Below are 57,017 nucleotides of genomic sequence, written 5' to 3'. Positions count from 1 at the left end.
GCCGTATCAAGTGCCAGGACCAACTGGCCAGCCTCGGCTTTTTCCGCCTCGGCATAGGCTTCGACCGTCAACCCGGAGGCCAGGGCCCGCGCCTGGGTTTCCAGGCTGTTGAGATGCTCCCGGGCGGCCCTGCAGACCGCTTCCTGTCGCTGGCTCTCGATGTGTTCCCAGGTGTTCAGTCCATAAATCGCGGCCCCGACCACCAGGATGGTTGCAAAGGTGCCCATCAGTTTGCCTTTCACATTTTGCGCCCTCAAATGGCAAAGGAGGGGTGTTGAGCAAACGATTTCCGATTCCATCCCCTAAAGGAAAAGCGTAGCAGACGTGATCGGGCCGAATGTGCGCCGAGCACTTCCCGGGGACTTGGCTGAACACTAAGCATCTGTTTTAAAAAACAAATTGTTTTATTGGGGCTTCCCATACGAGGCAAAAGTTGGTAAATTGCCGCCCACACTTGCACAGGCCCTCAGGGAGCCTGTCACGCAAGCAGGCAACAGCGCTTGTTGCCACTCAAGAAAGCGAGTGCCTGGCACTCATCGCAACAGATACAGGGGCGTCGCCAAGCGGTAAGGCAGCAGGTTTTGATCCTGCCATGCGTTGGTTCGAATCCAGCCGCCCCTGCCATTTTTTCTTCCTGCTCAATCAGAAAACACTCGACCGACGGTTGTTATTCGCCGATTCGCCGGTTTTTTGCGTTTTTTATTCCTGTCCCGGATGCTCCCTTGCGAACCAGCGTGCAGCCAATGCGCGAGGCGCTCCATCATGATGTCCGGTGCGGGCTGTTCGGGGTAGAGTGCAGATCCTGGCCTGAATTTCAGGCATGCCACGTTCAGGGTCATACCGCCATGCACCAGATCGGACTCATTGTTTATCCCGGTTTTCAGGTTCTGGGGCTGGCCATGTGTGCCGCCTTCGAATTGGCCAACAGTGCTGGTGACGAGCCGTTTTACCGAATTACCTTGTTGTCCGAGCCGGGTGGCCTGGTGCAAACGTCTGCCGGTTTTGCCGTGCAGACCGAAGCGTTCGACCAGCGCGGCTTCGATACGCTGCTGGTCCTGGGCGACAACCTGATCCGCCCGACCACTGCGGGCATGCTGGCGTTTTTGCGCCGCGCCAGTCACGGCACCCGACGCCTGGGCTCGATTTGCACAGGGGCGAATGCCTTGGCGGAGGCGGGTTTGCTTGATGGTCGGCGGGCAACCACCCACTGGGCGCATGTGCCGGCCTTTCGCAAGGCGTACCCGAACGTGAAGGTCGAGCAAGACCGGATCTTCGTCAATGATGGTCATCTGTGGACGGCAGCGGGCATGAGCGCGTGCGTGGACCTGGCGTTGGCGTTGGTGGAGCAGGACCTGGGCGCCGACCTTGCACGCAAGGTGGCGCGGCAGTTGGTGGTGTACCACCGGCGTTCCGGCGGCCAGTCGCAGTTTTCAGTGATGCTGGAACTGGCCCCCAAGACCGATCGGATTCAGGCCGCGCTGAACTACGCCAGGCAGAATCTCAAGTCCGCGCTGTCGGTCGAGGAGCTGGCCAGCGCGGCCAATCTCAGCCCCCGGCAATTCAGCCGGGTGTTTCATGCCGAAACCGGCCAGTCTCCGGCCAAGGCCATCGAAAGCCTGCGGGTCGAGTCGGCCCGGTTGATGATGGAAACCGGACGGCACTCCATCGATGTGGTGGCAACGGACACCGGTTTTGGTGATCGGGAGCGGATGCGCCGCGCTTTTATTCGTGCCTTCGGGCAGCCGCCGCAAGTGATTAAGCGGGCCAGTCGGGTTGATTTGTTGATGTCCTGAAAAGTGGTGTATACGACATTCAAGCCTTAATATGATGTTTGTAATATTGATCTCGTTGAAACTTTTCCCTCAGTGAGATCACCGCCATGACCTTCGTCAAAGCCGCCGCCGTACAAATCAGTCCCGTTCTTTACAGCCGTGAAGGCACGGTCGACAAAGTGGTGCAGAAGATTCTCGAACTCGGCGAACAGGGCGTGCAATTTGCCGTGTTCCCGGAAACCGTCGTGCCGTACTACCCGTACTTTTCCTTCGTGCAGTCGCCGTTCGAAATGGCCGCCGAACACCTCAAGCTGCTGGACCAGGCTGTCACCGTGCCTTCGCCCGCCACCGATGCCATCGGCGCTGCGGCCAGGCAAGTCGGCATGGTCGTGTCCATCGGCGTCAACGAGCGTGATGGCGGCACGCTATACAACACGCAGTTGCTGTTCGATGCCGACGGCTCGCTGATCCAGCGTCGCCGCAAGATCTCCCCGACCTACCATGAACGCATGATCTGGGGCATGGGCGACGGTTCCGGCCTGCGGGCCGTCGACAGCGCGGCAGGGCGAATCGGGCAACTGGCCTGCTGGGAGCATTTCAACCCGCTGGCCCGTTATGCCTTGATGGCCGATGGCGAGCAGATCCATGCGGCGATGTACCCGGGGTCGTTTGCAGGTCCGTTGTTCGCCTCGCAAATGGAAGTCAGCATTCGCCAGCATGCCCTGGAGGCCGCGTGTTTCGTGGTCAACTCCACGGCGTGGCTGTACCCCGAGCAACAGGCGCAGATCATGGCGGATACCGGCTGCACCATCGGCCCGATCTCCGGCGGCTGCTTTACCGCGATCATCAGCCCGGATGGCACGGTGCTGGGTTCGTTGCAGGAAGGTGAGGGCGAGGTGATCGCCGACCTCGACATGAGCCTGATCGACAAGCGCAAACGCATGATGGATTCCCGCGGCCACTACAGTCGCCCGGAACTGCTGAGCCTGCTGATTGACCGTACACCGCACGCCCATGTGCATGAACGCAGTGCGAATCCGCAGCTGGTCGAGCAGACCGGGATGGAAGAAGTGATTGGGTAGGTTGTTCAGGCAATTGCTGGGAACACCGATGCCTGTAGGAGCTGCCGCAGGCTGCGATCTTTTGATCTTGATCTTCAGCAATCTCCAGATCGCAAAAGAAAGATCAAAAGATCGCAGCCTGCGGCAGCTCCTACAGATATTTCGTGATCTGTGTGTCCCGGTGAAGTCCCCTTTTTTCAGCGACGCCAGAAGTAACGCGCCAGCAGTGCGTCGAGGCTGAGCTTGCCGGCACCGGACAGCAACAGCGGAGTGAGGGTCACAAGGTAGATCAAGGGCAGCTTGAAGTTACCGTATCCCTTGTTGCTGATGGCGTAACCTTGGGCAAGTTCACTCAGGGTGTGCCAGTCGGCAGGCCAATGCACGGCGGCGGTGGCGACGAGGGTCACCACCATCAGGCTCAACGCCGAGAAGCGTGTGCCAAGGCCCACCAGCAAAGTCATGGCGAAGATCAGTTCGGCCCACATCGACAGTTCCCAGTTCAGCGTCGCTGGAAGGTGGTCGAACGGAAACGGGAAGCGCTCCTGGATATCGGCGAACCAGTTCTGGCCGTTGAATTTTTCCAGGCCCGACTCGAAGAATTCCCAGGCAAGGAACACTCGCAGCGCCAGGGGCGCAACCCAGTCGCCGGCACGGTCGAGGTTCAGGTTCAGGCCTTTGACGGCCGAGGAAATGGAGGTGTTCATGGACGATGATCTCCTTCTGGTCGGGGAGGCGGGGCAAGGGCATGCCCCGTGAGTTGAGCGCTTTGATCAGCCAGGCCAATCGACCGGCGTATTTCATCAACGGGGTGTATCTGCGGTGTGTCGTTGTGGCGGGGTTTTGCGTGCGGGGTGTGTCCGGGGCGGGGCTGTATACATTGAGATACGTAACCATGAGATTTTTCATCCAGTGCACAACCAGTGTGGGAGCGGGCTTGCTCGCGAAAGCGGTGTGTCAGCCAGACTGATGTTGCCTGACACACCGCTTTCGCGAGCAAGCCCGCTCCCACAGGGGATCACCGGTGCGAAGCGTGACGCTCCGGGGAAATTGCTATACATTTTCCGGCCGCCCACTGCATGGTGAAACCGCTTCATGTCTCTCGCGCTCGAACGTCTAGTCGCTGGTACGCCCATCCCTTTCGCCGGTAATCGTGTCACCGTCGTCAGCCCCGAACTGGCGCAACGCTTCCAGCCCGGTGATCACCTGCTGGTGGAGCAGGTCAGTGGCGAGTTGTTGTTGATCCCGGTGGCGGACCAGCAAGCGGCCAACGTCGCGATCGAGCGCGCCCAGGCGGCGTTTACCGCGCTGTCGGCGGTGTCCGATCAAGCGATCAGCGCCTTCTTCGATCTGTTTGCCCAACGCCTGGAAACCCCGCAATGCTGGTCCTTGATCGAGGCCGCCAACCTGGCCGACATCGAGCGGGCCAAGGCGCGCGGTCGCTCGACCACCCGGTTGCTGGCCGATGAGCGCATGCGTCGCGACATGATCGCCGGCCTGCGCGCGTGGCGTGATGCGGCGGCCAGTCGGGGCAAGGTGATCAGCTGCGTCGAGCACGATGGCTGGAAAGTCGAGCAAGTGGTCTCGCCGTTGGGTATTGTCGCGTTCGTCTTCGAAGGCCGGCCGAATGTGTTTGCCGATGCGGCCGGTGTGTTGCGCACCGGCAACACCGCCGTGCTGCGCATCGGCAGTGATGCGTTGGGCACGGCCCAGGCAATCGTTACCCATGCACTGAACCCTGCACTGAGCGACGCCGGCTTGCCGGCCGGTGCGGTGTCGCTGGTGGAAAGCGTCAACCACGCCGCCGGTTGGGCGATGTTCGCTGACCGCCGCTTGTCACTGGCGGTGGCCCGCGGTTCGGGTCGCGCCGTCAGCCAGTTGGGCAGTATCGCGCAGCAGGCCGGCACGGCGGTCAGCCTGCACGGTACCGGTGGCGCCTGGCTGGTCGCCAACGCCGATGCCGACGCCCAGCGTTTTGCCGCCGTGGTGCGCAACTCCCTGGACCGCAAAGTCTGCAACACCCTGAACGTCTGCCTGATTCACCGCGACCGCGCCGCTGAACTGGTGCCGCTGTTTCTCGACGCACTCAAGCAGGCCGGCACTGCGCGGGGGCAGGGCTGCAAGCTGCACATCGTCGAAGGCAGCGAGTCGCACCTGGCGCAAGACTGGCTGAGCGCAACGGTCGAGGTGTACCGCGCCGAAGGCTATCAGACCGAAGCCCAGGCCGAGCCGTTGCCGGAAGATCAATTGGGTCGCGAATGGGAGTGGGAAGAAACCCCGGAAGTCAGCCTGAAAATCGTCGACGACCTGGACAGTGCCATTGCCTTGTTCAATCGCTACAGCCCGCAGTTCACCGTGTCCTTGATCAGTGAAAGTGCCGATACCCAGGAGCGTTTCTACAACGCGGTCAACGCGCCTTTTGTCGGCAATGGCATCACCCGTTGGGTCGACGGCCAGTACGCGTTGAACAAGCCGGAACTGGGCCTTTCGAACTGGGAGAGCGGGCGCCTGTTTGCGCGCAGTGCGATTCTCTCGGGTGACGGCGTGTTCACCATCCGTAGCCGCATGACCCAGACCGATCTGGGCGTCAAACGCTGAGACGGGGGAAACAGTGACCGCTGCAAGGGCGGTCACTTTTTTGAAATATCGGCAGTGCGGCGTCGGTGGCGTTTGTGGATCTGGTGTTGGGGGCGAATGTTTCTTAAGCACCACATACCCTGTGGGAGCGGGCTTGCTCGCGAATGCGGTGTATCAGTTGACATAGTGTTATCTGACACACCGCCTTCGCGAGCAAGCCCGCTCCCACAGTTGATCTTCGTTCAGGCATAAAAAAGCCTGCTCCTTATTGGGAGCAGGCCCTGTTTTTCAATAAGTCAGTGACGACTCATTCAATTAGTAGAACCGGTCAATTACCCGAACTTCGTTCTGATTCTGCATCGAGGCCCAGGCCTGTTTCAGGGTTTGCAGAACATTACCGATGAAGTCCTTGTCGGCCGCGGCCTTCTTGCCGACATAGCCCTGGCCGCGACGGTACATCTTCAGTCGGGCAAGCAGGTTCTGGTTGTTCTGGTCGAACTCTGCTTCATGAGCGTGCGGCGACAGGGGGTCGATATGAACCTGGCCACACTTGCTGATCCAGAGAATATGGCTGTCATGGCTGTCTTTCTTTGCAGCGAACATACGAGCCAGTTCATCGATAGTTGGTTGATTGTTCAGATTCATCATAAAGCCCCTTGACCAATTGGTGATCTTTCAAAGTTGATTCGCTAATACAGGTAGCCCATCGGTTAGTTGATCCCTGGCACCGAAACCAGGACGTCAGCGTTCGACCGCCTTATCGGGCGGGGTCCTGCGTCTGTTGCATGTAGTCGTGTTGAATAACTGCTACGCAATAGCGTCACAACGAAGAGAAGCGGCGAAAACCGTAAGGCCACTGCCGACATTTTCAGGGTCGGCCACAAGCATCATGAGGATTGCTCGCCAAGACTTCTCGCCCTTGTACTGGACGTTCAGGCCAGGTCAGCTTCTTCAATCTGCCTTGTGGGCAGCGTGTATCCGGGAAAAACAGCTCGGCGGTCAGACGAGCTTGCTCAAACGTGTTGCCTGTACTCCCGATCGGGGAGACGTCTGCATCATGCAAGGGCAAAACGGAGGCGTCAACGGTTTTGTAGTGATTATTTTCAGTCACTACATATTGTCGGACAAAGCTGTTCGGAATTAGCGGTGGGAGGCGAGGGTGTGTCGGTCAGGACGACAAAGGCGGACACTCAAAGCGGTAAAATGTGCAGGGATGACCGTCTACCTGCTGCTGATGCAAGGTGAGCCCGCCAACGCCGAGCCCCGGCATCACGGTGGCCCAGAACAGGCGTGCCGGCTGATTCGCCTCGAGATGGAAAATCTGCCATTGACCGGGGAATTGACTCAAGAGGGTGGAAACGACAAATCGCGCGACACCCCGGCCACGAAAGCGTCGACTGACAAACAGATAGCCGATGTTGTAGTCGGCACCGGCGAGATGAGTCCGGTTATCCACGGTCACGAAGCCGGCCAGTTCCCCGTCGACCTTGATCAGGAAAGGTCGGGTGGCCGGGTGTCGCCAGTACTCCGGCATGGGCAGGATGTTGAAGAATCCGGATTCACCCAGCTTTAGCGGCAACCATTCGCTGAAGTCGTAGGTGTAGAACTGCATCAGGTTTTCGATGGTTTCCAGTTCGTCGCGTTGGGCGGCGTGCAGTGCTATCGAAGTCATTTGAAGTGGCTCCTGGCAGGCCAAGGGACACGGATCATTATGGCTGGCGACTAACAATCCGTGGCGAGGGAGCAAGGTTTACGTTTTGCCTGCCGGCTTTGCCCTGCGCCTGGTGCCGCTCGCTGGTTTGCGCGGGGCGCTCTTGCGTTTTTTCTTCCAGGGGGCTGCGGCGGATCCGGTAGGCGGTGGACCGCTGATGGTCAGGCTCAGTCCGGCGCAACGGCTTACCTGCTTGCTCATCCACGCCGCCTGTTTGGTGACGAACTCTTCAAGGCTCATTTCACCGCTTTGCACCATGTCCAGGGCCTGTTCCCAGATCGCCGTGGTGCCCGGGTCGGCAATGGCCCGCGGCACGGCGTCGATCAGGCTGAACGCGGCCGGCGTGGCGGCCAGGGCCTTGCCGTTCTTGACCAGATAGCCACGGTCGAGCAGGCCCTGGATGATCGACGCACGGGTCGCTTCGGTGCCGATGCCGGTGGTGTCCTTGAGCTTTTGCTTGAGCAGCGGGTCTTCCACCAGTTTGGCGACGTTCTTCATGGCCTTGATCAGATCGCCTTCGGTGAACGGCTTTGGCGGTTGCGTCCAGAGGTCCTTGAGTTGCACGCCGGCCACTGCGCAATCGATGCCTTCGGCCAGGTTGGGCAGTGTCTGTGGCGCTGGAGCTTCGCGTCCCTTGGTCGCAGCCAGTGCCTCGGGCAGGGCGCGTTTCCAGCCCGGCTCGATGATCTGCTTGCCGACAGCGCGCAAGGCAAATCCTGCGCAATCGAAGTCGGCCTGGGTGCGGTCGTATTCGTGATTGGGCAGGAACTGCGCCAGATACCGCGCGCGGATCAGTGTGTAGACCGCGCGCTGCTTGCCCGCCAGCTTGTCGAGGTTCTTCGCCGCCGCGGTGGGGATGATGCCGTGGTGAGCGCTGACCTTGGCGTCGTTCCAGGCCCGTGAGCGCCGTTGCGGATCAAGGTGATCGTGCAAGGCGTTCAACGCCGGGTCAGCCTGGCGCAGCGCCGCCAGAATGGCCGGTGCCTCGCTGTGCTGGCTGAGGGGCAAGTAGCCGCAATCGCTGCGCGGATAGGTGATGACCTTGTAGGTTTCGTACAGCGCCTGGGCGATGTCGAGGGTTTCCTGGGCGCCGAGGCCGAGTTTCTTTGAGCAGACCTCCTGCAGGGTGCCCAGGTCGAACGGCAGCGGGGCCACTTCGCGCATCCGTTCGGTGCGCAACTTGATCACCCGTGCACTGGCCGCGCCGCGCATGGCGTCTGCTGCTTGTTGGGCCAGCGCCTGATTCAGGCAGCGGTCCTGATCGTCGCAAACCTCGGATGCCGCTCGCCATTGCGCCGTGAACGGGGTGCGGTTGTGCAGCAGTTGCACATCGATGGCCCAATAGGGGACGGGCACAAAGTCGGCGATGCTGCGATCGCGATCCACCACCAGGCGCAAGGTCGGCGTTTGCACCCGGCCCACCGGCAGCACGCCTTGATAGCCGGACTGTCGCCCGAGCAAGGTGAACAGCCGGCTCATGTTCATGCCGATCAGCCAGTCGGCCCGGGAACGCCCCAGGGCCGAGTGATAGAGGCTGAACGTTTCGTTGCCCGGTTTCAGTGCCGCGAGGGCCTTGCGGATGGACGCATCATCCAGGGCCGACAACCAGAGGCGGCGGATCGGACCGCGATAGCGGCAATGCTCCACCAGTTCCCGGGCGATCATCTCGCCCTCACGGTCGGCGTCCGTGGCAATGATCAGTTCGGATGCTTCACCGAGCAGGCGCTTGACTGCCCTGTACTGGCTGGCGGTGCGCGGCTTGACGGTCATTTTCCACTTTTCGGGAATGATCGGCAGGTCGGCCAGCACCCAGCGCTTGTAGCGCGCGTCGTAGGCATCCGGCGGCGCGGTTTCCAGCAGGTGGCCGATGCACCAGGTCACCGTGACGTCCGTTCCCAGCCAACAGCCATCACCCCGGCGCAGGGCGCCGAGGACCGCCGCAATGTCTTTGGCCTGGGAAGGTTTTTCACAGAGGTACAGCCGCATAACCACCATCGTCGATCTATGTGTCAGGGGTGCACAGAATGGCGCTTGATGGACGATGGAGCAATCTTTATCTGTATGGATGTACAGCCTGGTGTGTCGCTCCCGTTCGGCTGTGAAGCCGCCGGGAGGGGGAAACTTGGGTTATACCTGATAAATCGTGGTTTCAGGTTTGGGGCTGCTGCGCAGCCCATCGCGGGCAAGCCACGCTCCCACATCATCGATTTGCAGGTCCATCACCGTCATGAGGAACGTATTCCATGAAAAGCTCCGGTCCTAGTCCTGTCATCACCATCGCCGAGCAGCCTGGCTGTCTGCTGGTGAGGTTTCACGGTATTCAAGTAGCCGCCTCGGCGCGGGCCCTGGTGTTGCTGGAGGCCAACTACCCACCGGTGTACTACGTGCCGCGGGAGGATATCGACGAGAAATATTTCGCCCGCACCGACCACACCAGCTATTGCCCGTACAAGGGCGATGCGAGTTATTTCAGTCTGCAGGTGCCGGGGCATGAGAGTGCCAATGCGGTGTGGAGTTATGAGAACCCCAAGATTTCGGTGCAGCAGATACGCGAATACGTGGCGTTCTACCCGGATCAGGTGAAGTTCGAGTTGCTTGACGCCGAGGTCTGATCGGGGTTGATCGCCGCGACGAGGGAGCCAGCTCCCTCGTCGGCAGGCATAACCTCAGTTCTTGTCGAGATCCACGTTACGCGTCTCACGCAGGCAAATCATCCCCACCACCAGGCTCACCCCGGTGATCACCACCGGATACCACAGCCCGTAGAAGATGTCCCCGGTATACACCACCAGCGCGAACGACACCGTTGGCAGGAAGCCGCCGAACCAGCCGTTGCCGATGTGGTAGGGCAGGGACATCGAGGTGTAGCGGATGCGGGTCGGGAACAGTTCGACCATCAACGCCGCCAACGGGCCGTAGCACATGGCCGAGATGATGATCAGCGCAACAATCAGCGCCACGATCATCGGTTTGTTGATCTGCTGCATGTCCGCCTGTTGCGGGTAACCGGCGAGAGTCACGGCACCGCGCAAGGCGGCTTCGTCGAATCCATCGATCTTCACGTCACCGACGCTTACCTGCACGTCACTGCCGGCCGGTGCGATAGCACTCTGGTACGGCAGGCCCTGCTTGACCAGGAAGGTCTTGACCTTGTCGCAGGGGCTGTCGAATTTCGCCTTGCCCACCGGGTCGAACTGGAAGGTGCAGGTGACCGGGTCGGCCATCACGGTGATCGGTGCCTGGCGGCTGGCCTGGTCGATGGCCGGGTTGGCGTAGTGGGCCAGGGTCTTGAAGATCGGGAAGTACAGCGCGGTGGCCAGCAGCAGGCCGATCATCAGCACCGGCTTGCGCCCGACCTTGTCCGACAGCCAGCCAAAGAAAATGAAGAAAGGTGCGCCAATGGTCACGCTGACAATCAGCAAGCCGTTGGCCACCGCCGGGTCCATTTTCAGGAACTGGGTGAGGAAGAACAGCACATAGAATTGCGCGGCGTAGAAGGTCACCGCTTGCCCGGCATTGATGCTGAACAGCGCGATCAGCACCACCTTGAGGTTTTCCCATTTGCCGAAGGAGTCGCGAATCGGCTGTTTGCACAGCTTGCCTTCCTCTTTCATTTTCACGAAGGCCGGCGACTCGTGCAGGCTCAGGCGAATCCAGGTCGAGATGCCCAGCAGCACGATGGAAAACAGGAACGGAATGCGCCAGCCCCAGACTTCGAACTGGTCACCGGTGAAGTAGCGGCAGCCCAGCACCACCAGCAGCGAGAGCAGCAGGCCCAGGGTCGCGGTGGATTGAATCCAGCTGGTGTGGAAGCCGCGTTTGCCCATGGGCGCGTGCTCGGCGACATAGGTCGCGGCGCCACCGTATTCACCGCCCAGGGCCAGGCCCTGGAGCATGCGCAGCACCACCAGGATGATCGGCGCGGCGATGCCGATGCTGGCGTAGGTCGGCAGCAGCCCGACACAGAACGTCGCCAGGCCCATGAGGACGATGGTGGCGAGGAAGGTGTACTTGCGCCCGATCATGTCCCCCAACCGACCGAACACCAGCGCGCCGAACGGCCGGACGATGAAGCCGGCGGCGAAGGCCATCAGCGCAAAGATGAACGCGGTGGTGTCGTTGACCCCGGCGAAAAACTGTTTGCTGATGACTGCCGCAAGGGCGCCATAGAGGAAGAAGTCGTACCACTCGAAGACGGTCCCGAGGGACGAGGCGAAGATGACTTTCTGGGTTTCCTGGCTGGTGCCCGCGCTGCGCACGGCTTCCAGGGTTTGAACATTTTCTGACATACCGGTATCCCTCACAGTGATTGTTTTTGTTGTTCCACTGGTGTTGCGTGTTCCATTTCAGGGGTAATGCTCAGTGTCCGTGATCTAATGCGGTCCTTGTGGGAGCGGGCTTGGTGTATATGTCTGGATTTAGAATCATCTGCGCAGCCTTCTCGGCAATCATCAGCGTCGGCGAGCAGGTGTTGCCCGAGGTGATGCGCGGCATGATCGAGGCATCGGCGATGCGCAGGCCGGGGATGCCATGGACCTTGAGTTGCGCATCGACCACGGCCTCGGCGTCATTGCCCATGCGGCAGGTGCCCACGGGGTGGAAGATCGTGGTGCCGATGCGCGCGGCGGCTTCGTGCAGTTGTTCCTCGCTTTGCAGGCTGGCACCGGGCAGGTATTCCACCGGATTGAAGGCGCGCAGGGCCGGCGCGGCGACGATGCGCCGGGTCAGGCGAATGGCGTCGGCGGCGACCCGCAGGTCTTCCGGGTGGCTCAGATAATTGGGCTGGATCAGTGGGGCTTGTTGCGGATCGGCCGAGCGGATATCGACCCGGCCACGGCTTTGCGGGCGTAGATCGCAGACCGATGCGGTGAACGCCGGGAACCCATGCAACGGTTCGCCAAAGCGCTCCAGCGACAGCGGCTGCACGTGGTATTCGAGGTTGGCTGAAGTCTGTTCCGGCCCCGAGCGGGCAAAGGCGCCCAACTGGCTCGGCGCCATGGACAGCGGGCCGCTGCGGTCATACAGGTAGCGCAGGCCCATGCCCAGCTTGCCCCACAGGCTGCCGGCAATCTGGTTCAGGGTGCGGGCATTTTCCAGCTTGTAGATCAGCCGCAGTTGCAGGTGATCCTGCAGATTGCCGCCGACACCGGGCAGTTCATGGGCGACGCCAATGCCCAGCCGTTCCAGCAGTGGACGCGGGCCGATGCCGGAGCGTTGCAGGATGCCTGGCGAACCAACCGAGCCGGCACAGAGGACGATCTCCTTGCGCGCCTTGAAGGTCTTCACCTCGCCCTGCCAGCGGGCGCTGACTGCAGAGGCGCGGCCATTGTCCAGCCGCACGCGGTCGACTTCGACACCGGTCAGCACAGTGAGATTGGAGCGTTGGCGAATCGGTTTGAGAAACGCCTTGGCCGCGTTCCAGCGGATGCCGGCCTTCTGATTGACCTGGAAATAGCCACAACCTTCGTTGTCGCCCTGGTTGAAGTCATCGATGCTGGCGATGCCGCTTTGTTCGGCGGCACTGCGGAAGGCGTCGAGAATCGGCCACGACAGGCGCTGGCGTTCGACTCGCCATTCACCCGTGTCGCCGTGAAATTCGACGGCGCCGGCGAAGTGGTTTTCACTCTGCTTGAACAGCGGCAACACGTCTTGCCAGCTCCAGCCGGGGTTGCCGTCGGCGGCCCAGCGGTCGTAGTCACCGGCCTGGCCGCGCATGTAGATCATGCCGTTGATGGATGAGCAGCCGCCCAGTACCTTGCCGCGCGGATAGCTCAGGGCGCGACCTTGCAGGCCCGGTTGCGCTTCGGTCTTGAAGCACCAGTCGGTGCGCGGGTTGCCGATGCAGTACAGGTAACCCACGGGGATGTGAATCCACGCATAGTTGTCGCGGCCGCCGGCTTCGAGCAACAACACGCGATGTTGAGGGTTGGCCGACAGTCGATTGGCCAGCAGACACCCGGCCGGCCCGGCCCCGACCACGATGTAATCGTATTCATCAAGGGAAGCCTGCATCCCTGACCTCGTTTTGTTGTTCTTGTTGTCTGTCATCCTAGTTGTTAGCTTTCGTCAAAAGAATGTTAGTTTTTGCGCAGCCGCTGTGCGTTTTTAAACAGCATCCCGAACGGCAACGAACAAGGACGCTTCATGTTCGACTGGAATGACCTGCGGTTTTTTCTCGAATTGCAGCGCAGCGGGCGTTTGCTCACGGCTGCCCGGCGCTTGAACACCACCCATGCCACCGTGGCGCGGCACATCGAGGCCATCGAAAAGAGCCTGGGTACGGCATTGTTCGTCCAGCATGCCCAGGGTTATGAGATGACCCCGGCGGCCGAGGCGTTGCTTAAACACGCCGAGGCGATGGAGAACGTGGCGCTGCTGGCCCAGGAGGAAATCACCCAATCCACCGCGCCGCTGGGCAAGATCCGCGTCGGGGTGACCGAAGGCCTGGGCATCATGTTCCTCGCCAGTCGCATGAACGGCTTGTTCGAACGCTATCCGGGGCTGGAAGTGGAGCTGGTGGCGGTGCCGCGGTTTGTCAGCATCCTCAACCGCGAGGCGGAGATCAGCATCCACCTCGAACGCCCGGCCGCCGACATGCTGGTCACCCGCAAACTCACTGACTATCGCCTGGCGTTGTATGCCAGCCAGGAGTACCTCGATCGTTCGCCGCCGTTGCGCAGTCGCGAGGACCTGGGGCGTCATGCGTGGATCGGCTACGTCGACGACTTGCTGTTCAGCCAGGAACTTATGTTCCTCAACAGCTTCTGCCGCAACCCGCAGGTGGTGTTTCACAGCACCAGCGTGATCGCCCAGCAGCAGGCTGCGCGCTCGGGCCTGGGGATTGCGGTGTTACCGTGCTACATGGCCAGTGCCGACCCGGGGCTGGTGCCGCTGTTGCCGGATGAAAGCATCCAGCGCAGCTACTGGATCAGCACTCGTCGGGAGTTGCACAAGTCGGTGCGGTTGCGGGTGTTGTGGGATTATGTGGTGGAGTTGTGTGAGCGGGAGCAGGGGTTGTTGTTAGGTGGTGCCTGAACTGACGCCTTCGCGAGCAGGCTCGCTCCCACACTGGTTTAGTGTCGTTCGCAAAATTTGTGGCAACACTGCCCACTGTGGGAGCGAGCCTGCTCGCGAAGGTGGCACATCCAATATCCATCTTGGGGTTTAAACAACAATCTCGAACGCCGTACTGGCCAACCGCTCACCGTTGACCATGACATGCACCGCATGGTGCCCCGCATAATGCCGGCGGGTGGTGAGTTCCTTGATGTGTTGCCCACGGCTGACGGCTTCGCTGGCGTTGCCGGGCAGTGTCAGCACCTTGAGCTTGAAGACCTTCGCCGAGGTGCTGCCGTTGGCCTTGACGTAATCGATGGCGTAGTCGATCACCAGGCGCTGGCTGCTTTCAACGGTGGATCTGATGGCAAACGACAGGGTGATCTTTTCTCCCAGGCCAATCACCGGCGGTTCGACTTTCACATCGACGATCTCGACTTCAGGCTTGCCGCCCGCGCCGATGATCGCCAGTGCCCGCTGGTTGCCCTGTTTGATCAGGCTGCGCAGGGCGTGCCTGGCGATCCATGCCGTGTGCCGGTTGTCCAGCGACCAGCCTTCGATCAGGTCCAGCACCCAGTCGGGGTGGTCCTTGGTGATGTCGTTGAGGTGGTTGGCCACGGACTTGCGCACGTACAGGCTGGTGTCGGCCTTGAGGTTGTCGAGGATCTTCGCGGCGAGTGTCGGGTCGGCCTGGACGGGTTCCAGGCGGAATGACCAGGGCAGGCGTGGCCGGCAGCCTTCACTGGCCAGGCGTCGTACGTGCTCGTTGTCATCCAGTGACCAGTCGTGCATCAGCTTGAGCGAACCCTCGAGGTCGCTGCGCAGAAAGTGGCGGATCGCGAATTCCGAAGAGCCGAAAGCGGTGAAGTACTTCAGCGCGTCCATCGACTGCTCGAACGCATGGGCGCCGTAGCGGGCGACGTAGTGCGGCAGGCACATGCTGACGAAACCGCTGTTCAGGCGCGGGGCGAGGGCGCGCAGCACCTGCAGCGATGCTTCATAGTCAAGCGGCAGTACTGCGTGCAGGCATTCGCTGACCCGGGCCATGCGCTGCATGACGCTGAGGTCTGCCAGGCCGGATTGGGCCAGCTTGAGGAATTTCTCGCCGTCAAAATCGGGGTACACCGCCGTCATCTCTGTGGCGATGTGCTTGAGGCGCTCGGCGTTGAAGATTTCCTTGAGGGCGGGGGAGGCTTGGTCAGTCATGGGGGGTCCTTTGAAATTGTGGTTATTCCGTCACACCGCGTTATCGTTCTTCGCGAGCAAGCCCGCTCCCACAAGGGGACTCTGCCAGGCTCAATATTTGTGAGCACCTCAGATCCAGTGTGGGAGCGGGCTTGCTCGCGAAGAGGCCATTCCCGTCACCTCATTTCTTACCCGCCTGCTCCTGCAGTTGATCCGACTCGAACAACCTGGCCAGTTCCGCCCGCGCTTCCTGCGCCGTCTGCAGCACTTTCACCGCGTCGTCATACACCGCGTGCTGGGCTTCCAGCACCTCTTCGTCGTGCTGCTTGAAACGCTTGATCCGCGCATCGGCCTGGGCCTGGGTCAATCCCAAGCCGATCAGGGTCTGCCGGCTCATTTCCAGGCTCGAGAAAAAGGTCTCGCGCACAGCGTGAGCATCGACGTCCATCAGCCGGTGCACATGCTGACGGTTACGGGCGCGGGCGATGATTTTCATATGCGGATAGAGCTTGCGCACCAGCTCGGCGGTCTTGATGTTGGTGTCCGGGTCGTCTGTTGCGATCACAAAAAACTCGGCTTCGCCGACCTTGGCCGCGCTGAGGATTTCCGGGCGCATCGGGTCGCCGTAGAACACCGGCACGCCACCGAAGCTGCGGGACAGTTCGATGGTTTCCACCGAGGTGTCCAGGGCCACGAACTTGATGTTCTGCGCGCGCAGAATCCGCGCAACGATCTGGCCCATGCGGCCCATCCCGGCGATCACCACCCGCGGCGCGTCGGTGTCGATTTCACGGAACTTGTCCGGTACCTGCACCGGTTGCACTTTCGGGCTGACCAGGCGTGCGCAAATCAGCAGCAATAGCGGCGTCACGGCCATGGACAGGGTGATGGTCAACACCAACAAGTCATACAGCCCGGCGGCGAACAGCCCATGGTCGCGACCGATCTTGAACACCACAAAGGCAAATTCACCACCGGCCGCCAACACGATACCCAGGCGGATGGCACTGACGTTCTTCAAACCTCCGGCCAGGCGACCGACAATAAACAGCAGCGGCAGTTTGATCGCGATCAGCAGCAGGGTCAGGCCCAGCACCGCGACGGGCGTGCTCAGCAACAGGCTCAGGTTCGCGCCCATGCCGACGCTGATGAAAAACAGCCCCAGCAGCAGGCCCTTGAACGGTTCGATCTGGGCTTCCAGTTCATGGCGGTACTCGGAGTCCGCCAGCAGCAGGCCGGCGAGGAATGCGCCGAGGGCCATGGAAATACCGACCAGCTCCATCAACCAGGCAGTGCCGATCACCACCAGCAGCGCAGTGGCGGTGGAAACCTCCGGCAACGCGGTCTTGGCCACCACGCGGAACACCGGTCGCAGCAGGTAACGCCCGCCGATCACCACCACGGCGATGCTGGCCAGCACTTGCAGGCCGTGGTTCAGGTTTTCGCTGGCGCTGGTGCTGTGATCGCCACCGGCCAGCAACGGCACCATGGCAATCAAGGGGATTGCGGCGATGTCCTGAAACAACAGGATTGCGAACGCCAATCGCCCGTGGGGGCTGGTCAGCTCCTTGCGTTCAGCCAGGCTTTGCAGGCCGAACGCCGTGGACGACAGCGCCAGGCCCAGGCCGAGGACGATCGCGGTGTTCAACGGCTGGCCAAACAACCACAAAGCCACCACGCCAATCAGCGTGCCGGTCAGCAGCACTTGCGCCAGACCCACGCCGAACACTGATTTGCGCATCACCCACAAGCGTCGCGGCGACAGCTCCAGGCCGATGATGAACAGCAGCAACACCACGCCCAGTTCGGAAATGTTCGCGACGCTTTGCGGGTTGTCGATCAACCCCAGCACCGACGGGCCGATGATCACCCCGGCGAACAGATAGCCCAGGACCGCCCCCAGTTGCAGGCGCTTGGCTAACGGAACGATGAGCACGGCCGCCATCAGGAACACGACAGCGGCTTGTAGCAGGTTGCCTTCATGGGGCATGGGCGAAACTCCAGGACTCGGGGCAGCGGGGGGCGTCAAGGATAAAGGTTGGGTTCTGTGAAGATCCACTGCGGGAGTGGTCTGTCATGGAGATTGATGGCGAATCTTGCCGGCCTCGCAGGAGATGGGGGGTAGATCGGGTTCTCGATAAATCCGGAAAGAATCGGCGAATGACCTGTGCTGGCGTTTCGGGACAAGGGCAGACTGCGGCAATACGCCCGGCGTGTTGCCGCAGTCCTCAGTCGCCAGTGGACAGCCCATGCTTGTGTGCGTAGGCGTACAGATCTACGCGGTTCGTCAGGCCCAGCTTGCTGTAGATCGATGTCAAATGGTTGCGCAGCGTGTGCTCGCTGATGTGCAGTTTCTCGGCCACCAACTTGCCAGGCGCTGAGGGGTCGCGGGCCAGCGATGCAATGGTTTGCTGCTCGCGGCGCGTCAGCTTGGCGATTTTTTGTTGCTCCGGGTCTATATCGCGCTCGGCTTTCTTGCGCGCCAGTTCAAGAAAAATACGGCTGGTGGCATTGCGGTCAATCCAGAGTTCGCCGTCATGCACTTTTTCTATGGCTTTGAGCAATGTTGATGCGGAGGCCGACTCCCGCTTATCCACCACGCCTCGTGCGCCCGCCAGCACAGCACGGTCATGCAGCGCCACATCGCTCGACCCTGTCACGACCAGAATCCTGGCTTTGGTCTGGCTGTGCAAGTCGGCCAGCGACTCGATAGAGTCCTCGCTGTCCAGGTCCAGCACCACCACATCCGGCGCGTACTGGTGCGGCGAAAGCAGGTATTGCGCCACCGACGACACCGAACCCGCCAGCGCCAACCTTGGTCGAGCGCTTTCCACCAGACGCTCAAGGCCCCAGGCCACGAGCGGTAGAGCGACTAACAGAACTTGAATTGGCATGCGTGTCGCTGCCCCTTTAGGCGGGTTGTGTTAGCTGATCATGATAGCAATCGTTGCAGTCCTTAGTGTTTTCAATAGCGCTGCAGTCCCCCCCTCCCATGACATTTGTCCCGTAAAACACTGTTTTGATGGGTGATTGACTCCCAGAAAAAAAGGGATAGCGCGCTCATGTAATAAACAGCGGTGGTTTTTAGACTGCCGACATGAAAGACACACACCGCATTGAGCCCCGTGAACAAGTCACCCTGTCGCTGCAACTGATCGGCGGGGGCAACGGTGTCACCCGTGACATCAGCGCCTCCGGTTTGTATTTCGAAACCGATAGCGAGCAGCAGGTGGGTAGCTTGATTGACTTCGAGATCGAGCTCGACGCTCCCGGCGGCCCCATGAAGTTCAAGGCGCGAGGACAAATCGTGCGCATTGAGCCGCTGGGCGGCAGGGCCGGGGTGGGCGTGAAGCTACTGGCCAGCCGGCTGGTACCGGTGGAGTGAAGTGTTTGTGGGTTGAGCGAGGATCGGCTTGCGGCTGTTGGCGGCCCACAGCGGTTTTTTGCTCTGAGTGACATTCTTGGGAGAAAGACATGGCTAGCACCACCACTACCAGCGGCGGAACCGTTACCTCGTTTTCCAACACGCCACAGGCGAAGGATGACGTCTTTACCACCACTGAAAATCTGCTGGGGGTCGTGTATTGGGACGTCATGTCCAATGACCTCGGCGGTAACGCGAAGACGCTCTGGTCACTCGACAACGCGGACAGTCTTTCTACTGCCACCAAGGCTTATGCTCCGGCCGACCTCCTGACCCAGGATACGTCGAGGGCTGAGGCGACGAGTTCTGACACCAGTGTGAATGGTGCAAAGATCTGGATCACCCCGGACGGTAAGGTCGGCTACGACGCCGCTACTTTCACCACTGCTTTCAAGGCACAACTCCAGGCGCTTGCTGTCGGCGAGGTCCTGACGGACAGCTTTACCTATGCGATGCGCCTGGGCAACGGCACGCTCAGTTGGGCCACCGCGACAGTGCAGTTCTCGGGCGTGAATGATGGTGTGACGATCAGCCTCGGCGCGCAGGCCGGCTCGGTGACCGAAGACGCCGACACCACTGCGAGCGCGACCGACTCGCTGACGGCCAGCGGCACGATTGTCTTTAACGACGTCGACCTGAGTGACACGCACACGGCGACGTTCGCACCGGCGGCGGGCAACGCTACTGATCTTGGTACGTTCGTGCTCTCGCCGGTAAGCGAAGCCGCGAACGCGGCCAATGGTTCGGTGCAATGGACGTACAACCTGAGCAATGGGGCGGCGCAGTACCTGGCCCAGGGACAGACAGTTACCGAAACCTACCTGGTCACCATCAGCGATGGTCATGGTTCGACGGTAACGCAGAATGTGACTATCACCATCACCGGCACCAACGACGGGCCAACGGTTACGGCGGCAGAAATCGAAAGCGGTGCGGTGACCGAAGACGGCACCACGGTGACCAGCGGCAGCTTTGCCTTCGGCGACGTGGATCTGGCCGATGACGCCCATGTGGCCACCGTGAGCGCGCCGGCCGGAGCGCTGGGTACGCTGGTGGCCACCGTGAGCGACGAGAGCACGGGCGACGCGGTGGGCAGCGTGGGCTGGACCTATACGCTGAACAACAGCGCGGCGCAGTACCTGGCCGAGGGCCAGACCAAGACTGAAGTGTTCACGGTGACCCTGACCGACGACTTCGGGGCGACGGTGACCAAGGCTGTGACCATCACCCTGACCGGCACCAATGACGCGCCAACGGTGACGGCGGCAGAAATCGAAAGCGGTGCGGTGACCGAAGACGGCACCACGGTGGCCAGCGGCAGCTTTGCCTTCGGCGACGTGGATCTGGCCGATGACGCCCATGTGGCCAGCGTGAGCGCGCCGGCCGGAGCGCTGGGTACGCTGGTGGCCACCGTGAGCGACGAGAGCACGGGCGACGCGGTGGGCAGCGTGGGCTGGACCTATACGCTGAACAACAGCGCGGCGCAGTACCTGGCCGAGGGCCAGACCAAGACTGAAGTGTTCACGGTGACCCTGACCGACGACTTCGGGGCGACGGTGACCAAGGCTGTGACCATCACCCTGACCGGCACCAATGACGCGCCAACGGTGACGGCGGCAGAAATCGAAAGCGGTGCGGTGACCGAAGACGGCACCACGGTGGCCAGCGGCAGCTTTGCCTTCGGCGACGTGGACCTGGCCGACGACGCCCATGTGGCCACCGTGAGCGCGCCGGCCGGTGCGCTGGGCACGCTGGTGGCCACAGTGAGCGACGAGAGCACGGGCGACGCGGCGGGCAGCGTGGGCTGGACCTATACGCTGAACAACAGCGCGGCGCAGTACCTGGCCGAGGGCCAGACCAAGACTGAAGTGTTCACGGTGACGCTGACTGACGACTTCGGGGCGACGGTGACCAAGGCTGTGACCATCACCCTGACCGGGACCAACGACCAGCCGACGCTGACCATCGACGACACGACCGGGGCGATGAACGAAGGCAATGGCACAGCCACGCTGAGCGACAGCGGGGCGCTGAGTTTTGCCGATCTGGACAGCAACGACGTCGTGACGGTCAGCCAGACCGCCAACAACGACATCGCCTGGAGCGGCGGCACCCTCGGTGCGGCGCAAGCCGCGGCACTGGTGGCCGGCTTCTCGGTCGATCAAACCGGCTGGAACTACAGCAGCAGCGAGAACCTGGACTTCCTGAGCGTTGGTGAAACCATCAGCTTCTCCTACACCGTGGTGGCCAGCGACGACAGCGGCGCAGGCAATGCGACCTCGGCACCGCAGACGGTGACGATCACCCTGACCGGTACCAACGACGCACCAGTGCTCAGTTTCGAAACGGGAAATGATGCCGGCGCGGTGCAGGAAGACACCACGCTCAGCGTGACAGGCCAGTTCAGTTCGGCCGACATCGATCACGACGCCACCGCCACTTGGAGCATTGCGGGTACGGATATGGGCACCTACGGCTCGATTGCCGTCGATAACAGCGGCCAGTGGACCTACACCCTGGCCAATGGCACCGATGGCGTTGCCAGTGCGGTGCAGTCACTGAAGGCGGGCGAGAGTCATGATGAGGTGTTTACGGTACAGGTCAGCGATGGCCTTGGCGGCGTCGACACCCAACTGGTGAATATCACCATCACCGGCAGCAACGACGCGCCCGTGCTCAGTTTCGCGACCGGCAATGATGCCGGCGCGGTGCAGGAAGACACCAAACTCAGCGTGACTGGCCAGTTCAGTTCGGCTGACATCGATCACGACGCCACCGCCACTTGGAGCATTGCGGGTACGGATACGGGCACCTACGGCTCGATCGCCGTCGATAACAGCGGCCAGTGGACCTACACGCTGGCCAACGGCACCGATGGCGTTGCCAGTGCGGTGCAGTCACTGAAGGCGGGAGAAAGTCACAACGAAGTGTTCAGCGTGCAGGTCAGCGATGGCCTGGGTGGTGTGGACACCCAGCAGGTGACCATCACCATCACCGGCAGCAACGACGCGCCCGTGCTCAGTTTCGCGACCGGCAATGATGCCGGCGCGGTGCAGGAAGACACCAAACTCAGCGTGACTGGCCAGTTCAGTTCGGCTGACATCGATCACGACGCCACCGCCACTTGGAGCATTGCGGGTACGGATACGGGCACCTACGGCTCGATCGCCGTCGACAACAGCGGCCAGTGGACCTACACCCTGGCCAACGGCACCGATGGCGTTGCCAGTGCGGTGCAGTCACTGAAGGCGGGCGAGAGTCACAACGAAGTGTTCAGCGTGCAGGTCAGCGATGGCCTCGGCGGCGTCGACACCCAGCAGGTGACCATCACCGTCACCGGCAGCAACGACGCACCCGTGCTCAGTTTTGCAACGGGCAACGAGGTCGGCGCGGTGCAGGAAGACACCACGCTCAGCGTGACTGGCCAGTTCAGCTCGACCGACATTGATCACGATGCCACGGCCAGCTGGAGCATCAATGGCTCGCCAACCGGCACCTACGGCTCGATCGCCGTCGACAACAGCGGCCAGTGGACCTACACCCTGGCCAATGGCACCGATGGGGTGGCCAGTGCGGTGCAGTCACTGAAGGCGGGAGAAAGTCACAACGAAGTGTTCAGCGTGCAGGTCAGCGATGGCCTCGGCGGCGTCGACACCCAACTGGTGACCGTTACCATCACCGGCAGCAACGACGCGCCGGTGCTCAGCTTCGCGACGGGCAACGAGGTCGGCGCGGTGCAGGAAGACACCACGGTCAGCGTGACTGGCCAGTTCAGCTCGACCGACATCGATCACGATGCCACGGCGACCTGGAGCATCAATGGCTCGCCAACCGGCACCTACGGCTCGATCGCCGTGGACAACAGCGGCCAGTGGACCTACACGCTGGCCAACGGCATCGATGGTGTCGCCAGTGCGGTGCAGTCGCTGAAGGCGGGCGAGACCCAAGATGAGGTGTTTACGGTGCAGGTCAGCGATGGCCTCGGCGGCGTCGACACCCAACTGGTGACTATCACCGTCACCGGCAGCAACGACGCTGCCGTGCTGTCCTCGGCCAGCGTTACGCTGAGCGAAACCAATGCTCCGCTGACCACCGGCGGCAGCCTGACCATTAGCGATATCGACAGCCCGGAAAGCTTCCAGGCGCAGTCCAACACCGCCGGCAGCTACGGCCAGTTTTCCATCGGCACCGGCGGTGCCTGGACCTACGTCGCCAGCTCCGCCCACAACGAGTTCGCCGCCGGTACCACCTACACCGACACCTTCGCGGTGAGCAGTGCCGACGGCACTCTCACTTCGGTCACCGTGCATATCCTCGGCACCAACGATGCCGCCGTGCTGTCCGCCGACATCGCCAACCTCACCGAGACCAATGCCGCCGTCGACATTTCCACCACCGGCACCCTGACCATCAGCGACGTCGACAGCGCCGCAACCTTCGTCGCCCAAACCAACACCGCCGGCAGCTACGGCCAGTTCTCCATCGGCACCGGCGGTGCCTGGACCTACGTCGCCAACTCCGCCCACAACGAATTCGCCGCCGGTACCACCTACACCGACACCTTCGCGGTGAGCAGTGCCGATGGCACCCTCACTTCGGTCACCGTGCATATCCTCGGCACCAACGATGCCGCCGTGCTGTCCGCCGACATCGTCAACCTCACCGAGACTAATGCCGCCGTCGACATTTCCACCGCCGGCACCCTGACCATCAGCGACGTCGACAGCGCCACAACCTTCGTCGCCCAAACCAACACCGCCGGCAGCTACGGCCAGTTCTCCATCGGCACCGGCGGTGCCTGGACCTACGTCGCCAACTCCGCCCACAACGAGTTCGCCGCCGGCACCACCTACACCGACACCTTCGCGGTGAGCAGTGCCGATGGCACCCTCACTTCGGTCACCGTGCATATCGCCGGCAGCAACGACTCACCGACGATCACTTCCAACGGTGGCGGAGCGACGGCTTCGATCAACGTGGCGGAGAACACCGCGGCGGTTACGACGGTGGTGGCGACCGATGCCGATCTGCCGGCGCAGACGCTGAGCTACTCGCTCCTGAATACGGCCGGGACGGACTTCAGCAAGTTCTCGATCAGTTCGAGCGGGGTGCTGACGTTCAACTCGGCGCCCGATTACGAGAATGCCCAGGATGTCGGTGGTACTGACGGCGACAACGCCTACGTTGTGGATGTTCAGGTGTCCGACGGCAATGGCGGAGTCGACACGCAGACGATTACGGTGAACGTGCAGAACGTCGTTGAGACGCCAATTGATACCGTGGCGCCAACGGTGATAGTGACAGGGACTGCCTTAGGGAGTTCGATGGGTTCAACGTCGACGGTCACATTCCAGTTCAGTGAGACGGTGAGCGGTTTCAACCTGTCTGATGTAGCAGTGTCGACCACGAGCGGAACGCCACGCGGAACCTTCAGTAACTTTACCCAGGTTGACGGCGATACCTACACGGCAACGCTGACCAGAACGCTGGGCGGTAGCATAAAAGTCGACGTTGCCGCGAACAGCTACACCGACCTGGCGGGTAATCCTGGTGCGGCCGGGAGCAGTGCAAACCTTCCGGCAGGCGTTGCCGGCGAACCCGTCAATCTGACCCTCAACGTTCCACTGGCCGATATCAGCGGCCCCGTGACGGTGACCATCGGCGGTGTTCCTTCGGGGTGGGTGTTCAATGCAGGAACCGATAATGGCGATGGCACCTGGACCGTGCAGACCAGCGATCCCGGCGCATTGACCGTGACAACTCCAAGGGAATTCGCCGGTGCGTTGGTGCTCGATGTCAACCTGTACTGGAGCAACAGCGACGGCAGCACCGCAAGCGCCTACGTGTTCAACAACGTCGAAATCTATGCCCCGGACGCACCGATCTTCGCCTTGTCCACCGACGACAACCTGACCGGCTCGTCCGGTGCCGACACTTTCGTATTCGCCCGGCCGATCGGCAACAACGTCATTTACAGCTTCGATGCGGCGGCGGACAAGATCGACTTGATCGGCTTCACCGGCATCAACGATTTTGCGGATGTGAGTATCGTCAACGACGCGAGCGGCAATGCCGTGCTCAGTATCAGCGCCGACCAGACGATCACCATCAACGGTGTGGATGCGGCGGCGTTGAGCGGGGCCAACCTGCTGTTCGATGTGGACCCGGTCACGACCAATACGGGCACCCTCACCATTGCCGACGGCGCGATCATGCCGTTCGGTGGCAGCATCGACAACAGCGGCATCATAGCGCTCGGCTCCACCGGCAGCGAGGCCGAACTCGAGATCCTGTTCCGTGGCGCGACGTTGACCGGTGGCGGGCAAGTGGTTCTGTCCGACAGCGCGCACAACGTGATCTTTGGTGGCAGCGCGGACACGGTGCTCACCAATGCCGACAACACGATCTCAGGTGCCGGCCAGTTGGGCGCGGGGCAGATGATGCTGGTCAACTCGGGCCTGATCCTTGCCAGCGGCGTCAATGCGCTGGTGATCGATACCGGCAGTAGCGCCGTCACCAACACAGGGGTGCTGCAAGCCAGCGGTAGCGGCGGATTGCTGATTGAAAGTGCGCTCGTCAACAGCGGTAGCCTGTGGGCGAACGATGGCAACATCACCATCAACGGAGATGCCGCAGGCGCGGGAAGCGCGACTATCAGCGGTTCGGCGATGCTGGAATTCGCTGCGGCCTCCGATCAGCATGTGACGTTTGACAGCGGCGCGGCTGGCACGCTCAAGCTTGATGTGGCGACGGCGTTCAGTGGCAGCGTCAGCGGTTTTGCCGCAGGTGACAAGCTGGACTTTGGCGATGTGGCGTTCGGCGCCGATACGCAGATCACCTATGCCGCGAATGACACAGGCACCGGCGGCCTGCTGATGGTGAGCGACGGCGCACACGCGGCGCAGATCGCGCTGAATGGCCAATACGCGGCGGCGGGTTTGCAGGCGAACGCCGAGGGCAGCGGCAGCGAACTGGCCTACGATGCAGCGGCGGCAAACCACAGGATGCTGGGCGGTCTGGCCAACGACACACTGGTCGGCGGTGCGGGTGACGATCTGTTCCTCGGCGGGCAGGGCAATGACACCTTCTACGGCGGCCTCGGCAACGATACCTTCATGTTTGCTGCCGCAGGCTTCGGCAACGACTCGATCCAGGACTTCGACATCAATCCGAGCGGAGGGCAGGACTTGCTCAATATTGCGGGGACGGGGATCAACAGCGAGACGTTCGCTGCCAACGTGAGCATTGCCGCTGACGGGGCGGACACGGTGATCGGGATCGGCGTGGACTCTATTCGCCTTGTCGGTGTCAGCAGTGCAGGTATCGATCAGGCGGACTTTATCCTGGCGGTATGATGCTTTTGCTGCCGGCCGTTCGTTGCTAAGCGGTTACAGGCCCCATCGCGGATAAATCCACGAAGGGGTCTGTGGGAGGTGTTTTCAAGAACCTCGAGCACTGGATTTTCTTCGGCTACGTAATCGTCCAGGTACTTAGGCAGCAACGTGACTTGCGTCCGAGCCTCACCTTCAATGAATCGCTTCATGATCGCCCCCAATACGATCTAGACGATCAAAAGGTTAGACAAACACTGGCGTTTTCACACAGCCTGGACCCAAAGCGGACATGCTCTGCTCGTTTTAATCTTTAGTGCCTGCGGATATTTTCTGAGTAAAAAGGGCCTTCTATGGGCGTCAATATTGCACGCCCCCCGCGTACCTTGGCTTTTAACCCAGCTTCACCCCTCTCGACACCTGGTGCGATTCAGCGCCCATGGGAGCGTGGTCACTTCGCGAGCTTGCCAGTGACCATGTTCTGCGGCCGCCCGCCATCACCATGGGGCTTGATTCGCATAGCGAGGATGTGATGACGCGCAGCCCTGCGGGCCGAATCATCGAGTGTGGGCCGAAAAAGTTGTACGCTTTGTGTACTGATAGTGTAAAAACTATACAATTAGCTAATCTTGTATAGAATTTCTAAAAAGGTCGAGACGTTGATGAACGTGGCTGATTCCAGACGCTTTCTCGAACATCGTCTGTCGATATGCTGGCTGTTCGCGATGTTGCTCGCCGTGCCTGCCTGGGCGGATTGGCATCCCGCGCTGCCCGATAGGCGTCTGGTGGGCAGCGGCGACTTTACCTGGTTCGGCGTGAGTCTATACACCGCGCGGTTGTGGAGCTCTGGTTTGTCGCTGACCTGGGATCAGCCCTTTGCACTCGAACTGACTTATCACCGTGCCTTTTCCCGGGACACGCTGGTGGAGGTCAGCCTCAATGAAATGGAGCGCATGGCAGAGGCTCGTCCAGAGGAGTCCACCCTCCAACGCTGGTCCAGTGAAATGCGTGAAGCCTTCGTCGATGTTCGGCCCGGAATGCGCATCACCGGGGTCTACCATCCCGGCAAAGGCTGCACTTTCTTCGTCGATGGCCAGCTGCGCCGGCGGGTCGACGACCCTGCATTCGCCCGCGCCTTCTTCGACATCTGGCTTGATCCGCGCACTCGGGACAAGCAACTGCGTCAACGACTGCTGGGAATGGCCGGGCCGGCGGAGTGAGGAGGTTTTGATGCGTCAAATACTGGTACTGCTCGCTGGTCTGTTGCTGGTCAGCTGTAACAACGTTGGCGTGGAGCACTACGCAAAGGAGCAACCGACGCTGGATCTCGTGGCGTTCTTCTCTCGGCCGGTACAGGCTTGGGGTCTGTTCCAGAATCGCTCGGGCGAGGTGGTCAAGCGCTTCCATGTCCAGATCGAAAGCCGCGTCGAGGGCCGGCAGTTGATCCTCGACGAGCGATTTCTCTACAGCGATGGCACTCGTCAGCGGCGCGTCTGGACGCTGGAACCGGCCGGCGCCGGGCGTTGGCGTGGTCGAGCAGACGACGTAGTTGGAGAGGCCAGCGGAGAGATCGCTGGCAACGCGCTGCGCTGGCGCTATCGCCTTGACCTGCCGGTTGACGGCAGGCATTGGGAAGTTGATCTGGACGACTGGATGTACCTGATGGACGAAGACACGATGATCAATCGCTCGAGTATGAGCAAGCTTGGCGTCGAGTTGGGACAAGTGATCCTGTTCTTCCGCCGTCAGCCGCAGTCGCTTCCGTAAACCCTCAATAACCGGCAAAGCAGGTGATATTCACGCATTCAAAAAGCTGTTGTTTATCAGCGGGACGCAGCCAGTCGCAGGATGATTGGCATCCATACAGCCCACAGTGGCGCAAGCAGCAGGGCCGTGCCAAGGGTGCCCCAAGGCAGGCCTACACCGGCCAGCGTTGCACCGGCGATGTAAGCCAGGGGGCCACCGCATAGGCCCAGTAGCGCCCCGTACCAGATGGGACGTCGAGCCCAGGCCAGGCTGTGGCGAAGCCCACTGGCCAGTACCAGCCACAGCATCGCAAGCCACAGGGGAAGGGGTTGCCGGGCAAAGTCGAAGACTCCGAGCGCACCCAGGCTGGCATCCAGTAAACAGCCTGCCATCCCCACACAGGCCAGAGTGGTTGCTTCGTCGCCCGGTCGTGGGCAAGCAGCCACATGCACCAACAGGCCTGCCACCACGGGGATTAGCAGCCAAGGATGCTGCTCGCTCAGTACGCAAGCCCACCAGGCGGCCTGCATCCATAGCGCGTTGCCGATCAACCAGGCCCGGCTCAAATCAGGCGCCCGGCAGCGCTGCGCGGCGTGCGGCCGGAGCTGCCCAGAGCAGTTGCGCGACGCCGATAGTACGCTCCTCGAAACCACCCTGGCAGTAACACAGGTAGAACTCCCAGAGGCGCTGAAAGGTGTCGTCATAGCCCAGCTCGGTCAAGGCGGTGCGCGACTGACGCAAGTTGTCGCGCCAGTGCTGCAGTGTCCGCGCATAGTCCAGGCCGAAGTCCTCCATGTGCACCAGGTTCAACGTGGTATGGCAACTGGCGGTCTGCAGCATGACGCTCAGGGAGGGCAGGGCACCACCGGGAAAGATATAGCGCTGAATGAAATCTACCGACCGCCTAGCCTGTTCATAACGCTGGTCACGGATGGTGATGGCCTGCAGCAGCATCAAGCCGTCATCCTTGAGTAGCGACGCGCAGCGCTGAAAGTAAACAGGCAGATAGCGGTGCCCGACCGCCTCAATCATCTCGATAGAGACCAGCTTGTCGAAGCGTCCGCCCAGGTCGCGGTAGTCTTCGCGCAGGACGGTAATGCGGTCTTGCAGACCAAGATCCTGGACGCGCTGCAGGGTATGGGCGTACTGCGCGTCGGACAACGTGGTGGTGGTCACCCGGCATCTGTAGCGGGTGGCGGCATGGATCGCCAGGCTACCCCAACCGGTACCGATCTCGAGCAGATGATCGTCAGGACGCAGCGCGAGTTTGACGCAGATACGCTCCAGCTTGTTCAGTTGGCCCTGCTCCAGGCTCTGTTCCGGGCTATCGAACATGGCTGCCGAGTACATCATGGTCGGGTCCAGCAGTCGCTCGAACAAGGCATTGCCCAGATCGTAATGGGCGAGAATGTTGCGTCGCGAGCCACGCCGGCTGTTACGGTTCAGCCAATGCAGCAGGCGCAGGATCGGACGGCCCAGGCGCGCCAACCCGCCTTCAAGGGCGTCGAGCACCTCAATGTTGGCGACAAAAAGGCGAGTGACCGCGGCCAGGTCCGGACTGCGCCAGTAGCCATGGATGTAAGCTTCGCCGGCACCGATCGAGCCGTTGGCAGCCACCATGCCCCAGGCTGCCTCGTCGAAGATCTCGACCTCGGCATGCAGCGCGCTGCCGACGTCGCCGAACAGCCACTGCCTGCCTTGGCAGATCAGACGCAGACGGCCTTGGCGCAGGTTGCGAAGCTGAGTGAGCACGGCGCTCCTGGCCAGGCCGCCGAATAACGGCGCCAGGCCCAAGGATTTGCTAACGCTCAGAGTTGGATCGGACATGCTCGGGCTCCTCGTTGACGTGATGGCCAGGGTTTTGGCTGCTCTGACGGGTTGTGTGGGCATAGAGCGGGGTGCGCTTGAGCAACAGGCGCATGGCTTGCCAATAAATGGCGCCGAGGGTGCGCAGGCTCATCCACGGGAAGGCCAGTACGTGGCGTCGTAGTGCTGAGGCATCCAGCGGCTGGCGCTTCAGGGCCAGGTCGGCCTCGAAGACTTTTTGCCCTTCGCGGCGGTTTTCCATGTGGATGCGCATGTGCGCGTCATCGATGTAAAAGCGCATGTGGTACTGCATATCCATTGGCAGAAATGGCGAGACATGGAATGCCTTCTCGACCGAGAACTGCCGGGGCTGACCGGGCGGCACAGACAACACGTAGTGAAAGCGCTCACGCCAAGGGGTGTTACGTACCTCCAGCACAATCGCCGCCAGGAGACCGTCACTGTCGTGGCAAAAGTAGAAACTGACCGGATTGAAGGAAATGCCCCAACTGCGCGGCTGGGTCAGCAAATGAATGCTGCCGCAGGGCGCCTGGCCCAAGGACTTGGCCACTACTTCGCGCACCGCTTCCTTCAAGGAGATACCGCGACGAGTCCAGGCTGGCAGGTAATCGGTTTCTCGCCAGCACAACGGTGCCAGGCGAGAAGCACCGAGTAACGGGGACAGGCCCGGCAACAGATCCTGTTCATCCAGATCCAGATAAAGCATGCCGATGCGATAACGGAATCCATGGAACCGCGGCAGCAGGCGCCGATGGCTGACCCAACCGTTGCAAAGGCTGCTGTTCACAGGCGCTCCCCGAACCGTTGGGCGACGTCCAGCGCGCTGACCACGCCATCCTCATGGAAGCCGTTTGCCCAATAAGCGCCGCAGAAGTAGCTGTGCCGGGTTCCCTGTAGCTCACCCTGGCGTGCCTGGGCTGCCATGGCGGCAAGGCTGTATTGGGGATGTGCATAATTGAATCGTGCCAGCACCTGCGACGGGTCCACGCAATCGCCCTGATTGAGGCTTATGCAGAAGGTCACCGGGGCGTCGAGGCCTTGCAGAATGTTCATGTTATAGGTCACGGCCGCCGGGGCGTGCGCGGGTCCACCGAGGCGATAGTTCCAACTGGCCCAGGCCTTGCGCCGGCTGGGCAGCAGGCGGGTGTCGGTGTGAAGCAATACTTCGTTGGCGGCGTAGCCGAGGGCACCTAGCACCTCGTGCTCGGTGGTCGTAGGTTTCTCCAGCAGCGCCAAAGCCTGGTCGCTATGGCAGGCGAACACGACCTTGTCGAAACGCTCATGGCCTGCCGCACTAGAGATCATCACGCCGTTTTCGTCCCGGCGGACGCTCATCACCGGGCAGTTGAGCCGAATGCGCTCGCTGAAGGTCTTGCACAACGGTGCCACATAGCTGCGCGAGCCACCCTCGATCACTCGCCATTGTGGCCGCTGGCTGATCGAGAGCAGGCCATGGTTACGAAAAAAACGGACGAAGAAGTGCAACGGGAAGCGCAGCATATCGGCCCGTGATACCGACCAGATGGCCGAGCCCATGGGTACGATGTAGTGATGGATGAAGCGCTGCCCGTAGCCTCGCGTGTACAGGTAATCGCCAAGATTCATGCCCGGCTCGATGCGGTGGCTGTCAAGGTCGGCCACCGCCTGGCGGTTGAAGCGCACGATATCGCGCAACATGCCCCAGAAGCCTGGCGACAGCAGATTGCCGCGCTGGGCGAAGAGGGTGTCCAGGTTATTGCCGTTGTATTCCAGGCCGCTCTGCGGATCGTTCACGGAAAAGCTCATCTCGGTGGGGCGTGAGACGACTCCGAGGCGATCCATCAAGCGGATGAAGTTGGGATAGGTCCAGTCGTTGAAGACGATGAAACCGGTGTCTACCGCATAACGCCGGCCCTGCCATTCGATGTCGACCGTATGGGTATGACCGCCGATCCAGTCAGCCGCTTCGAACACGGTTACCTCATTGCGACGTGACAACAGATAGGCACAGGTCAGGCCAGAGATCCCGCTGCCGATAATGGCGATACGCATATGACGCTATTCCTGTTCGGTTCGCGCCAATCGACGACCCAGGGCCAGGCGCCAACGCGCAGGCAGGGCGCCAAGCAAGCGCAGGACGAGAATGAAGAGGCGTGGAAAGTTGATCTCCAGCGGTCGTCGCGTCAGACGCGCGACGACATGCCGCGCGGCGCGGTCGGCCGTCCAGAGTTGTGGCATGGCAAAGGTATTGCGCCGGGTCAGGGGGGTGTCGATGAACCCTGGGCTGACCAAGGTTACATCAATGCCTTCGGCGCATAGATCCAGGCGCAGGGATTCGACCAGATAACGCAGGGCCGCCTTGGAAGCGCCATAGGCTCCAGCCCGCGGCAGCGCCAGCCAGGTCACCGAACTGCCGATCACTACCAGGTGTGGTCTCTGACCGCGGCGCAGCAGTGGAAGGGCCGCCTGCAGGCAGTAACTGACTGCCAGCAGATTGGTACGCATCACGCGCTCGACGGTCTCGGCCTCGAACCTGCCCGGTACAAGATATTCGCAGGTGCCGGCGTTCAGGATCACCAGGTCCAGCGCGCCCCATGCCTGCTCGATGTTCTCGCAGATGGCCGAAACCTGTCGTGGGTCCGTCACATCGCCGGTAGCGAGCAGGGCCTCAGGGTAGCGCAGCACCAGCGGCATCAGGGCTTCCGTCCGCCGGCCACCCAAGGCAACCGCATGGCCTTGCTCCAGCAGTCGCTCAGCCAGGGCGGCGCCGAGACCGCTGCTGGCTCCTGTCAGCCAGCAGCGGCTCATGCGAGCCTCCCCTTGATCCAGCCGATCACCCCGCCAACTACCGGGATGTGCTCGTAGAGCAGGGCGCCGGCATCGAAGTAGTCGTGATGCAGGTAGACATGTTGCGCCCAGCGCAGGTGGCTGCAGCCTTGCAGGCTGATCGGCTGGCCGTGGGACAGGCGCGGATGACGAAAATGCAGGTTCCAGCGCAGATAACCGTGGCCGGGGGTGATTTCATCCACGTCAAGGAGGTCGTAGCGGATATCCTGGACGTTGCTGTACAGCTTTTCAAAGTATCTGCGCAGCGCCGGCAAGCCATCCAGCTGATGCAAAGGATCACGAAACTGAACGTCGTTGCTGTAGAGCTCGCCCAGTCTGTCCAGGCAATCAGCGTTCAGCGTGGCGAACGTCTCGGCGAAGTGGTGGAGATACGCAGACATGGCAGGCTCCAGGAAAAATTGTACAAGTCGGAAAACTTGTACATGTTTATCTGAAGCCTACGGGGAAAAGTGTACAAGTCAATATTCTTGTACAATTTTTGTGTCGATCGTAGCGCTACGCGTCGTCAGCCACCGAGCTTTGCCAGTTTGCTGCGAAGCTCGGCCACTTCGGTTTCAAGTGACTGAATCCTTTCCAGAGCGGCAATCTTGTCGCTGACGTCGTGCTGTATGCCAATGTAGTAGGTCAATTGGTCGGCATCGTTGTGCACGGGAGTGATAGACAGCTCGTTCCAGAACGGGCTGCCATCCTTGCGATAGTTGCGCAGCACCTGCCGGCAAGGCTGACCGAGGCGGATGGCGTTGCGAATTGCCGCGAGGCTGGCCTGATCATGATCGTCTGCCTGCAGGAACCGGCAATCCTGATAGAGAATTTCGTCTGCACTGTAGCCGGTCAGGCGCTCGAAGGCGGGGTTGGCATAGATGAGAATGCTGTCATTGCCTTCCTGCTCGGCCACGACGATGCCGTCATTGGAGGCTTCGACCATAAGTTGTAGGAGTTTGGCTTCAATCATGGTCTGGGCTCTTTTTGATTCGTGGGGTTGCCTCACAGCGTAATCGTCAGCGGCAGCCATGCCTAGATGGCAGGGCGCAGTGCCGTCGGGCATCGATTGGTGCTGGTTAAAAAGTGTCATGCCTGGTTTAGAATGCCAACACACTCAGGATGCAACGACTTTCAATGACCGAGCCCATCGAATCCACCTCCGACGACGCCTTGCTCCCCATGCGGGAAGTCGTCAGCCTGACTGGCGTCAACCCGATTACCTTGCGGGCATGGGAGCGCCGCCACGGGCTGATCCGACCGGTACGCACTGTGGGAGGGCATCGCCTGTATTCGCAACAGGACATCGAACATATTCGTAGCATCATGCTCTGGACCAGCCGGGGCCTGCCCATCAGCAAGATAGGCGCGTTGCTCGTCCGGCAGCAGGACACGCCCGGTATCACTATATCGGGCCCGGTCGAAGCCCCCCTGGTCCAGTGGCAAGAGGCAGTTCATCGTGCCACGCAGGCTTTTGATGGCGCTGAACTGGAGCGCCTGCACGGGCAACTATTTACGATCTATCCGAAAGCTACTGCACTGGAGGCTATTCTGCTGCCGGTCTGGCGCAGCCTGGCATCCGGTAATCATTTCGGTCGACGCAGTCAGTGGTTGTTCCTTGACGCCTTCTTGCGTGCGCGGATGTTGTTGCGACTGCAGATGAACCAGAGCAACGGTGCTTGCGTGCTGCTGGCAGATGGCTCGGGCCATGCGCGCGAATTGGAGCTGTTGTGTGCCGGTGTGTTGATGAGTAGTGACCAGCTGCGCATCGAGGTGCTGGGCACGGGCCAGCCTCTGGAAGAACTGCCGTTGCTGTGTGAAGCGATTCAGCCCGCCGCGCTGGTGCTATGGGTCCAGGCGCCACTGCAGGTAGATGCACACAAGCGACTGCGTGCCCTTCAAATGGGCGTTACGTGCCCAGTGGCCTTGGCCGGCGACGCAGCTGCCGCTTCGACGGCAGAGTTGCGTGGTTCTTCGATTGCCATTTTGGGCAATGACGAAGCGAGTATTTTGCCCAGGCTGCAAGCCTTGGTAAGGGGAACACTGCAAATTTGAATCCAGTCGTTCCACGTAAGGATGGTTACCTGAAACTGCATTCGACAACGGCATGCCGGTGGTGCTGATCCGAGCTGAAGACCTCGGTCTGAGTGGCCATGAGAGTCCGGCATAACTGGATGCCCATACTGAGTTGAAGGCCCGCCTCGAATCGATCCGCCTGCAAGCCGGGCCGCGTATGAACCTTGACGAAGTGAGCCTGCGTAACGTGCCCAAGATGTGCCTGATTGCGCCAGCACAAGCGGGTGGAGCACTGAGCACCCGGACCTTCATCCCGGACATGATCGACTAATGAGTTGCGGCCTGATGAGAACGGCCCGATTGTTACTGGACGGGGCTGTATGTGTCCCGCAGACGCTATGGGCAGGCCAGCAGGGACATTAAGCGGTGTGTTCAAGGGCACCCGCACAATCAGGATGGTGCCGCTGGCCATGATCGACAGATTCACGATCAATCCTTTTCGTCGACCCACGTCATCGATATAGGCACCCAGCACCACGGCGCCCAACGGACGCATCAGGAAGCCTGCACCGAGCATTGATGTGCAAAATGGATCAATGCATTCGGGGACTAAGCGCTATTCGCTGTGCGCCCGCACCACGCTCTCGGTGCCCAGCCGATACTGATTGTTCCCGCTGCGCTTGGCCTCATACATCGCCAGGTCGGCAATGTGCAGCAAGCGGTCGATGCTCGGCGCATGATCGGGGAACACGGCGACGCCCAGGCTGGTGCCGATGTGGCGCTGGTCGTTGCCGATGGTGACGGGCGGGGAGAGCTCGGCGAAGATGTTCTGGCAGATGCTGCGCGCTTCATCTTGCAGGCTTTCGCCTTGGGGCAAGCCCTGGAGGATGACCACGAATTCGTCGCCACCGATCCGCGCGACGGTGTCGGTGCCGCGCAGGATGCGCTTGAGTCGTGTGGCGGTGGTGACCAGCACGCGGTCGCCGGCCGCGTGGCCATAGCGGTCATTGATGGCCTTGAATCCATTGAGATCGACAAACACCAGCGCCACCCGCGTGGCGCTGGCGCGCGCCTGTTCCAGCGCTTCGGACAGGCGCTCTTCGAGCACCAGGCGATTGGGCAGGCCGGTCAGCGGATCGTAATGGGCCAGGTGCTTGAGGTAGTTGGCCGAGGCCTTTTCTTCGGTGATGTCGCGTACCACGCCCATCATCTTGATCGTTTCGTCGTGGTCATTCTTGACCACGTTGCCGGTTTCCCGCAGCCAGCGGATCGTTCCGTCGGGCCAGACCACGCGGTACTCCTCATCATGGTTTTCGCCGGTTTCCAGGCAACGCAGTTCGCCGGCCCGGACCCTCAGCCGGTCCTCAGGATGCACGCAGGAGCAGAACAGGGCGTAGGAGGGCGTCACTTCGCCGATCTTGAACCCGAACATGCCGAAAATCGCGTCGGACCAGTACAGGCGGTCGGTGTCAACATCCCAATCCCAGGTGCCGATGCGAGCGAAATACTGGCTGCGCTTGAAGCGCTCGGCGTCACCAGCCTGATGGATGTTCCGGCCTTCGGACAGGCTGTTAATGATTGCGCGGTACTGCGCCAGTTGCTTGTGCAGCGAGCGTTCGCGCCAGATCAGCGCGACGATCAGGGTGAGCGTCATTGAACCAAGGATGACGCTGGTCCAGAGCAGGATCATTCGGGCATGGCCATCAGGGCGTTGAACCGTACGGGTAATAGTTGATTATTTTAGTTCAGCAAACAGCTTTGAACGCAGCGCGCGCAGACGGCAATGGTTGCCAATCGCGGGCAAATCTGGGAAAACGGCGCCCATCAGGCCCTTGAGGGCGAGTGAGCATACGAGTGAATTCAATGAATGACGAGCTTCAGGTAATCGATCTTCAGTTGGGTGACGGAAAAGCCGCGGTAAAAGGCGCGTTGATCACCACCCAGTACCGTGGCTGGCTGGAGGGCGGGACCGAATTCGATTCTTCCTACAGTCGGGGCAAACCCTTCCAGTGCGTGATCGGCACCGGGCGGGTCATCAAGGGCTGGGACCAGGGCATCATGGGCATGCAGGTCGGTGGCAAGCGCAAGTTGCTGGTGCCGGCGCACCTGGCCTATGGCGAGCGCACCATGGGCAAGATCACGCCGAATTCGAACCTGATCTTCGAAATTGAATTGCTGGAAGTGCTGACGCGGGATGATTGACCGGTGGGGGCGGGGAGAACTACAGCAACTGCCCCGTATCCCAAAGATGGACCAGCTCTCCCGGTGCCTGGTCCTCCGGCACTTTAAGCACCATCCGGTCTTCCTGCCCGCCTAGCCGATAGTTCAACTCTATCTGGTAAAAGCGCTGGTCGCCACGGCCGGATTCCGTGCTGTCCAGGGGCAGGCATCCCTCCAGTACCGAGCAGATGCGGGAGCGCTGGCTGATGTCGCATTGCGCAAACTCAATCTCCCGAGGGCGGCTCAAGGCGTGAATCGCCGCGAAACCGCCCTGGCGAGAGAGGCGAACCCGGGCGTCGTCGCCCAATGCAGGCAGGGTTTTCATAGGGTCTCCGTGAGTTCGATGCCCGTTTGAGCCCAGCCCTGGCGCACGGCCTCGACTTCTCGCGCACCGAAGCGTTGGGCGGCATGGTCGACGGTCAGCCGGGCGAAGGCATCGAAATCGGCGTCCGGATTCAGGCGTTTGTCGCACAGGGCGTCGTACCAGATCACCCCGGCTTTCTTCCAGGCGAACCCGCCAAGCGCTCTGGCCACCAGATAAAACGCGCGATTGGGGATGCCGGAATTAATGTGCACACCGCCATTATCCTCCTGGGTGATGACGAATTCACGCATGTGATCCGGTTGCGGATCCTTGCCCAACAGCGGGTCGTCGTAGGCCGTGCCCGGGTGGGACATCGAACGCAGGCCTCTGCCATTGATCTTTGGCGTCAGCAAGTCAGCCCCGATCAGCCAGTCCGCCTGCTCGACGGTGTGGCCAAGGACGAACTGCTTGGTGAGGATGCCGAACACATCCGACAGCGACTCGTTCAAGGCCCCGGACTGGTTGGCGTAGATCAGTCCGGCCGTGCTTTCGATCACGCCATGGGCCAGCTCATGGGCGACCACATCCAGCGAGCGGGTGAAGCGCTGGAAAATTTCCCCGTCACCATCGCCGAAGACCATTTGCGCACCATTCCAGAAGGCGTTTTCGTATCCCAGGCCATAATGCACGCTGCCGACCAAGGCAAATCCCTTGTTATCGATCGAGTCACGATGCAGCACCTTCCAGAAGAAATCATAGCTGGCACCCAGCGCATCGTAAGCTTCATCGACGGCCGCATCGCCTGTGGCCGGCTGGCCTTCCATTCGCACCGGCATACCCGGCAACAGCATTTTGTTCTGGGCGTCGTGCAGGCTGCGCTGGACCACTCCCGGCTTTCCGGGCGGTGGCAGAATCGCCCGCTCCGGCGGCCGCGAAGGTGGCCCGGGATTGGGCAGCAGGTTTTGCACATGATGCAGGGTGATCATCGCCGCCGTGCGCTGCGGTTCTGAGCCGTGGGCGATGATGCGGTTGAGAATGTAGGGCGGGATAAAACTGCGCAGTGCTGGTGAGTCGTTCATCCGTGCATCCCTGGCGTGACAGCGGTCGATACTGATGTGATCCGGGCACCGCGCGTTCGGTTCCGTACCGGGTCCTTGTGCGAGCTGGTTCGCGATAGCGACAGGTCGGTCAAAAATGATGTTGAATATCACGCCACTGTCGCGAGCCCGCTCGCTCCCACAGGTTTTGTGTTTGAACTCACCCGCCTTACAGGAAGCCCATGTCGCCAGCCAATGAATTTCTGGAGATGGTTCAACAGCTGGATGTCGCTTACCGGCACTGGACCGGTGCGCGCTTGCCGGCTCCGCAATCGCTGAGCGAAGACGAGCGCCTGGCCTGGCTGCATGCTCACGCGCCTTTTGCTTTGCTGGCCCATGGCACCGAGGCCGATCCGCTGTTTTATTACGCCAACGAGCAGGCCCTCGCCAGTTTCAAGTACCCGCGCGAGCAGTTCATCGGCATGCCTTCGCGTTTCAGTGCGTCACCGCTGGACCGGGACATGCGCCAGACGCTCCTGGAGCAGGTCACGACCCGTGGTATTGCCCATGGCTACAGTGGTTATCGGGTGGATCGGCAGGGCAATGCCTTCATGATTCATGAAGGCAAGGTGTGGACGCTGGTTGATCAGCAGGGTGTGCGTTTGGGGCAGGCGGCGTTGTTCTGGCCGGATGCTGCACGGGTTGGGCAGTTGGACTGATCGTCGATCAAGCGACCGGCCAATCCTTGAACAGCGCAATTCGTCCATTCGCGGACGGGCGGTAATCCCAGGTCAGGCTATCCGGTTCCGGCTTCATCGCCAGAATTTGCCGGACGGTAGCGCCAGCAATGCTCAGCGCCAGTGACTGCCCCGGACATTGATGGCGCCCCGCACCAAAAGTGAAGCTGCGCCGGTTCGGGCGGTCGAGCAGAAAAGTGTCGGGGTTGTCGTTGAGCTGCGGGTCGCGATTGGCCGAGGCCAGCAGCACCAGGATCACATCCCCGGCATTCAGCCTTGTGCCGTCAATCTCGCAGGGGGCGGCAACGAAGCGGCGGGTGTTTTGTACCGGTGGGTCGAAGCGCTGTACTTCGGCCAGCAGGTCTTCGATAGAGGTTGATTCGCTGTGCAATGACGGGTGTTGAATCAATGCCAGCACGGCATTGCCGATCAGTCCGGCAGTGGCCTCGAAGGTCTGGGAAAACAGGCCGATCAGGTTGGCGATCAGGGTTTGCGGTGCGCCGCCGGTGAAGCGCTGGCGGATGCCTGCAAGCAGGCGGCTGTGGTTGTCCGGGTCGGCCAAAAGCTCGGCACAGTAACCGCTCAGTTGTTCGGCGGCGGCATGGGCGGCGGCCAGCTGTGCCGAGGTACTCAAGGGCGACAGGCAAGCCACGAAGTCCGCCGTCAGTTCGCTGATGATTCGACCCTGAGCCGGGGTGAATCCCAGCAACGCCGCCACCACGCACACCGGCCCAAGGAACATGGCGTTGTGCAAGCCGACGGCGTCGGCGGAGATCAACCGGGCGCTGACCATACTCTCGACTTCCCGCGTATCGATCAACTCCAGCCCCGGTGCAATCGCCGACCGTGGGCATTGCTGGCGCTTACCCTCATTCATGCGCATCAACTGGCCGAACACCTGGCCGGCCAGGCCATCGGCAATCGCCCTGGGGACTGGCTCCTGCGCGGGGCGAACATGGCAATCGGCATGCGCCAGCACGGCAGCCACCGCCCGGGCGCTGCTGGCCACCCACATGTTCAGCCCCGGATGAAAAGCCAGTCCACCCTCGGCACGCAGTTGTGCGTAGTAGGGATAAGGATCGGCATGGGTCGCAGCGATGATCGGGTCCATGGGTCACAGCCTTTTGTTGTTGGAAAGTGTTGCTACTATTTCCAGTCCGAAAGGGCGTTGATTCGTCCGGGAGCGAAATATGAGTGCAGAACAACACGACATGGGCGTCTCGCAGGTGGCGGCGGCCATCGCCGAGCCGGCGCGGACGAAAATCCTCTGTTCGCTGATGGACGGCCATGCCCGCACCAGCACCGAGCTGGCGGCGGTGGCCGAAGTCAGCGCGTCGACCGCCAGTGCCCACCTGGCCAGGCTCAAGGAGCTGGCGCTGGTGCGGCTGCACGTCCAGGGACGTCACCGCTATTACAGCCTGGCGGACAAACGTGTGGCCCAGGCCCTGGAAGCGCTGATGGTGATCGGCCAGAACAGCGCGCCGAGCTTCCAGTCGCGTACCCCGGATCGCCTGCAATTTGCCCGCACCTGCTACGACCATATGGCGGGAACCCTGGCCGTGCTGTTGCATGACCGGATGCTCGAAGCGGGCTGGCTGGAGGAAACCGACGAACAGGCCTATCGCTTGAGTGACAGTGGTTCGGCAATGTTTCAGGGGCTCGGGATTGAAGTGCAGGATCTCAGCACGCTGCGCCGCCGCTTTGCCTGCCCGTGCCTGGACTGGAGCATGCGTCGGCCGCATCTGGGTGGATCTCTAGGGGCGGCGTTGTTGCAAACGGCGCTCAAGCGCAAATGGGTGACCCAGGATCTGGACAGTCGGGCGTTGGCGTTGACGGCGTTGGGGCGCAGGGAGATGGCGGGGCGGTTTGGGCTTGAGTCGCCGCTGCTGGTTGAAGGTAATGGCAAAAGATTTCCAATCGCGGCAGCTCCGACCACACCAGGTGCATCCATTAATGATCAATAGCATTTTTCCGGTTGCTTCTGTGGTGACTGACATACTGCCTTCGCGGGCAAGCCCGCTCCCACAGGGATTTTCAGTGTGCACAAGATCTGCGAACGACACAAAACCAGTGTGGGAGTGGGCTTGCTCGCGAAAGCGGTGTGTCAGGCAATGATGATGTCGAATCTGACGGCCCCTTCGCGAGCAAGCCCGCTCCTACAGAGGGGGGGGACTCGTCAGTACGATGCAAACAAAAAGCCCCCCGTCGGTCACCCGATGGGGGGCTTTTGTGTCTCAGGCGTCAGGTCAGACCTTGACGATCCAGCCCGCTGGCGCTTCGATGTCGCCGGTTTGCACGCCGGTCAGCTCTTTGTAGAGCTTCTGGGTGACCGGGCCGACTTCGGTTTCGCTGTGGAACACGTGCAGGTGGTCGTTGTAGTCGATGCCGCCAATCGGTGTGATCACCGCCGCAGTACCGCAAGCACCGGCTTCCTTGAAGTCGGAGAGCTTGTCGATGAACACGTCGCCTTCAACCACTTCCATACCCAGACGGGTCTTGGCCAGCTCGATCAGCGACAGACGAGTGATGCCCGGCAGTACCGATGGCGAGTTCGGGGTCACGAACTTGTTGTCGTGGGTGATCCCGAAGAAGTTGGCCGAACCGACTTCCTCGATCTTGGTGTGGGTCATCGGATCCAGGTAGATGGCGTCGGCAAAGTGGGCTTTCTTGGCCTTGGAGCCCGGCATCAGGCTGGCGGCGTAGTTGCCACCGACCTTGGCCGCACCGGTGCCTTGTGGCGCTGCGCGGTCGTAGCTGGAAATCTGGAAATTATGCGGGGTCAGGCCACCCTTGAAGTAGGCGCCGACCGGGATGCAGAAAATCGAGAAGATGAACTCGGGGGCGGTACGCACGCCGATGTTGTCACCCACGCCGATCACGAACGGGCGCAGGTACAGCGCGCCGCCGGTGCCGTACGGCGGAATGAAACGCTCGTTGGCGCGGACCACGGCCTTGCAGGCTTCGATGAATTGCTCGGTGTCGACTTGCGGCATGAGCAGACGGGCGCAGCTGCGCTGCATGCGCAGGGCGTTCTGGTCCGGGCGGAACAGGTTGATCGAACCGTCCTTGCAACGATAGGCCTTCATGCCTTCGAAGCATTGCTGGCCATAGTGAAGGGCTGTGGAGCCTTCGCTGATGTGCAGCACGTTATCTTCGGTCAGGGTGCCCTTGTCCCATTCGCCATTGCGAAAGTACGACAGATAGCGCTTGTCGGTCTTGATGTAGTCAAAACCCAGCTTGTCCCAATTGATGCTTTCGTTACCCATGACACCCTCTATCACTTAACAACCGCCGAAACGGTTCAAGGCTTCTGACGTTTTTTGGATGGGGACAACAATACTTCATTCTTGGGCTAAATCGCAGCCCAGACTATCGGCTGATCGGCAGATAATTCGCGTTGACCTTGAGAATTCGCGAGCAAGCCCGCTCCCACATTTGGAATGCATTCCCCTGTGGGAGCGGGCTTGCTCGCGAAGAGGCCATCCCTGCCACCATCCCCCGCCCTGATTTACAGGTGCAACGCATGCCCCAGCGCACGCAACGCCGCTTCCTGCACCGCCTCGCCGAGCGTCGGATGCGCATGGATGGTGCCGCCGATGTCTTCCAGCCGCGCGCCCATCTCCAGGCTTTGCGCGAACGCCGTGGACAATTCGGACACGCCGACACCGACTGCCTGCCAGCCGACAATCACATGATTATCCCGACGGGCGACCACGCGCACGAAGCCGCTTTTCGATTCCAGGGTCATCGCCCGGCCATTGGCGGCGAACGGGAAGCTCGACACGATGCAGTCCAGGCCAGCAGTCCTGGCCTCGTCCGGGGTCTTGCCGACCACCACCAGTTCCGGGTCGGTGAAGCACACGGCGGCGATGGCGGTCGGGTTGAACTCGCGGGATTTACCGCTGATCAGCTCGGCGACCATCTCGCCCTGGGCCATGGCCCGGTGCGCGAGCATCGGTTCGCCGCTCAGGTCGCCGATGGCATAGACGTTGCGCATGCTGGTCTGGCAACGGTTATCGATCTTGATCGACGAACCGTTCATGTCCAGGTTCAGCGCTTCGAGGTTCCAGCCCTGGGTGTTCGGCTTGCGACCGACGGCCACCAGCACCTGATCGGTTTCCAGGTTCAGGGTCGCGCCGTTCGGGGCTAGTACTTGCAATGTATTTTCTTTTGAATCAAAGCCTTGCACGCTATGTTTCAAGTAAAGCTTCACGCCGAGCTTTCTCAGTTCGTCGTGCACAGGCTGGGTCAGTTCGGCGTCGTAGGCCGGCAGGATGCGCTCCTGCGCTTCGACCACGCTGACCTCGACACCGAGCTTGCGATAGGCAATGCCCAGCTCCAGACCGATGTAGCCACCGCCGACCACAATCAAGCGCTTGGGCACGGATGTCGGCGCCAGGGCTTCGGTGGACGAGATGATCGGCCCGCCAATCGGCAGCATCGGCAAGTTCACGCTTTTCGAACCGGTGGCCAGCACCAGGTGCTCGCACAGGATGCGTGTGTCGCCGACCTCGACGGTTTTACCGTCAACCACTTTGGCCCAGCCTTGAATGACCTGGACCTTGTTCTTTTTCAGCAGCGCGGCAACGCCGGTGGTCAGGCGATCGACGATGCCGTCTTTCCATTCGACGCTCTTGGTGATGTCGAGGGTCGGCGCCGAAACGCTGATGCCCAGGGCCGAAAGCTGATGGTGCTGCTGTGTCTGATGAAACTGCTCAGCGACGTGAATCAGTGCCTTGGACGGAATGCAGCCGATGTTCAGGCAGGTGCCGCCCAGGGATTGGCCTTCCACCAGGATGGTCGGGATGCCCAGCTGGCCGGCACGGATCGCCGTCACATAACCGCCAGGACCGCCGCCGATGATCAGCAGCGTGGTGTTCAGTGTCTGCATGACTTTCTCCACAAATGCTTAATCGACAAAGAGCGTGGCGGGTTGTTCGAGCAGGCCACGAATGGCCTGGATGAAGAGCGCCGCGTCCATGCCGTCGACCACGCGGTGATCGAAGGAGCTGGAGAGGTTCATCATCTTGCGGACCACGATCTGGCCTTTGATCACCATCGGCCGTTCGACGATCTTGTTCACGCCGACAATCGCCACTTCCGGCAGGTTCAGCACCGGCGTGCTGACGATGCCGCCCAAGGCGCCGAGGCTGGTCAGGGTGATGCTCGAGCCGGACAGCTCATCGCGGCTGGCCTTGCCGTTGCGCGCGGCGGTGGCCAAACGCGAGATTTCCGCCGCGCTGTCCCACAGGCTGCGGGCTTCGGCGTGACGCACCACCGGAACCATCAGGCCAATATCGGCTTGCGTGGCAATGCCGACATGCACGGCGCCGAGGCGGGTGATGACCTGGGCTTCGTCGTCGTAGCGGGCGTTGATCTGCGGGAAGTCACGCAGGGCGACGACCATGGCGCGGACCAGGAACGGCAGCAAGGTCAGCTTGCCGCGAGTCGCGCCGTGTTTTTCGTTGAGGTGCGCGCGCAGCTCTTCCACGGCGGTGACGTCGATTTCTTCGACGTAGCTGAAGTGGGCGGCGCGCTGGGTGGCGTCCTGCATGCGCTGGGCGATCTTGCGGCGCATGCCGATCACCGGGATCTGCTGTTCATCGGTACGCTGGGTGTAAGCGCTGCTGACTGTCGATGCATTCGACTGACCCTGAGCCAGGTAGGCGTCCAGGTCTTCATGCAGCACACGACCGGCCGGGCCGGTGCCACGCACCAGACGCAACTGAATGCCCAGGTCCAGCGCATGCTTGCGCACGGCCGGGGAGGCCAGCGGACGTTCATCGGCCGCGCGAGCAACCATCGGGCCCTGGCATACGGCAGCTTTCGGCGCTGGGGCAGCGACCGGTTTGCTTTCAACCACGGCTTCAACTTTAGGTGCGACCACCGGGGCTTCTTTAACGGGAGCCGGTTGCGCCGACTCCTTAACGTTGCCCGCGCCTTCGACTTCAATGCTGATCAGCACACTGCCAACCGCCATGACTTCGCCCGGCTGGCCGCCGAGGGCAATCACCTTGCCATGCACCGGCGACGGGATATCGACCATCGCCTTGTCGGTCATGACATCGGCCAGCACCTGATCTTCGACGACCATGTCGCCGACCTTGACGTGCCAGACCGACAATTCAACTTCTGCAATGCCTTCACCAATGTCCGGCATTTTAATGACGTGCGTGCCCATTCAGACCTCCATGACCCGTTTCAACGCCGCGCCCACTCGGGACGGCCCTGGGAAATACGCCCACTCTTGCGCGTGCGGGTAAGGGGTGTCCCAACCAGTGACGCGTTCGATCGGCGCTTCCAGGTGGTGGAAGCAATGCTCTTGCACCAGCGATACCAGTTCGGCACCAAAGCCGCAGGTACGGGTCGCTTCGTGCACCACCACGCAACGGCCGGTCTTTTTCACCGATTTGACGATGGTTTCCAGGTCCAGAGGCCACAGGCTGCGCAGGTCGATGACTTCGGCGTCAACGCCGCTTTCTTCAGCAGCGACTTGCGATACGTACACGGTGGTGCCGTAGGTCAGCACGGTGACGTCCTTGCCCGGACGGGTGATCGCAGCGACGTCCAGCGGCACGGTGTAGTAACCGTCCGGCACTTGCGCGGCAGGGTGTTTCGACCACGGGGTTACCGGGCGGTCGTGGTGGCCGTCGAACGGGCCGTTGTACAGGCGTTTCGGCTCGAGGAAGATCACCGGGTCATCGTTTTCGATGGAGGCGATCAACAGGCCCTTGGCGTCATACGGGTTGGACGGCATCACCGTGCGCAAACCGCAGACCTGGGTGAACATCGCCTCGATGCTCTGGCTGTGGGTCTGGCCACCGTAGATACCGCCGCCGCAAGGCATGCGCAGGGTCATCGGTGCGGTGAACTCGCCTGCCGAGCGATAACGCAGGCGGGCGGCTTCGGAAATGATCTGGTCGGAGGCCGGGTAGACATAGTCGGCGAACTGGATCTCGGCCACCGGGCGCAGACCGTAGGCGCCCATGCCCACGGCGACACCGACGATGCCGCTTTCGGAAATCGGCGCGTCGAACACCCGGGAGGTGCCGTACTTGTTCTGCAGGCCTTCGGTGCAGCGGAACACGCCGCCGAAGTAGCCAACGTCCTGGCCGAAGACCACGACGTTGTCGTCACGTTCAAGCATCACATCCATGGCCGAGCGCAGGGCCTGGATCATGGTCATGGTGGTCGTGGTCATGGCGGTTTCCAGCTCGATATTGTTGTTGTGATCGTTCATGTCAGATCCCCAACTCTTGACGCTGGCGCTTCAAGTGCTCCGGCATCTCTTTGTAGACGTCTTCGAACATGGTCGCAGCGCTTGGAATCTGGCCGCCGGCGAGGGTGCCGTACTGTTCGGCTTCTTTCTGAGCGGCGATCACTTGGGCTTCGAGCTCGGCGCTGACCGCGGCGTGTTCCTCTTCGGACCAATGGCCGACCTTGATCAGGTGCTGCTTGAGGCGCGCAATCGGATCGCCGAGCGGGAAGTGGCTCCAGTCATCGGCAGGGCGGTATTTGGACGGATCGTCGGAGGTCGAGTGCGGGCCGGCGCGGTAGGTGACCCATTCGATCATGGTCGGGCCGAGGCCGCGGCGCGCACGTTCGGCGGCCCAGGCGGAGGCGGCGTAGACCGCGTAGAAATCGTTGCCGTCGACCCGCAGGGAGGCAATGCCGCAACCGACGCCGCGACCGGCGAAGGTGGTGGCTTCACCACCGGCGATTGCCTGGAAGGTGGAGATTGCCCACTGGTTGTTGACCACGTTGAGGATCACCGGCGCGCGGTACACGTGGGCGAAGGTCAGTGCGGTGTGGAAGTCCGACTCGGCGGTGGCGCCGTCGCCGATCCAGGCCGAGGCGATTTTGGTGTCGCCCTTGATCGCCGAGGCCATGCCCCAGCCCACGCCCTGGATGAACTGGGTGGCGAGGTTGCCGGAGATGGTGAAGAAACCGGACTCCTTGACCGAGTACATGATTGGCAATTGCCGGCCCTTGAGCGGATCGCGCTCGTTGGACAGCAGCTGGCAGATCAGGTCGACCAGCGGCACGTCGCGGGCCATCAGGATGCTTTGCTGGCGGTAGGTCGGGAAGCACATGTCATCGATGTTCAAGGCCAGGGCCTGGGCGCTGCCGATGGCTTCCTCGCCGAGGCTCTGCATGTAGAACGACATCTTTTTCTGACGCTGGGCGACCACCATGCGGTTGTCGTAGATGCGGGTCTTGAGCATGGCGCGCATGCCCTTGCGCAGGATTTCCACCGGCACGTTTTCGGCCCACGGGCCAAGGGCATTGCCCTGGTCGTCGAGCACGCGGATCAGGCCACGGGCCAGGTCAGCCGTGTCAGCCGGTTCAACATCGATTGGGGGTTTGCGCACCGTGCCGGCATCGGTCAGATGCAGGTAGGAGAAGTCGGTTTTACAGCCGGGACGGCCCGAGGGTTCGGGGACGTGCAGGCGCAGCGGTTCATACGCTTGGGTCATGGCTTCTACGCTCGATCTTGTGAATTTCTTGTAGTGAGCTGACAGATTTCGTTCGGTAGAAGAAATCTTGTCCTACAACAATCATAGGCCCGCCCAAGAAGAATATTTCTCTCTGTTTCGTTGCGCTAAAGATCATTTGCAGATAAAAAACCTGCATAAACATAAAAAACAGGTGGTTTTGTCTCATGCGCAAACTGGACCGTACCGACATCGGCATTCTCAACAGCCTTCAGGAGAATGCGCGCATCACCAACGCCGACCTCGCACGCTCGGTGAACCTGTCGCCGACGCCGTGTTTCAACCGGGTCAAGGCCATGGAAGAACTGGGGGTGATCCGCGAGCAAGTGACGCTGCTCGATGCCGACCTGCTGGGGTTGCACGTGAACGTGTTCATTCACGTCAGCCTGGAGAAGCAGGTGGAAGAGGCGTTGCAGCATTTCGAAGAGGCGATTTCCGACCGCCCCGAGGTGATGGAGTGCTACCTGATGGCCGGCGACCCGGACTACCTGATCCGGGTGCTGGTGCCGACCATCCAGTCGCTGGAGCGTTTCATGATGGATTTTCTGACCAAGGTGCCTGGGGTGGCGAACATACGTTCGAGCTTTGCGCTCAAGCAGGTGCGGTACAAGACCGCGCTGCCGTTGCCGGCCAATGGCTTGACGCTGGGCAACTGAAAATCAAGGGCCACGCTGTGTAGGAGCTGCCGCAGGCTGCGATCTTTTGATTTTCAGAGATCCATCGGTCGCCAGAATCAAAAGATCGCAGCCTGCGGCAGCTCCTACAGGGTCAGAGCTGATTGACGGGGATTTTCAGGTAGGTCACGCCATTGCCCTCGGCCGGCGGCAAATTCCCCGCCCGCACGTTTACCTGGATCGCCGGCAGCAGCAGCGTCGGCATGCCCAGCCCCGCATCACGGCGTGTGCGCATCTCGACGAATGCAGCCTCATCGATCCCGTCATGCACATGAATGTTGTTCTTGCGTTGTTCGCCGACCGTGGTCTGGCAGTGGGCCGACCGCTCGGCCGGCGGGTAGTCGTGACAGACGTAGAGCTTCACGCTGGCAGGGAAGGCCAGCAATTTGTGGATTGAAGCAAACAACTGGTGAGCGTTGCCGCCGGGGAAATCGCAGCGGGCGGTACCGACATCGGGCATGAACATCGTATCGCCCACCAGAATCACATCACCGTCGATCAGGTAGGCCATGTCCGCCGGCGTATGGCCGGGCACGTGCAGGGCGGTCGCCTTGAGGTTGCCGATCATGAACGACTCGTCGGGGGCAAAGAGGTGATCGAACTGCGAACCGTCGACTCGAAATGATGGCTCCAGATTGAACAGCGCCTTGAACACGTCCTGCACCTTGCTGATCGACTCGCCGATGGCGATTTTGCCGCCCAGTTGCTCGCGCAGATAGGGCGCGGCGGACAGGTGATCGGCGTGGGCGTGGGTTTCCAGCAGCCATTGCACTTGCAGTTTGTGGGCACGGACGAAGGCGATGATTTTGTCAGCCTGGGTGGTCGCGGTACGTCCGGCCGCACCGTCATAGTCGAGCACGGGGTCGACAATCGCACACTGCCCGCCATCGGCCTCGTAGACCACGTAGCTGTAAGTCGAGGAGGCGGGGTCGAGGAAAGCTTCAATCAGTGCGGGCATGGACACGAACCTGTGCAGGGGTGGAAAAGTCAGTTGCAACACTTTATGTAAAAACATAATGTTCGCAGCTTAAGTGACGTTGAAGGCATCCTGCAAATGCAATCCAGTCTGACCGAATGTGAAGTCGCCCAACTGCGCGCCTCGGCCTCCAAGGCTTGTGCGCTGCTCAAGGCCCTGGCCAATGAGGATCGCCTGTTGATCCTGTGCCAGCTGACCCAGGGCGAGCGCAACGTAGGCGAGCTGGAAAAAATGACCGGCGTGCGCCAACCGACCCTGTCCCAGCAACTGGGGATCCTGCGCGATGAAGGACTGGTCGCGACCCGTCGTGAAGGCAAGTACATTTTTTACGGTCTCGCCAGTCACGAAGTGATCCAGGTGATGAAAACCCTCTCCGGGCTGTATTGCGGGGCGGTGCTTAAAAGCTGGGTTCAACCTTGATCTTGTTCAACACACCGAACCTGTGGGAGCGGGCTTGCTCGCGAAGGCGGTGTGTCAGCCAACGTTTATGTCTACTGATACACCGCCTTCGCGAGCAAGCCCGCTCCCACAGTAGTTTTGTGTGTTGACTGGAAAAATCCTTGCGTGCAGCAAAAGGAACAAGCAATGAACGATCAACACTGGGGCCCATCCATCAGTGCAGATATCGTGGTGATCGGCGGCGGCACGGCGGGCATAGGCCTTGTCGCCAGCCTGCTCAAGCGTAGCCCGCAGCTGAATATCACCCTGATCGAGCCCGACTCCCGGCACTACTATCAACCGGCCTGGACGCTGGTCGGCGGTGGCGCCTACAACGTGGAAAACACCGTGCGGCCGATGGCGTCGGTGATACCCCGCGGGGTCAATTGGGTGCAGGCTGCCGTGACCGGCATCGACCCCGAACATCGCCGGCTCATCCTCAGTGACGCGCGCACGGTCAGCTATCAGAACCTGGTGGTCTGCCCCGGCCTGCGCCTGGCCTGGGAGAAAATCGAAGGCCTGGAGGAGACCCTCGGCCAGCACGGCGTGACCTCCAACTACAGCTACCGGCACGCGACCTATACCTGGGACCAGGTGCAGAAACTGCGCGGCGGCAAGGTGCTGTTCACCCAGCCGGCCATGCCGATCAAATGTGCGGGAGCGCCTCAAAAAGCGCTGTACCTGTCCTGTGATCACTGGAACAGGACCGGTGTGCTGAACAACATTGACGTCGAGTTCAATCTCGCGGGCGCGGCACTGTTCGGCGTGGCGACCTTTGTCCCGCCGCTGATGAAGTACATCGAAAAGTACAACGCCCGGTTGGCATTCAATTCGAATCTGGTCAAGGTCGACGGCCCGGCGAAAACCGCGTGGTTCGAGGTCAAGGACGCCGAAGGCACTGTCACCCGCCAGGCAAAAACCTTTGATTTGCTGCATGTCGTACCGCCTCAGGTGGCCCCGGATTTCGTCGCCCGGAGCCCGCTGGCCGACGCCGCCGGCTGGTGCGAGGTCGATCCCCACAGCCTGCAGCATCCGCGTTATCCAGGCGTCTTCGCGCTGGGTGATATCTGCGGCACCAGCAATGCAAAAACCGCCGCGGCGGTGCGCAAGCAGATAGTGGTCGTGGCCGAAAACCTGCTGGCCTTGCGCAAGCAACAACCCTTGCCGCTGAAGTACGACGGCTATGGCTCCTGCCCGCTGACGGTGGAGAAGGGCAAGGTGATCCTTGCCGAGTTCGGTTATGCGGGCAAATTACTGCCGACCTTTCCCCTTGACCCGACGACGCCGCGCCGCTCGGCGTGGTGGCTCAAGGCAACACTGCTACCGTGGTTCTATTGGAACGGTATGCTCAAGGGTCGCGAGTGGCTGACGCGTCTGTCCAGGGTCGACTGAGAACTCCCTATGTTGCTGGCAAGTCTGTTTGGCGTGGTAATGGGGTTGGTATTGGGGTTGACTGGAGCGGGCGGCGGGATTCTCGCGGTGCCGGCCCTGGTATTGGGATTGGGCTGGAGCATGACCCAGGCCGCTCCGGTGGCGTTGTTTGCGGTGGGCAGTGCGGCAGCGGTCGGCGCCATCGATGGATTGCGCCATGGCCTGGTGCGGTATCGCGCGGCGTTGCTGATCGCCGCGCTCGGTGCGGTGTTTTCGCCGGTGGGCATCTACTTCGCCCATCAGTTGCCGGAAAAAATCCTGATGATCCTGTTCAGCCTGCTGATGGTCATGGTGGCCTGGCGGATGTTGCGCCGTGAACGCAAGGACGAAGGCCCGAGCGACCACGGGCACGCCAACTGGGGCCAGAAAAGCTGCATGCTCGATCAACAGACCGGGCGCTTTTCCTGGACCGCCAAATGCACCGCGACCCTCGCCGCGCTCGGAGCAGTCACGGGTGTGGTCTCGGGATTGCTGGGGGTGGGCGGCGGCTTCCTGATTGTCCCGGCGTTCAAGCAACTGACTGACGTGCAGATGCGCGGAATCATCGCTACTTCGCTGATGGTGATCAGCCTGATTTCGGCCATCGGCGTGATCGGCGCGTTCCATGCCGGCGTGCGCATCGACAGTGTGGGTGCCACCTTCATTGGCACGAGCATCATCGGCATGATCATCGGTCGCAAGCTGTGCGCCCGGGTGCCGGCGCGGGCGTTGCAGGTCGGCTTTGCCAGCATCTGCGTGATGGTCGCCGCCTACATGTTGCTCAAGGCCAACGCCTAGCCGGTACCGGTTCCTGTGGATGCCAGTCGGGTCCACAGGCCTACGCCCTAAGTGGCGAGTCTCGCCGACAAGCGGTCTTACGCCATAGCGGTCAAGCGCCGCCAGCCAATCCAAAGCACCTCAAAACCAGCCCCAAGGCAGCGTATGGCGCCGCCCGTCAGGTTTCGATAATCGCCTCCGACACTCAGTCCCCCGTTTCGGAGCGCGCCATGCACAACAATAAGAACGTCACGCATCGTTTTCTGCCAGCCTTTATCGCCAGCCTGTCTGCCCTGGGCCTGAGCCAGGTGGCTGAGGCGGATATCATGCTGTACGACAAGGACCAGACCACGTTCTCCACCGACGGCTATATCAACGCCTTCTATGTAAACAGCGATGTCGACCGCGCCGGCGATCAATACGACCGTCGGCAGTCACGGGTCAAGATGGGCTTTTTGCCCAACTACCTGGGGTTCAACATGGGCAAGCAGGTAGACGATCTCAAGCTCGGCGCCCGTGCTTCGTTCTGGGTCACCATCAACGACAGCGAAACCAACGGCACCGACACCGCCATCGATGTGCGGCAGTTCTTCGGCACCGTGGCCAACCCGGAGTGGGGCGAGGTGCTGATCGGCAAGGACTTCGGCTTGTTCGCCCGCTCCAACATCCTGCTCGACGAAATGCTCGCCGGTTACGGCCAGGTCAGCGATACGTTGGGGCTGGTGGATGGCGGCGGGGTGTCGTTCGGCAACATCGGCACCGGTTACCCGTATCCGTTCCCGACCTCGCAGATCACCTATCGCACCCCGGTGATGGACGGACTGCGCGTGGCGGTCGGCATCATGGACCCGGTGGACACCAACGACAGCAGCCCGACGGGCAAGGCCTATCAGGAAAATCCGCGTACCGAGAGTGAAGTCACCTATCAGTTCGACCTGGCCGGGGCAAAGATCTACAGCTGGGTCAACGGCAGCTACCAGACCTCGGACAACACCGATTCGACGGTCGAGACCGTCACCTCCAAGGGGGTCGGTTATGGCGTGCAGGCGAAGATGGGCGGCTTGTCCCTCACCGGGTCCGGCTTCCAGGCCAAGGGCATCAACCCGTTTTTCACCAACAATGCCGGCGAGCCGACCTTGCGCAACGTCGACAGTGACGGCTACCTGATGCAGGGCTCCTACAAACTGGGCAAGAACCGCCTGGCCTTGTCCTACGGCAAGACCAATGACGACGGCAACGGTGTGGTCGGCAGCGGCGCGGACTACGAGACCCGCGGCATCGCGTTGTTCCATGACGTGAACGACAACCTCAAGCTGGTGGCCGAGTACAACCAGTTTGAAATCAACGGTCACGACACCGACGAGCAGAACGAAGACACCGACACCTTTGCCGTGGGCGCGGTGCTGACCTGGTAGCAGGCTGGAATACAAATAATTGTGGGAGCGAGCTTGCTCGCGATGGCTGGGTGTCAGGCGACATGGATGTTGGCTGTGATGGCCCCATCGCGAGCAAGCTCGCTCCCACAGGGTTACCGGGTGTACGCAACACCTGCGGATAACCAAAACTAGTGTGGGAGCTTTATCTGTCTCATCCCATCGAAGCGGCTACCCGCTACCCAAGTAGCATTCGTCGCACCCCACAGACTTCGTACACTCGTGCCTCATACACACGCACCTGCGGGAGGTAAGGATGCAGCAGAGCGAAGGCGTCGTCAGTGCAATGTCCCAGGCCACCGATGCCCGACAGGTCGCGCAGGAACTGGCACGACAGTTGTTGCATCCGCACCTGGGGTTCGTGCTGTTCTTCTGTTCCGCCGAATACGACTTGCAGGCGCTGGGCCAGGCCTTGCAGCAAAGCTTCGGCGGCATTCGCCTGGCGGGCTGCACCAGCGCCGGGGAAATCACCCCGCTGGGCTATGGACGCAATTGCGTGACGGCGGTGGGTTTCGACCACCGGCACTTTTCCATCTCGATCGAGCTGATCGACCAGATGGAGCACTTCAGCCTGATCGACGCCCAGCAAATGGTCGAGCGCCTGGTCAGTGGCTGTCGCAGCAACACCCTGGCCCCGATCAAGGGCAACAGCTTTGCCCTGACCCTGCTCGATGGCCTGTCCAGCCGCGAAGAAATGGTCCTGGCGGCCTTGAGCGCGGCCTTGGGCGACATTCCGCATTTCGGCGGTTCGGCCGGCGACGATAACTACCTGACCCATACCCATGTGTACTTCGATGGCGAGTTCCACAGCGGCGCGGCCGTGGTGGTGCTGGTCAATACCTGGCTGGATTTCGAAGTGTTCACCACCCACCACGTGCTGCCCCGCGCCGAAAAGCTGGTGGTCACCGGGGCCGACAGCACCTTGCGCCGGGTCTTCGAGCTCAATGCCGAGCCGGCCGCCGAGGAGTACGCCCGACACATCGGCGTACCGGTGGCGCAGCTCGATCACCGGGTCTTCGCTGCGCACCCGTTGGCGGTGCGGATCAACCAGCAGTACTACGTGCGGGCCATCCAGCAGGTGCATCCGGACCTGAGCCTGAGTTTCTACTGCGCCGTGGAAAACGGCATCGTGCTCACCGCCATGACCCCGGGGCCGATGCTGCCGAATCTGCAGCGCCTGTTCGAGGGGTTGCAGGAGCGCCTGGGCGATTTGCTGCTGACCATCGGTTGCGACTGTTTCCTGCGGCGTCTGGAACTCGAAGACGACGGCAGTCTTGATCAGATCGGCGGTTTTTTGCGTGAGCAACGGGTGATGGGTTTCAACACCTATGGAGAACAGTTCAATGGCATGCACATCAACCAGACCTTCACCGGCGTTGCCATTGCCCGTGGCCGTGCCCCAGGACATCGCTGAGCTGCAGGCCGAACTGGCCGGGCTGCGCCTGGAAAACCACAAACTGCAGCGCATCAATGGCGCGCTGATCGAGCGGGTCGAGTCCGGGGGAACCCGCGGCAACGATCCGTACGCGGCATTCCAGCATTCGGTGGTGCTGGCCGAGCAAGTGCGCGAACGCACCGATGCCCTGAACCAGGCCATGGCCGAACTCAAGGCCGGTAATCATTTGCTCAGCGAAGCCCGCCTGCGCGCGGAAACGGCGCACCAACACCTGATCGATGCCATCGAAAGCATTTCCGACGCCTTCGTGCTGTTCGACGCCGACCAGCGCATCGTGTTGTTCAACAGTCGCTTCAAGGCGTTCTGGAGCAACAGCCGGGTGCGGATCAACGCCGGCATGCGCCTGACCGAGGTCAAGCGGCTGATGATGAACAACGCCCTGTTCACTGAAGAGCCGCGCGGGCATGTCGACGAAAACCTGCTTTACCGCCTGCAGAACGGGCGCTGGCTGCAAGTCAGCGAGCGGCCGACCCAGGAAGGGGGGCGGGTGATCCTGTTCACCGACATTACTGACGTCAAACTCAGCGAAACCGTACGCCGTGAGCAGGCGGTGGCGCAGAAGTCGCATCTGTTGCAACGGGCGGTCGACAACCTGTCCCAAGGGGTGGCGATGGTCAGCGCCGAGGGCATCCTGGAGTTGTGGAACCGGCGGTTCCTGGAGTTGAGCGGCCTGGCGCCGGTGGCGGCCCATCGCCCCTTTGCCGAAGTGATCGCCGACAGCGAGCTGAACCTGCTGACACCGGCCAGTCGCGATGGCAACGGGCGACCGGTGCGCGAATGCGAGCAGCGCCTGTACGATGGCCGGGTCCTGGAAATCCGCACCCATCCGTTGCCCACCGGCGGTTTCGTCAACACCTTCACCGACATCACCGAGCGCTACCAGCACGCCGAGGCGCTGAGTGAAAGCGAACACTGGATTCGCCTGATCACCGATCATGTCCCGGCATTGATTGCCTACCTCAATGCCGACCTGGTCTACGAGTTCACCAACAAAGTCTACGAAGAGTGGTACTGCTGGCCTCGCGGCGTGATGCTCGGCCAGAGCCTGCGCGAAGTGCACAGCGAGCAGCATTACCAGCGGCTGGAGCCCTACGTGGCCAGGGCACTGGCCGGCGAGAGCGTCACGTTCGAGTTCGCCGAAACCAACGTCAACAACCAGGAGCGCTACATGCTGCGCTCCTATGTGCCCAATCGTCTGGCCAGTGGCGAGGTGGTGGGGATTTTCGTGCTGATCCGCGACATCACCGAACGCCGCCGCACAGCCGAGGCGCTGCATCAGGCGTATCAGAACCTGGAGCTGCGGGTACGCGAGCGCACGGCGGAATTGACCACCCTCAACGACCAGCTGCTGCGCGAGATCGATGAGCGACGCCTGGTCGAGTCACGCTTGCGCGAGGCCAAGCAGGAAGCCGAGCAGGCCAACCTGTCGAAGACCAAGTTCCTCGCCGCCGTCAGCCATGACCTGCTGCAACCGTTGAATGCCGCGCGGCTGTTTACCAGTGCCTTGCTGGAACGGCGCGAGCCGATGTCCAGCGAGATTCTGGTGCGCAACGTGAGCAATTCCCTGGAAGACGTGGAGAATCTGCTCGGCACCCTGGTGGATATTTCCAAGCTAGATGCGGGGGTGATCAAGGCCGACATTGCACCGTTCGCCCTCAGTGAACTGCTGGACAACCTGGCCGCCGAATACACCCAGGTGGCGCGCAGTGAAGGCCTGCAATTGCACTTCATCGGCTGTTCGGCGCTGGTGCGCAGTGACATCCAGCTGCTGGCGCGGATTCTGCGCAACCTGCTGAGCAATGCGATTCGCTATACCTACAGTGGTCGCGTGGTGCTCGGTTGCCGACGGCATCATCAGTGCCTGACGATCGAAGTCTGGGACAGCGGCATGGGCATTGCCGAGCATCGTCTGGAAGAGATTTTCCAGGAGTTCAAGCGCGGTGATGTGCAGCGCCCCGATCAGGATCGCGGTCTGGGCCTGGGCCTGGCGATCGTAGAGAAGATTGCCGGCATCCTCGGGCATCCCATTCATGTGCGCTCGTGGCCGGGCCGGGGCTCGATGTTTTCGGTCGAAGTGCCGTTGAGCGCTACCGCGCCGAAGCCGCAGCCCGCGTTGCAGATGAGCGAGCCGATGCTTGAGCGCCTGCGGGGGGCGCGGATATGGGTGCTGGACAACGACGCGACCATCTGTGCCGGCATGCGCACCTTGCTGGAGGGGTGGGGGTGTCGGGTGGTGACGGCGCTGTCGGAGGAGGACCTGGCGCGGCAAGTGGACAATTTCCACGCCGAGGCCGACCTGCTGATTGCCGATTACCACCTGGACAACGATCGCAACGGTGTCGACGCCGTGGCGCGCATCAATGCCCGGCGCGCGTCACCGCTCCCGGCGATGATGATCACGGCCAACTACAGCAATGAACTCAAGCAGCAGATCCGCGAACTGGGCCACACCCTGATGCACAAGCCGGTGCGGCCGATGAAGCTGAAGACGGCGATGAGTCATTTGCTCAGTCGGCCATGAAATCTTCGGTGAATGTGAAGTCCCCTTCGCG

Annotated in this window: 47 protein-coding genes, 1 tRNA gene and 6 pseudogenes (1 of these 54 only partly in view); 25 read left to right on the top strand and 29 right to left on the bottom strand. The window is 61.4% G+C overall.

Annotated features, from left to right (window positions below):
- Positions 1 to 227 carry the 5' portion of a hypothetical protein gene (locus KSS91_RS16720; RefSeq protein WP_015095502.1) on the bottom strand. Its footprint begins 202 nt before the window's first position, so the window shows 227 of its 429 coding nt (coding positions 1-227); it begins with the start codon at positions 225 to 227; the stop codon falls past the left edge of the window.
- Positions 228 to 549: 322 nt separating this feature from the next.
- On the opposite strand from KSS91_RS16720, the gene KSS91_RS16715 reads away from it, so the two are divergent.
- From KSS91_RS16715 to KSS91_RS16705, 3 genes are all read left to right on the top strand, one after another.
- Positions 550 to 624, top strand: a tRNA-Gln gene (locus KSS91_RS16715).
- Between the two features lie 221 nt (positions 625 to 845).
- Entirely contained in the window at positions 846 to 1,793 is a 948-nt protein-coding gene (locus KSS91_RS16710; RefSeq protein WP_217835455.1) for a GlxA family transcriptional regulator, read from the top strand.
- Between the two features lie 86 nt (positions 1,794 to 1,879).
- Positions 1,880 to 2,854: a nitrilase-related carbon-nitrogen hydrolase gene (locus KSS91_RS16705; RefSeq protein WP_217835454.1), complete on the top strand. Its 975-nt coding sequence runs from the start codon at positions 1,880 to 1,882 to the stop codon at positions 2,852 to 2,854.
- A 176-nt stretch (positions 2,855 to 3,030) separates the two neighbouring features.
- Here KSS91_RS16705 and KSS91_RS16700 read toward each other — a convergent pair whose 3' ends face one another.
- Complete coding sequence (locus KSS91_RS16700; RefSeq protein WP_217835453.1) at positions 3,031 to 3,537, bottom strand: HvfX family Cu-binding RiPP maturation protein; 507 nt, start codon at positions 3,535 to 3,537, stop codon at positions 3,031 to 3,033.
- A 388-nt stretch (positions 3,538 to 3,925) separates the two neighbouring features.
- Here KSS91_RS16700 and KSS91_RS16695 point away from each other — a divergent pair, with 388 nt between their 5' ends.
- Positions 3,926 to 5,428, top strand: a complete 1,503-nt coding sequence (locus KSS91_RS16695; RefSeq protein WP_217835452.1) for an aldehyde dehydrogenase family protein — start codon at positions 3,926 to 3,928, stop codon at positions 5,426 to 5,428.
- Between the two features lie 294 nt (positions 5,429 to 5,722).
- On the opposite strand, the gene KSS91_RS16690 is transcribed toward KSS91_RS16695, so the two are convergent.
- The 3 genes from KSS91_RS16690 to KSS91_RS16680 form a co-directional block, all read right to left on the bottom strand.
- The gene (locus KSS91_RS16690; RefSeq protein WP_033047536.1) at positions 5,723 to 6,052 is read right to left on the bottom strand and encodes a hypothetical protein; all 330 of its coding nucleotides are present in this window, start codon (positions 6,050 to 6,052) and stop codon (positions 5,723 to 5,725) included.
- 523 nt (positions 6,053 to 6,575) lie between these two features.
- Entirely contained in the window at positions 6,576 to 7,079 is a 504-nt protein-coding gene (locus KSS91_RS16685) for a GNAT family N-acetyltransferase (protein WP_217835451.1), read from the bottom strand.
- A 78-nt stretch (positions 7,080 to 7,157) separates the two neighbouring features.
- A complete protein-coding gene (locus KSS91_RS16680) occupies positions 7,158 to 9,104 on the bottom strand; it encodes a DNA topoisomerase III (RefSeq protein WP_263986891.1) in 1,947 nt (648 codons plus the stop codon).
- A 257-nt stretch (positions 9,105 to 9,361) separates the two neighbouring features.
- On the opposite strand from KSS91_RS16680, the gene KSS91_RS16675 reads away from it, so the two are divergent.
- The gene (locus KSS91_RS16675) at positions 9,362 to 9,730 is read left to right on the top strand and encodes a DUF427 domain-containing protein (protein ID WP_102675744.1); all 369 of its coding nucleotides are present in this window, start codon (positions 9,362 to 9,364) and stop codon (positions 9,728 to 9,730) included.
- A 54-nt stretch (positions 9,731 to 9,784) separates the two neighbouring features.
- Here the strand turns inward: KSS91_RS16675 and KSS91_RS16670 are convergent, their stop codons facing one another.
- Together KSS91_RS16670 and KSS91_RS16665 are read right to left on the bottom strand one after the other, a co-directional pair.
- Positions 9,785 to 11,407 (bottom strand): MFS transporter, encoded by a 1,623-nt coding sequence (locus KSS91_RS16670; RefSeq protein WP_217835449.1) that lies wholly within the window; start codon positions 11,405 to 11,407, stop codon positions 9,785 to 9,787.
- Positions 11,408 to 11,477: 70 nt separating this feature from the next.
- Positions 11,478 to 13,130, bottom strand: a complete 1,653-nt coding sequence (locus tag KSS91_RS16665) for a GMC family oxidoreductase (protein WP_217835448.1) — start codon at positions 13,128 to 13,130, stop codon at positions 11,478 to 11,480.
- 132 nt (positions 13,131 to 13,262) lie between these two features.
- On the opposite strand from KSS91_RS16665, the gene KSS91_RS16660 reads away from it, so the two are divergent.
- The gene (locus KSS91_RS16660) at positions 13,263 to 14,153 is read left to right on the top strand and encodes a LysR family transcriptional regulator (protein ID WP_217835447.1); all 891 of its coding nucleotides are present in this window, start codon (positions 13,263 to 13,265) and stop codon (positions 14,151 to 14,153) included.
- A 129-nt stretch (positions 14,154 to 14,282) separates the two neighbouring features.
- Here KSS91_RS16660 and KSS91_RS16655 read toward each other — a convergent pair whose 3' ends face one another.
- From KSS91_RS16655 to KSS91_RS16645, 3 genes are all read right to left on the bottom strand, one after another.
- On the bottom strand, positions 14,283 to 15,380 hold the full coding sequence (locus KSS91_RS16655) for a DNA alkylation repair protein (protein WP_217835446.1): 1,098 nt from the start codon (positions 15,378 to 15,380) through the stop codon (positions 14,283 to 14,285).
- A 160-nt stretch (positions 15,381 to 15,540) separates the two neighbouring features.
- On the bottom strand, positions 15,541 to 17,349 hold the full coding sequence (locus KSS91_RS16650; protein WP_217835445.1) for a monovalent cation:proton antiporter-2 (CPA2) family protein: 1,809 nt from the start codon (positions 17,347 to 17,349) through the stop codon (positions 15,541 to 15,543).
- A 238-nt stretch (positions 17,350 to 17,587) separates the two neighbouring features.
- A complete protein-coding gene (locus tag KSS91_RS16645) occupies positions 17,588 to 18,253 on the bottom strand; it encodes a LuxR C-terminal-related transcriptional regulator (protein WP_217835444.1) in 666 nt (221 codons plus the stop codon).
- Between the two features lie 203 nt (positions 18,254 to 18,456).
- Here KSS91_RS16645 and KSS91_RS16640 point away from each other — a divergent pair, with 203 nt between their 5' ends.
- From KSS91_RS16640 to KSS91_RS16635, 5 genes and pseudogenes are all read left to right on the top strand, one after another.
- The gene (locus KSS91_RS16640) at positions 18,457 to 18,744 is read left to right on the top strand and encodes a PilZ domain-containing protein (protein WP_217835443.1); all 288 of its coding nucleotides are present in this window, start codon (positions 18,457 to 18,459) and stop codon (positions 18,742 to 18,744) included.
- An 89-nt stretch (positions 18,745 to 18,833) separates the two neighbouring features.
- Positions 18,834 to 19,673 (top strand): annotated as a pseudogene (locus tag KSS91_RS28815) (VCBS domain-containing protein); the annotation flags it as partial.
- 120 nt (positions 19,674 to 19,793) lie between these two features.
- Positions 19,794 to 20,024 (top strand): annotated as a pseudogene (locus tag KSS91_RS28810) (VCBS domain-containing protein); the annotation flags it as partial.
- 120 nt (positions 20,025 to 20,144) lie between these two features.
- A pseudogene (locus KSS91_RS28805) lies at positions 20,145 to 20,375 on the top strand (VCBS domain-containing protein); the annotation flags it as partial.
- Positions 20,376 to 20,495: 120 nt separating this feature from the next.
- Positions 20,496 to 26,138: a VCBS domain-containing protein gene (locus KSS91_RS16635; protein WP_437179758.1), complete on the top strand. Its 5,643-nt coding sequence runs from the start codon at positions 20,496 to 20,498 to the stop codon at positions 26,136 to 26,138.
- A 98-nt stretch (positions 26,139 to 26,236) separates the two neighbouring features.
- On the opposite strand, the pseudogene KSS91_RS28280 reads toward KSS91_RS16635, so the two are convergent.
- Positions 26,237 to 26,326 (bottom strand): annotated as a pseudogene (locus KSS91_RS28280) (hypothetical protein); the annotation flags it as partial.
- Between the two features lie 450 nt (positions 26,327 to 26,776).
- Here KSS91_RS28280 and KSS91_RS16630 point away from each other — a divergent pair.
- Entirely contained in the window at positions 26,777 to 27,334 is a 558-nt protein-coding gene (locus KSS91_RS16630; RefSeq protein WP_420832590.1) for a chalcone isomerase family protein, read from the top strand.
- A 10-nt stretch (positions 27,335 to 27,344) separates the two neighbouring features.
- Entirely contained in the window at positions 27,345 to 27,881 is a 537-nt protein-coding gene (locus KSS91_RS16625; RefSeq protein ID WP_217835441.1) for a DUF3833 domain-containing protein, read from the top strand.
- Positions 27,882 to 27,937: 56 nt separating this feature from the next.
- Here the strand turns inward: KSS91_RS16625 and KSS91_RS16620 are convergent, their stop codons facing one another.
- The 7 genes from KSS91_RS16620 to KSS91_RS16590 form a co-directional block, all read right to left on the bottom strand.
- Positions 27,938 to 28,426, bottom strand: coding sequence for a DUF2878 domain-containing protein (locus KSS91_RS16620; protein WP_217835440.1), 489 nt, complete (start codon positions 28,424 to 28,426; stop codon positions 27,938 to 27,940).
- A gap of 1 nt (position 28,427) precedes the next feature.
- Entirely contained in the window at positions 28,428 to 29,687 is a 1,260-nt protein-coding gene (locus tag KSS91_RS16615; protein WP_217835439.1) for an SAM-dependent methyltransferase, read from the bottom strand.
- The gene (locus tag KSS91_RS16610) at positions 29,662 to 30,474 is read right to left on the bottom strand and encodes a DUF1365 domain-containing protein (RefSeq protein ID WP_217835438.1); all 813 of its coding nucleotides are present in this window, start codon (positions 30,472 to 30,474) and stop codon (positions 29,662 to 29,664) included. The genes KSS91_RS16615 and KSS91_RS16610 overlap by 26 nt, the downstream gene beginning before the upstream one ends.
- Positions 30,471 to 31,718, bottom strand: coding sequence for an NAD(P)/FAD-dependent oxidoreductase (locus KSS91_RS16605; RefSeq protein WP_217835437.1), 1,248 nt, complete (start codon positions 31,716 to 31,718; stop codon positions 30,471 to 30,473). Before KSS91_RS16605 ends, KSS91_RS16610 begins: the two co-directional genes overlap by 4 nt.
- A gap of 6 nt (positions 31,719 to 31,724) precedes the next feature.
- On the bottom strand, positions 31,725 to 32,474 hold the full coding sequence (locus KSS91_RS16600) for an SDR family NAD(P)-dependent oxidoreductase (protein WP_217835436.1): 750 nt from the start codon (positions 32,472 to 32,474) through the stop codon (positions 31,725 to 31,727).
- Positions 32,471 to 32,893, bottom strand: a complete 423-nt coding sequence (locus KSS91_RS16595; RefSeq protein ID WP_217835435.1) for a nuclear transport factor 2 family protein — start codon at positions 32,891 to 32,893, stop codon at positions 32,471 to 32,473. The genes KSS91_RS16600 and KSS91_RS16595 overlap by 4 nt, the downstream gene beginning before the upstream one ends.
- 125 nt (positions 32,894 to 33,018) lie before the next feature.
- Entirely contained in the window at positions 33,019 to 33,465 is a 447-nt protein-coding gene (locus KSS91_RS16590) for a PAS domain-containing protein (RefSeq protein WP_217835434.1), read from the bottom strand.
- Positions 33,466 to 33,629: 164 nt separating this feature from the next.
- Between KSS91_RS16590 and KSS91_RS16585 the strand changes: the two genes are divergently transcribed.
- Both KSS91_RS16585 and KSS91_RS16580 read left to right on the top strand, forming a co-directional pair.
- Positions 33,630 to 34,547 carry a MerR family transcriptional regulator gene (locus tag KSS91_RS16585; protein ID WP_217835433.1) on the top strand — a complete coding sequence of 306 codons (918 nt, stop codon included), beginning with the start codon at positions 33,630 to 33,632 and terminating at the stop codon, positions 34,545 to 34,547.
- Positions 34,548 to 34,581: 34 nt separating this feature from the next.
- Positions 34,582 to 34,931: pseudogene (locus tag KSS91_RS16580) on the top strand (PrpF domain-containing protein); the annotation flags it as partial.
- Positions 34,932 to 34,944: 13 nt separating this feature from the next.
- On the opposite strand, the pseudogene KSS91_RS28275 reads toward KSS91_RS16580, so the two are convergent.
- Both KSS91_RS28275 and KSS91_RS16575 read right to left on the bottom strand, forming a co-directional pair.
- Positions 34,945 to 35,088: pseudogene (locus KSS91_RS28275) on the bottom strand (citrate-proton symporter); the annotation flags it as partial.
- A gap of 36 nt (positions 35,089 to 35,124) precedes the next feature.
- Positions 35,125 to 36,198: a sensor domain-containing diguanylate cyclase gene (locus KSS91_RS16575; protein ID WP_217835432.1), complete on the bottom strand. Its 1,074-nt coding sequence runs from the start codon at positions 36,196 to 36,198 to the stop codon at positions 35,125 to 35,127.
- Positions 36,199 to 36,371: 173 nt separating this feature from the next.
- Here KSS91_RS16575 and KSS91_RS16570 point away from each other — a divergent pair, with 173 nt between their 5' ends.
- On the top strand, positions 36,372 to 36,710 hold the full coding sequence (locus KSS91_RS16570) for an FKBP-type peptidyl-prolyl cis-trans isomerase (RefSeq protein WP_217835431.1): 339 nt from the start codon (positions 36,372 to 36,374) through the stop codon (positions 36,708 to 36,710).
- 19 nt (positions 36,711 to 36,729) lie between these two features.
- Here the strand turns inward: KSS91_RS16570 and KSS91_RS16565 are convergent, their stop codons facing one another.
- Positions 36,730 to 37,053, bottom strand: coding sequence for a protealysin inhibitor emfourin (locus KSS91_RS16565; RefSeq protein WP_015095452.1), 324 nt, complete (start codon positions 37,051 to 37,053; stop codon positions 36,730 to 36,732).
- Positions 37,050 to 38,111, bottom strand: a complete 1,062-nt coding sequence (locus tag KSS91_RS16560) for a M4 family metallopeptidase (RefSeq protein WP_217835430.1) — start codon at positions 38,109 to 38,111, stop codon at positions 37,050 to 37,052. Before KSS91_RS16560 ends, KSS91_RS16565 begins: the two co-directional genes overlap by 4 nt.
- Before the next feature lie 200 nt (positions 38,112 to 38,311).
- Between KSS91_RS16560 and KSS91_RS16555 the strand changes: the two genes are divergently transcribed.
- Positions 38,312 to 38,788, top strand: a complete 477-nt coding sequence (locus KSS91_RS16555) for an MEKHLA domain-containing protein (protein ID WP_217835429.1) — start codon at positions 38,312 to 38,314, stop codon at positions 38,786 to 38,788.
- 7 nt (positions 38,789 to 38,795) lie between these two features.
- Here the strand turns inward: KSS91_RS16555 and KSS91_RS16550 are convergent, their stop codons facing one another.
- Positions 38,796 to 39,917 (bottom strand): cytochrome P450, encoded by a 1,122-nt coding sequence (locus tag KSS91_RS16550; protein WP_217835428.1) that lies wholly within the window; start codon positions 39,915 to 39,917, stop codon positions 38,796 to 38,798.
- Between the two features lie 79 nt (positions 39,918 to 39,996).
- Between KSS91_RS16550 and KSS91_RS16545 the strand changes: the two genes are divergently transcribed.
- Positions 39,997 to 40,770 (top strand): ArsR/SmtB family transcription factor, encoded by a 774-nt coding sequence (locus tag KSS91_RS16545; protein ID WP_217835427.1) that lies wholly within the window; start codon positions 39,997 to 39,999, stop codon positions 40,768 to 40,770.
- Between the two features lie 282 nt (positions 40,771 to 41,052).
- Here the strand turns inward: KSS91_RS16545 and KSS91_RS16540 are convergent, their stop codons facing one another.
- The 5 genes from KSS91_RS16540 to KSS91_RS16520 all read right to left on the bottom strand — a co-directional run bounded on the left by KSS91_RS16540 (position 41,053) and on the right by KSS91_RS16520 (position 47,283).
- Positions 41,053 to 42,072 (bottom strand): branched-chain amino acid aminotransferase, encoded by a 1,020-nt coding sequence (locus KSS91_RS16540; protein WP_015095447.1) that lies wholly within the window; start codon positions 42,070 to 42,072, stop codon positions 41,053 to 41,055.
- Positions 42,073 to 42,314: 242 nt separating this feature from the next.
- Positions 42,315 to 43,697, bottom strand: coding sequence for a dihydrolipoyl dehydrogenase (gene lpdA, locus KSS91_RS16535; protein WP_126046103.1), 1,383 nt, complete (start codon positions 43,695 to 43,697; stop codon positions 42,315 to 42,317).
- Between the two features lie 18 nt (positions 43,698 to 43,715).
- A complete protein-coding gene (locus tag KSS91_RS16530) occupies positions 43,716 to 44,987 on the bottom strand; it encodes a dihydrolipoamide acetyltransferase family protein (protein ID WP_217835426.1) in 1,272 nt (423 codons plus the stop codon).
- Positions 44,988 to 46,046 carry an alpha-ketoacid dehydrogenase subunit beta gene (locus KSS91_RS16525; protein ID WP_015095444.1) on the bottom strand — a complete coding sequence of 353 codons (1,059 nt, stop codon included), beginning with the start codon at positions 46,044 to 46,046 and terminating at the stop codon, positions 44,988 to 44,990. It lies immediately after the preceding gene.
- Position 46,047: 1 nt separating this feature from the next.
- Complete coding sequence (locus KSS91_RS16520) at positions 46,048 to 47,283, bottom strand: 3-methyl-2-oxobutanoate dehydrogenase (2-methylpropanoyl-transferring) subunit alpha (protein WP_085726228.1); 1,236 nt, start codon at positions 47,281 to 47,283, stop codon at positions 46,048 to 46,050.
- 185 nt (positions 47,284 to 47,468) lie between these two features.
- On the opposite strand from KSS91_RS16520, the gene bkdR reads away from it, so the two are divergent.
- A complete protein-coding gene (gene bkdR / locus KSS91_RS16515) occupies positions 47,469 to 47,957 on the top strand; it encodes a Bkd operon transcriptional regulator BkdR (protein ID WP_007976593.1) in 489 nt (162 codons plus the stop codon).
- Between the two features lie 112 nt (positions 47,958 to 48,069).
- On the opposite strand, the gene KSS91_RS16510 is transcribed toward bkdR, so the two are convergent.
- Positions 48,070 to 48,933 (bottom strand): MBL fold metallo-hydrolase, encoded by an 864-nt coding sequence (locus KSS91_RS16510; RefSeq protein ID WP_217835425.1) that lies wholly within the window; start codon positions 48,931 to 48,933, stop codon positions 48,070 to 48,072.
- A 96-nt stretch (positions 48,934 to 49,029) separates the two neighbouring features.
- On the opposite strand from KSS91_RS16510, the gene KSS91_RS16505 reads away from it, so the two are divergent.
- The 6 genes from KSS91_RS16505 (at position 49,030) to nahK (ending at position 56,986) form a co-directional block, all read left to right on the top strand.
- A complete protein-coding gene (locus KSS91_RS16505; RefSeq protein WP_007976596.1) occupies positions 49,030 to 49,371 on the top strand; it encodes an ArsR/SmtB family transcription factor in 342 nt (113 codons plus the stop codon).
- A 165-nt stretch (positions 49,372 to 49,536) separates the two neighbouring features.
- Positions 49,537 to 50,781: an NAD(P)/FAD-dependent oxidoreductase gene (locus tag KSS91_RS16500; protein WP_217835424.1), complete on the top strand. Its 1,245-nt coding sequence runs from the start codon at positions 49,537 to 49,539 to the stop codon at positions 50,779 to 50,781.
- A 9-nt stretch (positions 50,782 to 50,790) separates the two neighbouring features.
- Positions 50,791 to 51,597, top strand: coding sequence for a sulfite exporter TauE/SafE family protein (locus tag KSS91_RS16495; protein WP_217835423.1), 807 nt, complete (start codon positions 50,791 to 50,793; stop codon positions 51,595 to 51,597).
- Positions 51,598 to 51,806: 209 nt separating this feature from the next.
- Positions 51,807 to 52,991 carry a porin gene (locus KSS91_RS16490; RefSeq protein WP_126046098.1) on the top strand — a complete coding sequence of 395 codons (1,185 nt, stop codon included), beginning with the start codon at positions 51,807 to 51,809 and terminating at the stop codon, positions 52,989 to 52,991.
- Positions 52,992 to 53,265: 274 nt separating this feature from the next.
- Positions 53,266 to 54,423, top strand: a complete 1,158-nt coding sequence (gene nosP, locus KSS91_RS16485) for a nitric oxide-sensing protein NosP (protein ID WP_095967634.1) — start codon at positions 53,266 to 53,268, stop codon at positions 54,421 to 54,423.
- A complete protein-coding gene (nahK, locus tag KSS91_RS16480) occupies positions 54,353 to 56,986 on the top strand; it encodes a hybrid sensor histidine kinase/response regulator NahK/ErcS' (RefSeq protein ID WP_225923690.1) in 2,634 nt (877 codons plus the stop codon). The genes nosP and nahK overlap by 71 nt, the downstream gene beginning before the upstream one ends.
- Positions 56,987 to 57,017 lie beyond the last annotated feature (31 nt).

This window comes from Pseudomonas azerbaijanorientalis (assembly GCF_019139795.1).
Lineage (GTDB): Bacteria > Pseudomonadota > Gammaproteobacteria > Pseudomonadales > Pseudomonadaceae > Aquipseudomonas > Aquipseudomonas laurylsulfatiphila.
The sequence above is the reverse complement of the archived record's forward strand: the minus strand, read 5'-3'. Positions and strand labels throughout refer to the sequence as shown.

Bases quoted from the DNA above. Each gene is read 5' to 3' on its own strand.
- KSS91_RS16525 (WP_015095444.1), bottom strand. From the start codon at position 46,046: ATGAACGATCACAACAACAATATCGAGCTGGAAACCGCCATGACCACG.
- KSS91_RS16510 (WP_217835425.1), bottom strand. From the start codon at position 48,933: ATGCCCGCACTGATTGAAGCTTTCCTCGACCCCGCCTCCTCGACTTAC.
- bkdR (WP_007976593.1), top strand. From the start codon at position 47,469: ATGCGCAAACTGGACCGTACCGACATCGGCATTCTCAACAGCCTTCAG.
- KSS91_RS16690 (WP_033047536.1), bottom strand. From the start codon at position 6,052: ATGAATCTGAACAATCAACCAACTATCGATGAACTGGCTCGTATGTTC.
- KSS91_RS16595 (WP_217835435.1), bottom strand. From the start codon at position 32,893: ATGTCTGCGTATCTCCACCACTTCGCCGAGACGTTCGCCACGCTGAAC.
- KSS91_RS16695 (WP_217835452.1), top strand. From the start codon at position 3,926: ATGTCTCTCGCGCTCGAACGTCTAGTCGCTGGTACGCCCATCCCTTTC.
- KSS91_RS16550 (WP_217835428.1), bottom strand. From the start codon at position 39,917: ATGGACCCGATCATCGCTGCGACCCATGCCGATCCTTATCCCTACTAC.
- KSS91_RS16680 (WP_263986891.1), bottom strand. From the start codon at position 9,104: ATGCGGCTGTACCTCTGTGAAAAACCTTCCCAGGCCAAAGACATTGCG.
- KSS91_RS16545 (WP_217835427.1), top strand. From the start codon at position 39,997: ATGAGTGCAGAACAACACGACATGGGCGTCTCGCAGGTGGCGGCGGCC.
- KSS91_RS16500 (WP_217835424.1), top strand. From the start codon at position 49,537: ATGAACGATCAACACTGGGGCCCATCCATCAGTGCAGATATCGTGGTG.
- KSS91_RS16675 (WP_102675744.1), top strand. From the start codon at position 9,362: ATGAAAAGCTCCGGTCCTAGTCCTGTCATCACCATCGCCGAGCAGCCT.
- KSS91_RS16605 (WP_217835437.1), bottom strand. From the start codon at position 31,718: ATGCGTATCGCCATTATCGGCAGCGGGATCTCTGGCCTGACCTGTGCC.
- KSS91_RS16600 (WP_217835436.1), bottom strand. From the start codon at position 32,474: ATGAGCCGCTGCTGGCTGACAGGAGCCAGCAGCGGTCTCGGCGCCGCC.
- KSS91_RS16575 (WP_217835432.1), bottom strand. From the start codon at position 36,198: ATGATCCTGCTCTGGACCAGCGTCATCCTTGGTTCAATGACGCTCACC.
- KSS91_RS16615 (WP_217835439.1), bottom strand. From the start codon at position 29,687: ATGTCCGATCCAACTCTGAGCGTTAGCAAATCCTTGGGCCTGGCGCCG.
- KSS91_RS16705 (WP_217835454.1), top strand. From the start codon at position 1,880: ATGACCTTCGTCAAAGCCGCCGCCGTACAAATCAGTCCCGTTCTTTAC.
- KSS91_RS16625 (WP_217835441.1), top strand. From the start codon at position 27,345: ATGCGTCAAATACTGGTACTGCTCGCTGGTCTGTTGCTGGTCAGCTGT.
- KSS91_RS16670 (WP_217835449.1), bottom strand. From the start codon at position 11,407: ATGTCAGAAAATGTTCAAACCCTGGAAGCCGTGCGCAGCGCGGGCACC.
- KSS91_RS16555 (WP_217835429.1), top strand. From the start codon at position 38,312: ATGTCGCCAGCCAATGAATTTCTGGAGATGGTTCAACAGCTGGATGTC.
- lpdA (WP_126046103.1), bottom strand. From the start codon at position 43,697: ATGCAGACACTGAACACCACGCTGCTGATCATCGGCGGCGGTCCTGGC.
- nahK (WP_225923690.1), top strand. From the start codon at position 54,353: ATGGCATGCACATCAACCAGACCTTCACCGGCGTTGCCATTGCCCGTG.
- KSS91_RS16570 (WP_217835431.1), top strand. From the start codon at position 36,372: ATGAATGACGAGCTTCAGGTAATCGATCTTCAGTTGGGTGACGGAAAA.
- KSS91_RS16505 (WP_007976596.1), top strand. From the start codon at position 49,030: ATGCAATCCAGTCTGACCGAATGTGAAGTCGCCCAACTGCGCGCCTCG.
- KSS91_RS16520 (WP_085726228.1), bottom strand. From the start codon at position 47,283: ATGACCCAAGCGTATGAACCGCTGCGCCTGCACGTCCCCGAACCCTCG.
- KSS91_RS16590 (WP_217835434.1), bottom strand. From the start codon at position 33,465: ATGATTGAAGCCAAACTCCTACAACTTATGGTCGAAGCCTCCAATGAC.
- KSS91_RS16665 (WP_217835448.1), bottom strand. From the start codon at position 13,130: ATGCAGGCTTCCCTTGATGAATACGATTACATCGTGGTCGGGGCCGGG.
- KSS91_RS16710 (WP_217835455.1), top strand. From the start codon at position 846: ATGCACCAGATCGGACTCATTGTTTATCCCGGTTTTCAGGTTCTGGGG.
- KSS91_RS16640 (WP_217835443.1), top strand. From the start codon at position 18,457: ATGAAAGACACACACCGCATTGAGCCCCGTGAACAAGTCACCCTGTCG.
- KSS91_RS16660 (WP_217835447.1), top strand. From the start codon at position 13,263: ATGTTCGACTGGAATGACCTGCGGTTTTTTCTCGAATTGCAGCGCAGC.
- KSS91_RS16490 (WP_126046098.1), top strand. From the start codon at position 51,807: ATGCACAACAATAAGAACGTCACGCATCGTTTTCTGCCAGCCTTTATC.
- nosP (WP_095967634.1), top strand. From the start codon at position 53,266: ATGCAGCAGAGCGAAGGCGTCGTCAGTGCAATGTCCCAGGCCACCGAT.
- KSS91_RS16700 (WP_217835453.1), bottom strand. From the start codon at position 3,537: ATGAACACCTCCATTTCCTCGGCCGTCAAAGGCCTGAACCTGAACCTC.
- KSS91_RS16645 (WP_217835444.1), bottom strand. From the start codon at position 18,253: ATGCCAATTCAAGTTCTGTTAGTCGCTCTACCGCTCGTGGCCTGGGGC.
- KSS91_RS16585 (WP_217835433.1), top strand. From the start codon at position 33,630: ATGACCGAGCCCATCGAATCCACCTCCGACGACGCCTTGCTCCCCATG.
- KSS91_RS16655 (WP_217835446.1), bottom strand. From the start codon at position 15,380: ATGACTGACCAAGCCTCCCCCGCCCTCAAGGAAATCTTCAACGCCGAG.
- KSS91_RS16540 (WP_015095447.1), bottom strand. From the start codon at position 42,072: ATGGGTAACGAAAGCATCAATTGGGACAAGCTGGGTTTTGACTACATC.
- KSS91_RS16560 (WP_217835430.1), bottom strand. From the start codon at position 38,111: ATGAACGACTCACCAGCACTGCGCAGTTTTATCCCGCCCTACATTCTC.
- KSS91_RS16685 (WP_217835451.1), bottom strand. From the start codon at position 7,079: ATGACTTCGATAGCACTGCACGCCGCCCAACGCGACGAACTGGAAACC.
- KSS91_RS16630 (WP_420832590.1), top strand. From the start codon at position 26,777: ATGAACGTGGCTGATTCCAGACGCTTTCTCGAACATCGTCTGTCGATA.
- KSS91_RS16495 (WP_217835423.1), top strand. From the start codon at position 50,791: ATGTTGCTGGCAAGTCTGTTTGGCGTGGTAATGGGGTTGGTATTGGGG.
- KSS91_RS16565 (WP_015095452.1), bottom strand. From the start codon at position 37,053: ATGAAAACCCTGCCTGCATTGGGCGACGACGCCCGGGTTCGCCTCTCT.
- KSS91_RS16530 (WP_217835426.1), bottom strand. From the start codon at position 44,987: ATGGGCACGCACGTCATTAAAATGCCGGACATTGGTGAAGGCATTGCA.
- KSS91_RS16650 (WP_217835445.1), bottom strand. From the start codon at position 17,349: ATGCCCCATGAAGGCAACCTGCTACAAGCCGCTGTCGTGTTCCTGATG.